General features: G+C 67.4%; 48 protein-coding genes, 2 pseudogenes and 1 riboswitch (1 of these 51 only partly in view). Of the genes and pseudogenes, 19 read left to right on the forward strand and 31 right to left on the reverse strand.

Annotated elements, in window-relative coordinates; genetic code table 11:
- Positions 1 to 192 precede the first annotated feature (192 nt).
- Positions 193 to 2055 (forward strand): ABC transporter ATP-binding protein, encoded by a 1863-nt coding sequence (locus C7H84_RS10530; protein WP_121858755.1) that lies wholly within the window; start codon positions 193 to 195, stop codon positions 2053 to 2055.
- 162 nt (positions 2056 to 2217) lie between these two features.
- On the opposite strand, the gene C7H84_RS10535 is transcribed toward C7H84_RS10530, so the two are convergent.
- Positions 2218 to 3057: a phosphatase PAP2 family protein gene (locus C7H84_RS10535; protein ID WP_162999257.1), complete on the reverse strand. Its 840-nt coding sequence runs from the start codon at positions 3055 to 3057 to the stop codon at positions 2218 to 2220.
- A 100-nt stretch (positions 3058 to 3157) separates the two neighbouring features.
- Here C7H84_RS10535 and C7H84_RS10540 point away from each other — a divergent pair, with 100 nt between their 5' ends.
- Entirely contained in the window at positions 3158 to 3871 is a 714-nt protein-coding gene (locus C7H84_RS10540) for a riboflavin synthase subunit alpha (RefSeq protein ID WP_121858757.1), read from the forward strand.
- Positions 3872 to 3958: 87 nt separating this feature from the next.
- On the opposite strand, the gene C7H84_RS10545 is transcribed toward C7H84_RS10540, so the two are convergent.
- From C7H84_RS10545 to C7H84_RS10605, 11 genes and pseudogenes are all read right to left on the reverse strand, one after another.
- Positions 3959 to 5200 carry a voltage-gated chloride channel family protein gene (locus C7H84_RS10545; protein WP_121858758.1) on the reverse strand — a complete coding sequence of 414 codons (1242 nt, stop codon included), beginning with the start codon at positions 5198 to 5200 and terminating at the stop codon, positions 3959 to 3961.
- A gap of 79 nt (positions 5201 to 5279) precedes the next feature.
- Positions 5280 to 5384, reverse strand: a riboswitch (Fluoride riboswitch).
- 53 nt (positions 5385 to 5437) lie between these two features.
- Positions 5438 to 6387, reverse strand: a pseudogene (locus C7H84_RS10550) (chemotaxis response regulator protein-glutamate methylesterase).
- Positions 6384 to 8702 (reverse strand): hybrid sensor histidine kinase/response regulator, encoded by a 2319-nt coding sequence (locus C7H84_RS10555; protein ID WP_121858759.1) that lies wholly within the window; start codon positions 8700 to 8702, stop codon positions 6384 to 6386. Before C7H84_RS10555 ends, C7H84_RS10550 begins: the two are co-directional and overlap by 4 nt.
- Positions 8699 to 9409, reverse strand: a complete 711-nt coding sequence (locus C7H84_RS10560; protein WP_121858760.1) for a chemotaxis protein CheW — start codon at positions 9407 to 9409, stop codon at positions 8699 to 8701. Before C7H84_RS10560 ends, C7H84_RS10555 begins: the two co-directional genes overlap by 4 nt.
- Before the next feature lie 45 nt (positions 9410 to 9454).
- Positions 9455 to 10897, reverse strand: coding sequence for a CheR family methyltransferase (locus C7H84_RS10565; protein WP_121858761.1), 1443 nt, complete (start codon positions 10895 to 10897; stop codon positions 9455 to 9457).
- The gene (locus tag C7H84_RS10570) at positions 10894 to 11406 is read right to left on the reverse strand and encodes a chemotaxis protein CheW (RefSeq protein WP_121858762.1); all 513 of its coding nucleotides are present in this window, start codon (positions 11404 to 11406) and stop codon (positions 10894 to 10896) included. Before C7H84_RS10570 ends, C7H84_RS10565 begins: the two co-directional genes overlap by 4 nt.
- The gene (locus tag C7H84_RS10575) at positions 11403 to 13082 is read right to left on the reverse strand and encodes a methyl-accepting chemotaxis protein (protein ID WP_121858763.1); all 1680 of its coding nucleotides are present in this window, start codon (positions 13080 to 13082) and stop codon (positions 11403 to 11405) included. Before C7H84_RS10575 ends, C7H84_RS10570 begins: the two co-directional genes overlap by 4 nt.
- 123 nt (positions 13083 to 13205) lie before the next feature.
- Positions 13206 to 14339, reverse strand: coding sequence for a hybrid sensor histidine kinase/response regulator (locus C7H84_RS10585; protein WP_121858764.1), 1134 nt, complete (start codon positions 14337 to 14339; stop codon positions 13206 to 13208).
- Positions 14340 to 14836: 497 nt separating this feature from the next.
- Entirely contained in the window at positions 14837 to 16420 is a 1584-nt protein-coding gene (locus C7H84_RS10590; protein WP_121858765.1) for a Na+/H+ antiporter, read from the reverse strand.
- A gap of 303 nt (positions 16421 to 16723) precedes the next feature.
- Positions 16724 to 18157, reverse strand: a complete 1434-nt coding sequence (locus C7H84_RS10600; RefSeq protein WP_121858767.1) for an aldehyde dehydrogenase family protein — start codon at positions 18155 to 18157, stop codon at positions 16724 to 16726.
- A 28-nt stretch (positions 18158 to 18185) separates the two neighbouring features.
- Positions 18186 to 19826 carry an acetolactate synthase large subunit gene (locus tag C7H84_RS10605; protein ID WP_121858768.1) on the reverse strand — a complete coding sequence of 547 codons (1641 nt, stop codon included), beginning with the start codon at positions 19824 to 19826 and terminating at the stop codon, positions 18186 to 18188.
- A gap of 392 nt (positions 19827 to 20218) precedes the next feature.
- On the opposite strand from C7H84_RS10605, the gene C7H84_RS10610 reads away from it, so the two are divergent.
- Together C7H84_RS10610 and C7H84_RS10615 are read left to right on the forward strand one after the other, a co-directional pair.
- Positions 20219 to 20536, forward strand: coding sequence for a type II toxin-antitoxin system RelE/ParE family toxin (locus tag C7H84_RS10610; RefSeq protein ID WP_121858857.1), 318 nt, complete (start codon positions 20219 to 20221; stop codon positions 20534 to 20536).
- A 2-nt stretch (positions 20537 to 20538) separates the two neighbouring features.
- Positions 20539 to 20838 (forward strand): addiction module antidote protein, encoded by a 300-nt coding sequence (locus C7H84_RS10615; protein WP_057924102.1) that lies wholly within the window; start codon positions 20539 to 20541, stop codon positions 20836 to 20838.
- 93 nt (positions 20839 to 20931) lie between these two features.
- Here C7H84_RS10615 and C7H84_RS10620 read toward each other — a convergent pair whose 3' ends face one another.
- The 5 genes from C7H84_RS10620 to andAc all read right to left on the reverse strand — a co-directional run bounded on the left by C7H84_RS10620 (position 20932) and on the right by andAc (position 25737).
- A complete protein-coding gene (locus C7H84_RS10620; RefSeq protein WP_121858769.1) occupies positions 20932 to 22218 on the reverse strand; it encodes a DUF445 domain-containing protein in 1287 nt (428 codons plus the stop codon).
- A 181-nt stretch (positions 22219 to 22399) separates the two neighbouring features.
- Positions 22400 to 23620, reverse strand: a complete 1221-nt coding sequence (gene andAa / locus C7H84_RS10625) for an anthranilate 1,2-dioxygenase system ferredoxin--NAD(+) reductase (RefSeq protein ID WP_121858770.1) — start codon at positions 23618 to 23620, stop codon at positions 22400 to 22402.
- Positions 23610 to 23936: an anthranilate 1,2-dioxygenase ferredoxin subunit AndAb gene (andAb, locus tag C7H84_RS10630; RefSeq protein ID WP_040139280.1), complete on the reverse strand. Its 327-nt coding sequence runs from the start codon at positions 23934 to 23936 to the stop codon at positions 23610 to 23612. The genes andAa and andAb overlap by 11 nt, the downstream gene beginning before the upstream one ends.
- Positions 23937 to 23962: 26 nt before the next feature.
- Positions 23963 to 24448, reverse strand: coding sequence for an anthranilate 1,2-dioxygenase small subunit AndAd (gene andAd / locus C7H84_RS10635; RefSeq protein WP_121858771.1), 486 nt, complete (start codon positions 24446 to 24448; stop codon positions 23963 to 23965).
- Between the two features lie 17 nt (positions 24449 to 24465).
- Positions 24466 to 25737 (reverse strand): anthranilate 1,2-dioxygenase large subunit AndAc, encoded by a 1272-nt coding sequence (gene andAc / locus C7H84_RS10640; RefSeq protein ID WP_121858772.1) that lies wholly within the window; start codon positions 25735 to 25737, stop codon positions 24466 to 24468.
- A gap of 210 nt (positions 25738 to 25947) precedes the next feature.
- Here andAc and andR point away from each other — a divergent pair, with 210 nt between their 5' ends.
- Positions 25948 to 26907 carry an anthranilate 1,2-dioxygenase regulatory protein AndR gene (gene andR / locus C7H84_RS10645; RefSeq protein ID WP_121858773.1) on the forward strand — a complete coding sequence of 320 codons (960 nt, stop codon included), beginning with the start codon at positions 25948 to 25950 and terminating at the stop codon, positions 26905 to 26907.
- A gap of 98 nt (positions 26908 to 27005) precedes the next feature.
- Here andR and C7H84_RS10650 read toward each other — a convergent pair whose 3' ends face one another.
- Positions 27006 to 27896 (reverse strand): LysR family transcriptional regulator, encoded by an 891-nt coding sequence (locus C7H84_RS10650; protein ID WP_121858774.1) that lies wholly within the window; start codon positions 27894 to 27896, stop codon positions 27006 to 27008.
- 91 nt (positions 27897 to 27987) lie between these two features.
- Here C7H84_RS10650 and C7H84_RS10655 point away from each other — a divergent pair, with 91 nt between their 5' ends.
- The 3 genes from C7H84_RS10655 to catC are packed head-to-tail and all read left to right on the forward strand — an operon-like array spanning position 27988 to position 30394.
- Positions 27988 to 29121 (forward strand): muconate/chloromuconate family cycloisomerase, encoded by a 1134-nt coding sequence (locus C7H84_RS10655; protein WP_121858775.1) that lies wholly within the window; start codon positions 27988 to 27990, stop codon positions 29119 to 29121.
- Between the two features lie 36 nt (positions 29122 to 29157).
- On the forward strand, positions 29158 to 30060 hold the full coding sequence (gene catA / locus C7H84_RS10660; RefSeq protein ID WP_121858776.1) for a catechol 1,2-dioxygenase: 903 nt from the start codon (positions 29158 to 29160) through the stop codon (positions 30058 to 30060).
- Between the two features lie 43 nt (positions 30061 to 30103).
- Entirely contained in the window at positions 30104 to 30394 is a 291-nt protein-coding gene (gene catC / locus C7H84_RS10665) for a muconolactone Delta-isomerase (RefSeq protein WP_121858777.1), read from the forward strand.
- A gap of 138 nt (positions 30395 to 30532) precedes the next feature.
- Here catC and C7H84_RS10670 read toward each other — a convergent pair whose 3' ends face one another.
- Positions 30533 to 31318 (reverse strand): NAD(P)H-dependent oxidoreductase, encoded by a 786-nt coding sequence (locus C7H84_RS10670; protein WP_121858778.1) that lies wholly within the window; start codon positions 31316 to 31318, stop codon positions 30533 to 30535.
- Between the two features lie 85 nt (positions 31319 to 31403).
- Here C7H84_RS10670 and C7H84_RS10675 point away from each other — a divergent pair.
- Positions 31404 to 32298 (forward strand): annotated as a pseudogene (locus C7H84_RS10675) (LysR family transcriptional regulator).
- 175 nt (positions 32299 to 32473) lie between these two features.
- The gene (locus tag C7H84_RS10680) at positions 32474 to 32878 is read left to right on the forward strand and encodes a DUF2471 family protein (protein WP_121858779.1); all 405 of its coding nucleotides are present in this window, start codon (positions 32474 to 32476) and stop codon (positions 32876 to 32878) included.
- 160 nt (positions 32879 to 33038) lie between these two features.
- Here C7H84_RS10680 and C7H84_RS10685 read toward each other — a convergent pair whose 3' ends face one another.
- On the reverse strand, positions 33039 to 35072 hold the full coding sequence (locus tag C7H84_RS10685; RefSeq protein ID WP_121858780.1) for an NADPH-dependent 2,4-dienoyl-CoA reductase: 2034 nt from the start codon (positions 35070 to 35072) through the stop codon (positions 33039 to 33041).
- Between the two features lie 76 nt (positions 35073 to 35148).
- Between C7H84_RS10685 and C7H84_RS10690 the strand changes: the two genes are divergently transcribed.
- Positions 35149 to 36234 carry an AraC family transcriptional regulator gene (locus C7H84_RS10690; protein ID WP_121858781.1) on the forward strand — a complete coding sequence of 362 codons (1086 nt, stop codon included), beginning with the start codon at positions 35149 to 35151 and terminating at the stop codon, positions 36232 to 36234.
- 28 nt (positions 36235 to 36262) lie between these two features.
- Here C7H84_RS10690 and C7H84_RS10695 read toward each other — a convergent pair whose 3' ends face one another.
- The 3 genes from C7H84_RS10695 to C7H84_RS10705 form a co-directional block, all read right to left on the reverse strand.
- Positions 36263 to 36712 (reverse strand): DUF126 domain-containing protein, encoded by a 450-nt coding sequence (locus C7H84_RS10695; protein ID WP_121858782.1) that lies wholly within the window; start codon positions 36710 to 36712, stop codon positions 36263 to 36265.
- Positions 36705 to 37952 carry an aconitase X gene (locus C7H84_RS10700; RefSeq protein ID WP_121858783.1) on the reverse strand — a complete coding sequence of 416 codons (1248 nt, stop codon included), beginning with the start codon at positions 37950 to 37952 and terminating at the stop codon, positions 36705 to 36707. The genes C7H84_RS10695 and C7H84_RS10700 overlap by 8 nt, the downstream gene beginning before the upstream one ends.
- Before the next feature lie 76 nt (positions 37953 to 38028).
- The gene (locus C7H84_RS10705; protein ID WP_121858858.1) at positions 38029 to 38457 is read right to left on the reverse strand and encodes a MarR family winged helix-turn-helix transcriptional regulator; all 429 of its coding nucleotides are present in this window, start codon (positions 38455 to 38457) and stop codon (positions 38029 to 38031) included.
- A 108-nt stretch (positions 38458 to 38565) separates the two neighbouring features.
- Here C7H84_RS10705 and C7H84_RS10710 point away from each other — a divergent pair, with 108 nt between their 5' ends.
- The 5 genes from C7H84_RS10710 to C7H84_RS10730 all read left to right on the forward strand — a co-directional run bounded on the left by C7H84_RS10710 (position 38566) and on the right by C7H84_RS10730 (position 44246).
- Positions 38566 to 39486: a LysR family transcriptional regulator gene (locus tag C7H84_RS10710; protein ID WP_121858784.1), complete on the forward strand. Its 921-nt coding sequence runs from the start codon at positions 38566 to 38568 to the stop codon at positions 39484 to 39486.
- A 107-nt stretch (positions 39487 to 39593) separates the two neighbouring features.
- Entirely contained in the window at positions 39594 to 40028 is a 435-nt protein-coding gene (locus C7H84_RS10715; protein WP_121858785.1) for a MarR family winged helix-turn-helix transcriptional regulator, read from the forward strand.
- A 64-nt stretch (positions 40029 to 40092) separates the two neighbouring features.
- A complete protein-coding gene (locus C7H84_RS10720; RefSeq protein ID WP_121858786.1) occupies positions 40093 to 41184 on the forward strand; it encodes an HlyD family secretion protein in 1092 nt (363 codons plus the stop codon).
- Between the two features lie 13 nt (positions 41185 to 41197).
- Positions 41198 to 42775, forward strand: coding sequence for a DHA2 family efflux MFS transporter permease subunit (locus C7H84_RS10725; protein ID WP_121858787.1), 1578 nt, complete (start codon positions 41198 to 41200; stop codon positions 42773 to 42775).
- A 10-nt stretch (positions 42776 to 42785) separates the two neighbouring features.
- The gene (locus tag C7H84_RS10730) at positions 42786 to 44246 is read left to right on the forward strand and encodes an efflux transporter outer membrane subunit (protein ID WP_121858788.1); all 1461 of its coding nucleotides are present in this window, start codon (positions 42786 to 42788) and stop codon (positions 44244 to 44246) included.
- Between the two features lie 222 nt (positions 44247 to 44468).
- Here C7H84_RS10730 and C7H84_RS10735 read toward each other — a convergent pair whose 3' ends face one another.
- A complete protein-coding gene (locus tag C7H84_RS10735) occupies positions 44469 to 44879 on the reverse strand; it encodes a TIGR02594 family protein (protein ID WP_121858859.1) in 411 nt (136 codons plus the stop codon).
- Between the two features lie 230 nt (positions 44880 to 45109).
- Positions 45110 to 46927 (reverse strand): glutamine--fructose-6-phosphate transaminase (isomerizing), encoded by a 1818-nt coding sequence (gene glmS, locus C7H84_RS10740; RefSeq protein ID WP_121858789.1) that lies wholly within the window; start codon positions 46925 to 46927, stop codon positions 45110 to 45112.
- 1287 nt (positions 46928 to 48214) lie between these two features.
- Between glmS and wecB the strand changes: the two genes are divergently transcribed.
- Positions 48215 to 49432 carry a UDP-N-acetylglucosamine 2-epimerase (non-hydrolyzing) gene (wecB, locus tag C7H84_RS10745; RefSeq protein ID WP_121858790.1) on the forward strand — a complete coding sequence of 406 codons (1218 nt, stop codon included), beginning with the start codon at positions 48215 to 48217 and terminating at the stop codon, positions 49430 to 49432.
- 138 nt (positions 49433 to 49570) lie between these two features.
- Here wecB and C7H84_RS10750 read toward each other — a convergent pair whose 3' ends face one another.
- The 5 genes from C7H84_RS10750 to C7H84_RS10770 form a co-directional block, all read right to left on the reverse strand.
- Complete coding sequence (locus C7H84_RS10750; protein ID WP_121858791.1) at positions 49571 to 50359, reverse strand: hypothetical protein; 789 nt, start codon at positions 50357 to 50359, stop codon at positions 49571 to 49573.
- Between the two features lie 100 nt (positions 50360 to 50459).
- Positions 50460 to 52322, reverse strand: coding sequence for a methyl-accepting chemotaxis protein (locus tag C7H84_RS10755; protein WP_121858792.1), 1863 nt, complete (start codon positions 52320 to 52322; stop codon positions 50460 to 50462).
- Between the two features lie 149 nt (positions 52323 to 52471).
- Entirely contained in the window at positions 52472 to 53152 is a 681-nt protein-coding gene (locus C7H84_RS10760) for an OmpA family protein (protein ID WP_121858793.1), read from the reverse strand.
- Positions 53153 to 53170: 18 nt separating this feature from the next.
- A complete protein-coding gene (locus C7H84_RS10765) occupies positions 53171 to 53935 on the reverse strand; it encodes a flagellar motor protein (protein ID WP_121858794.1) in 765 nt (254 codons plus the stop codon).
- 23 nt (positions 53936 to 53958) lie between these two features.
- On the reverse strand, positions 53959 to 55197 hold the full coding sequence (locus C7H84_RS10770; protein WP_121858795.1) for a cyclic nucleotide-binding domain-containing protein: 1239 nt from the start codon (positions 55195 to 55197) through the stop codon (positions 53959 to 53961).
- Between C7H84_RS10770 and C7H84_RS36315 the strand changes: the two genes are divergently transcribed.
- A complete protein-coding gene (locus C7H84_RS36315) occupies positions 55183 to 55650 on the forward strand; it encodes a hypothetical protein (protein ID WP_162999258.1) in 468 nt (155 codons plus the stop codon). The genes C7H84_RS10770 and C7H84_RS36315 overlap by 15 nt on opposite strands.
- Before the next feature lie 258 nt (positions 55651 to 55908).
- Complete coding sequence (locus C7H84_RS10775; RefSeq protein WP_162999259.1) at positions 55909 to 56811, forward strand: hypothetical protein; 903 nt, start codon at positions 55909 to 55911, stop codon at positions 56809 to 56811.
- Positions 56812 to 56851: 40 nt separating this feature from the next.
- Here C7H84_RS10775 and C7H84_RS10780 read toward each other — a convergent pair whose 3' ends face one another.
- A protein-coding gene (locus C7H84_RS10780) for a bacteriophage N4 adsorption protein A (protein ID WP_121858797.1) crosses the window boundary here: on the reverse strand, positions 56852 to 57285 show its 3' portion. It continues 1261 nt past the right edge of the window; only the last 434 of its 1695 coding nucleotides appear in the window; the start codon falls outside the window, past its right edge; its stop codon occupies positions 56852 to 56854.

Here is a 57285-nt window from a genome sequence, read left to right on the forward strand (position 1 = left end):
CGTGGTCCCACGACGCGGCTGATCCCGCCCGTCGTTCGCGCCGGCTCCCGAGTGCTCCGCTAACCCGCCAGCCCGCGCATTTTCCCGACAGCCCGTTTCGTTTCGCCCGCGTCGTTCGTGCGGCCGGCTGTTGCGTTTTCGACGTTCTCCGAACCGGAAAGTCCCGTCGCGCGACGCGCCGGGCAACGACACATGACCAGAAAAACCACCCATCTGGGCGGCCAGGCATTCCAGGCCGTCTTCGGCTTCACGTTCCGCTACTGGCGCAAGCAGCCCGTGCGCATCGCGACGATCGCAACGCTCGCGCTGCTCGGCGCGCTCGCCGACGTGCTGACGCCGCTGTTCGCCGGGCGCCTCGTCGATGCACTGTCGACCGGCCTCACCGACCGCGCCGCCGCGTGGCATTCCGCCGTCACCGCGTTCGGCACGCTGGCCGCGCTCGGCATCGGCGCGACGCTGCTGCGCCAAGGCGTCTACCTGAACATCATCACGCTCACGCTGAAGATGATGAGCGAGATCGCCGCCGCGTCGTTCCATCGCGTGCAACGCTTCTCGACCGACTGGCACGCGAACAGTTTCGCGGGCTCGACCGTGCGCAAGATCACGCGCGGGATCTGGGCGCTCGACCTGCTGAACGACACCGTGCTGATCGCGCTGCTGCCGTCGGTCACGATGCTGGCCGGCGCGACCGTGCTGCTCGGCACGCACTGGCCGGTGATGGGGCTCGTCGTCGGCGCGGGTTCGCTGCTGTACATCTCGGTGACGGTCGCCGTGTCGCTCGGCATCGTCGCGCCGGCCGCGCGGCTCGGCAACCTTTGGGACACGCGCATGGGCGGCGCGCTCGCCGACGCCGTGAGCTGCAACGCGGTCGTCAAGGCGTTCGGCGCGGAAACGCGCGAGGAAGCGCGGCTCGCGCGCGTGATCGGCAAGTGGCGCCAGCGCACGCGCCGCACCTGGGTGCGCGGCACGTTCAACGGCGGGCTGCAGGGTGCGATGCTCGTCGCGATGCAGGCGGCGATGATCGGCGTCGCGCTGCGGCTGTGGGCGAACGACGAAGCGAGCGTCGGCGACATCGCGTTCTCGCTGACGATGTTCTTCATGCTGCAGGGGTATCTGCGCGACGTCGGCATGCACATCCGCAACCTGCAGCGCTCGGTCAACGACATGGAAGAACTCGTCGCGCTCGAGCGGCAGCCGCTCGGCATCGACGATCGCCCCGGCGCACCCGCGATCCGGATCGGGCAAGGCGAGATCCGCTTCGAGCACGTGACGTTCCGCTACGGCAACCATCCGGTGCCGCTGTACGACGACTTCTCGATGCGCATCGCGCCCGGCGAACGCGTGGGCCTCGTCGGTCATTCAGGGTCGGGCAAGACGACGTTCATCAAGCTGATCCAGCGCCTGTACGACGTGTCGGGCGGCCGCATCACGATCGACGGCCAGGACATCGCGCAAGTGCGGCAGGACTCGCTGCGCAGCCAGATCGCGATCGTCCAGCAGGAGCCCGTGCTGTTCCACCGCACGCTCGCGGAGAACATCGCGTATGCGCGCCCCGACGCGAGCCGTGCCGACATCGAGCGCGCCGCGCGCCTCGCCAGCGCGCACGAGTTCATCGCCGCGCTGCCGGACGGTTACGACACGCTCGTCGGCGAGCGCGGGATCAAGCTGTCGGGCGGCGAACGCCAGCGCGTCGCGATCGCGCGCGCGTTTCTCGCGGATGCGCCGATCCTTATCCTCGACGAAGCCACGTCGAGCCTCGACAGCGAAAGCGAAGTGCTGATCCAGCAGGCAATGGAGCGGCTGATGGTGGGCCGCACGACGCTCGTCGTCGCGCACCGGCTGTCGACCGTGCGCTCGCTCGACCGGCTGCTCGTGCTCGATCGCGGCAAGGTGATCGAGGAAGGCAACCACGACGCGCTGATCCGCATCGACGGCGGGATTTATCGCCGGCTGTTCGAGCGGCAGGCGCTGGAGCTGGCGAAGGGCTTGATCGACTCACCTCCGCGCATGGCGGACGGTGACGCCGGACCGCTGGGGGAGCCGGCGGAGGCTTGATGGACGCCCGTTCGCCACCGGGCGCGCGGCATGCGGCGGCCGCGCGTCCGGTTGCTTCGACGGGAACCGGGGCTGTGCGGCTCGCCCGGCCTTTAGATGCGTGGCAGCGCACCGAGCATGTCGACCGCCAACCTGGTGCGCGATGCGCGGCATCGGCGCGCGTCAGGAATTCACCAGCCCTTCCTGTCCGCCTTCGACTTCATCGCCGGACGCCGCGCGAGCCGCGGCGCGCTGAACGGCAAACCACTTCCGCACCCCGTAAATCAACCCGACGCCGATGACGAGCCCCGCCAACACGTCGCACAAGTAATGGCCGCCCTGCGTCGGCGTCGACACGATCATCATCGCGTTCAGCGCCAACGCGACCGGAAACGCGACACGCACGTGCCGCAACGAGTAGGCGAAGCACAGCGCCAGGATCGTGTGAAGCGACGGAAAGGAAATGAGCCCCTGGGCCGACGCGAATACCAGTTCCCGGGCCGCGCCGCCGCGCAGCGGCAGGTAGTCGGATACGGTGGCAATCGTCGCGGGATCGCGAGTGTCGAAGTGAAGAAACGCGCTTTCGGTCGGCAGCCATCCGGCGATCAGAATCGACACGATGACGGCAACGATGAACTGCACCGCAAACTCGGCGTAGTCGTTCGAGTTCGACGTCAGCGTCAGGATGATCGGGATCGCGAACAGCTGGACACTGCCGGACGCATACGCAAATTCGAACATCGCATGCAGACCGGGATGCGCGGCCACCCACTCATACGCTTGCAGCCAGTGAAACCCGAGCGCGGCGTCGAAGGAGATCAGCGCATCGCTCACGAGCGGCCGGTCGGTGGCCACGGCCAGATACTGGAGCAGCGTACCGGCATGCGTGAACACCGCCATCAGCGCGATCCACTGGAACGATCGCGCGACATTCCCGTAGAACGCTTTTCTGGCCGGCAGTTTGTATGAACGGCGCGACGCGAGCCAAGATACGCCGGTAACGGCAAAGACGACCAACAGCACTTGCGCGCGTTCGACATACCCCGTTTCGCATCCGGCCCCGACGCCGTCCGCCGGGATCACTTATCATACCGGCCAGGCAATTCGCGACGAAAGGCAGATCATGTTTACAGGCATTGTTCAGGGTGTTGGCGTCATCAAGGCCATCAAGGATCACGGCGAACTGAGAACGTTCAGCATCGAATTCCCCGACCGGTTTACCGCCGACATCGAGATCGGCGCGAGCGTGTCGGTCGACGGTGTGTGCCTGACCGTGACGACCATCCACTCGCCGCTGCTGATCGACTTCGACGTGATGCTGCCTAGCCTGCGCATCACCACGCTGGCCGACCTGACGACCGGCGCGCGCGTCAACGTCGAGCGGGCCGCGAAGGACGGCGCGGAAATCGGCGGGCATCCGCTGTCCGGCCACGTCGACTTCATGGGGACGATCCTGCACATCGCGTCGTCCGAACACAACCGGATGATCCGCATCGGCGTGCCGGCCGAATTCAAGCGATACGTGTTCGCGAAGGGCTATATCGCGATCAACGGCTGCAGCCTCACGGTGTCGGACGTCAATCGCGACGAAGGCTGGTTCGAGGTCTGGCTGATTCCCGAAACGCGCCGCGCGACCACCTTCGATGCGAAGGGCGTCGACCACAAGGTCAATATCGAGATCGAGCGCAGCACGCAGGTCGTCGTCGATACGATCCGCGAGTCGGTCAAGGAAACGCTCGGGGAATTGACCGCGGTCGTCACGACGTTGCTCGCGGAAAAGGGCATCGATATCGAGGAACTGCTCGCGCGAAATGTCGCGAAGCTGCCGAAGCCGTAACGCCCGCCTCCGCTCCCGGTGATCCGCAGGATCGCCGGGGCTCGAGTTCCGCGGGCATGCTCCGCTCGGCCAGCTCGCACGCCGACATCACTCCGCGTCGGCCTGCGCCGCCTTCCCCACCGCCACCCGCTGCGCGCGATAAATCCCCGCGTGCCCGGAAAACAGATACGCAACCACACACGCGACGATCGCATACACGCCGACATCCGCGCCGAACAGCTCGATCGCCATGATCGTCGACGCGATCGGCGTGTTGGCCGCGCCCGCGAACACCGCGACGAAGCCGAGCCCCGCGAGCACCGGCACCGGCAGCGCGAGCACCTGCCCCAGCGCGTTGCCCAGCGTCGCGCCGATGTAGAACAGCGGCGTCACTTCGCCGCCCTTGAATCCCGATGCGAGCGTGACGACGGTAAACGCGAACTTGCCCGCGAAATCGTAAGCCGGCAGCGGCCCGTGGAACGCGGCTTCGATCGTCGGAATCCCGAGCCCCAGATACTGCGGCACGTTCAGCACGGTCGCCGCCACGGCCACCATCAGGCCGCCGAGCACCGGCTGCAGCGGCGCGTAGCGGACGACGCGCCGAAACCATGCGGTCAACGCGTGCGTCGCAAATGCGAACAGCCGCCCGACGACGCCGAACGCGACACCCGCGACGACCGTCGCGGCGAGCCCCGTCGCCGACACGGCCGGCACGAACGGAATCGCATACACGGTGTGATGCACGCCCCACGCGCGGCACACGACGTCCGCGACGATCGCCGACGCAACGCAGGTCAACAGCGCGTCGTACCGCACGCGGCCGATCGCGAGCACCTCGAGACCGAACACGGCGCCCGCGAGGGGCGTGCCGAACACAGACGAGAACCCGGCGGCGATTCCGCCCATCAGCAGCACGCGCCGATGCTCGCGATCGAGCCTGAACAGGTGCGTGATGCGATCGGCGAGCGCGCCGCCCATCTGCACGGCCGTGCCTTCGCGGCCGGCCGACCCGCCGAACAGGTGGGTGACGACGGTCGCGACGAGCACGAGCGGCGCCATCCGCTTCGGCACGAGCGCCTTCGGGTCGTGAATCTCGTCGATCAGCAGGTTGTTGCCGCGCGCGACCGACTGGCCGAACCGGTGGTAGACCCAGCCGGTCGCGAAACCGGCGGCCGGCAGCCCCCACAACAGCCACGGATGCGCGACGCGCGTGCCGGTCGCCCAGTCGAGCGCGATCAGGAACAGCGCGGAAGCCGTGCCGGCCAGCGCGCCGAGCAGGGCCGAGAGCGCGAGCCAGCGGCACACGTAGCGCGCGGTCGCGAGAAAATCGGCAGAAGTCGAGAAAAACATGATTTCCAGATTCGACGGGACATCAAAACCTGGGCGGCAGAATACCGCATGGACGGCCTGCGACCTCCTGACAACCCAGGAACACGCAGGCATCATCAGCCGGGAGAACCGGCGGTTGAGGGCCGAACCGCAGGCGCCAGCGCCGGACTCGACCGCAGGGAGGCATGCCATCTCCGCAGGCGGCAATTGTACGCGACGCCGTGTATCGCACGCAATGCGGCCCGCCGCTGCGCCCGGTCAGTCGAGCGGCTTGCGCGTCACGCGTGAGATCAGCTGGGGCGCGATCCGGTCGAGCGGCAGGATCGCCGACGCCGCGCCGATCGCCGCGGCTGCCTTCGGCATCCCGTACACGGCGCTGGTCGCCTCGTCCTGCGCGATCGTGTAGCACCCCTTCGCCCGCATCGCCTTCAACCCGAGCGCGCCGTCGCGCCCCATCCCGGTCAGCAGCACGCCGAGCGCGTCGCCCTGCCAGCCGTCGGCGACACTGTTGAAGAACACGTCGATCGACGGCCGGTACGGCGTGTCGGCCGGATGTCGCGTATAGCCGAGCACACCGCGCGGCGACAGGCACAGGTGGTCGTTGGTCGCCGCGAGCAGCACCTCGCCGGCCTGCGGCACGCCGCCCTGCCGCGCGACACGCACTGGCAGCCGCGTATAGCCGTCGAGCCACTCCGCCATACCGTGCGCGAACGCCTGGTCGACGTGCTGCACGATCACGAGCGCCGCCGGAAACTCGGCCGGCAGCGCGCGCAGCAGCGCGGTGAGCGCGGTCGGGCCGCCGGCCGACGCGCCGATCGCGATCAGCGTCGGCTGACCGCGCGCGGGCGTCGGCCTGGGCGGCGCGAGCGTCGCGGCCCGGCTTTCGAGCAGCCGGCCGATCTGGTCGATCTTCGCGAGCAGCGGCTGCGGCGCCGCATCCGACGGCAGGCCTAGCGCGAGCGTCGGCGTGTCGACCGCGTCGAGCGCGCCGGCGCCCGCGCCATGATCTGCCGGGTCGCGGCCACGCCGTCGAGCTTCGGCATCACGAGATCCATCAGCACGAGATCGGGCGGATGCGCGACGCAGAAATCCACCGCCTCGTCGCCATCGGTCGCCACCCACAGCACGCGGTGATCGCTGCGCCGCGCGATCACGCGGCGCAGCGCCTCGACGGCAAGCGGCAGATCGTTGACGATGCCGATGTTCATCCGCGTGCATCCCCGATCAAATCGTGCACCGCGTCGAGCAGCGCCTCGTCGTGGAAACTGCTCTTCGCGAGATAGTAGTCGGCGCCGGCATCGAGCCCGCGCCGGCGATCCTCGTCGCGATCCTTGTACGACACGATCATCACCGGCACGCGCTTGAGCATCGGGTCGCCCTTGATCAGCGTGACGAGTTCAATCCCGTCCATGCGCGGCATGTCGACGTCGGTCACGACCAGGTCGAACGCGTCGCTGCGCACCGCGTTCCAGCCGTCCATCCCGTCGACCGCGACGGTCACGTCGTACCCGCGCTTTTCGAGCAGCTTGCGTTCGAGCTCGCGCACCGTCAGCGAATCGTCGACGACGAGCACGCGGCGGCGCCGGTCGGCGAGCGCGAGCTGCGGGTCGCGGGTGAGCTTCGCGAGCTGGCCGCCGCGCACGAGCTTGTCGACGGAGCGGATCAGGTCCTCGACGTCGACGATCAGCACCGGGTCGCCGTTCTCGAGCAACGCACCGGCCGCGATGTTCTGGATCTTGTTCAGGCGGGCATCGAGCGGCTGCACGACGAGCATCCGCTCGCCGAGGAAGCGGTCGACGGCGACCCCGTACAGCTCGGGCTCGCCGCCGACCACCACGACGGCCGTGCTCGCGCGCGCGACGTCCGGCTCGCCCGCGTCGAGCAGCTGATGCGCGGCGACGAGGCCCGCGCGCCGGCCGTCGAACGGGAAATGCGGCTGCCCCTCGAGCACGTCGATGTCGTCGTGCGCGAGTTCGAGCGTGCGGCGCACGTGCGCGAGCGGGAACGCGTACGGCTCGCCGCCCACCTCGACCAGCAGACTGCGGATCACCGACAGCGTGAGCGGCAACTGCAGCACGAAGCGCATGCCCGCACCCGGCTCGTTGAAAATGCGCACCGCGCCGCGCACGCCGCGCACCATCTCCTGCACCGCGTCGAGGCCGACGCCGCGGCCCGACACGTCGGTCACCGCTTCGCGCATCGAGAAGCCCGGCAGCAGCAGGAATTCGAGCAGCTCGGGATCGGACAGCCGCGCGGCCGTCTCGTCGTCGGTCAGCCGCTGGCGCACGACGGCCGCGCGCAACGCGTCCATGTCGACGCCCGGCCCGTCGTCGATCACGCTGACGAGCAGCGAGCCGGCGCTGTGGCGCGCCTCCAGCGTCACGCTCGCCTCGGCCGGCTTGCCGCGTGCGCGGCGCGCGTCGGGCGCTTCGACGCCGTGATCGATCGCATTGCGCAGCAGGTGGCCGAGCGGCGCGTCGAGCAGATCGAGGATGTCGCGGTCGACCTGCGTGCCCTCGCCGACGATCGAGAAGCGTACCTGCTTGCCGAGCGAGCGCGCGAGATCGCGGACGATGCGCGGATACGCGCGCGTCGCGTCGCCGAACGGCCGCATCCGGCACTGCAGCGCCTCGTCGTACAGTTGCTCGGCAATATGCGTGCTGCGTCGCTCGAAGCGGTCGAATTCGTCCATCCGCTCGGCGAGCGAGCGCTGCAGGTCGTTCAGCATGTGCCGCACATCGTTCACCGACGCGAGCACGCCCGCGTCGAGATCGTCGGCGAACCGTTCGTACAACAGATCGAGCGAGCGTGCCGCATCGCGCTGCGCACGCTTCACGCGCAGCATCGATTCCGCGAACGGCTTGAGCCAGCGCGATTCGACCAGCGATTCGCCGGACAAGCTCAGCAGCCGGTTCAGCGTATCGGCGCGCACGCGGCGCATCGCGCCCGCGCCGGCCGCGCGGCCGGCCTGGACCGGATCGGGCACGGGCACCGACACCGCGAGCGGCGGCGCCGCGGCGCCGGCCCTGACCGGCTCGTTCGCCGCGCCATCGTGCTCGCGAAACGGCACGACCGACGGCGGTGCCGGCGGCGCCGGCGGCTCGGTAAAGGTCGGCGCGGGCATCGCGTGCACGCCGTCGGCGCCGGTCAGCGCCAGCGCGAATGCTTCGATCTCCGTCGACGACACGGGCGGCGCCTGCGGATCGGCGACCCGCACCAGCAGGTCGACGCCGGCCAGCAGCACGTCGACATGCGTGGCCGTCAACGCGATCGTGCCGGCCTGCGCGGCCACGAAGCACTCTTCCATCCGCCCCGCGATGTCGACGCCGAGCGGCACGCCGACGATACGCGCGGCGCCCTTCAGCGAATGCGCGGCGCGCATGCACGCCTCGAGCGCGACGGAGTCGGGCTCGCCCGATTCGAGCGCGAGCAGGCGCTCGGACAGCGCCTGGGTCTGCGTGCGCGTCTCCTCGCGATACAGCTCGAGCAGCGACAGGTGGCTCAGATCGTCGTCGCCGCTCATCGCATGCTCCGTGTCACGGCATCGAACAGCCGATCGTCGTCGAGCAGGCCCACCGACTTGCCGCGCCACGACAGCACGCCGCGCGACAGACCGGCGCTCGCACGCCCGACCGTCGCCGGCACGGGCACCCATTCCGATGCGCTAAAGCGCAACACGCCCTCGACTTCGTCCACCGGAAACACGACCGGCTCGCCCTGGTGCGCGGCGACCAGCAGCCGCGTGAAACGGCTGTCCGCGCTGCCGCCACCGTTGCTGCCCTTGCCCGCATCGAGGCCGAGCAATGCGCCGATCGAGATCGCGATGCGCAGCGTGCCGCGAATGTTCACCACGCCGCGCACGGCCGAATGGCGGCGATGCGGCAGCGAATGGATCGGGCGCGTGCCGGCGATCTCGCGCAGCACGCCGATCGACAGCGCGAGCCATTCGTCGGCGACGCGAAATGCCAGTGCCGCCTGGCGCGTATCGTCGTCGCCGTGCGCGCCCGTCGCGCCGAACGCGCTGATCCGCTGCGTGGTGTCGGCCATCTCCGCGACGCCGAGCGGACGCTCGAGCAGTTTCGCCGCGTGATACGCGTAGACCGGGCAGTTCAGGCAGCGCAGGCAGTCGGCGAGCCGCTCGCACGAGCGGTCGCCGTGCGTGCCGATCCGGTTCCAGCAATCGTCGACGCCGATCGTCGTGTCGTCAGTGGCAACGGCGTCGCGGTTCATTGTTTGGTCGGTCATCCCGATGTCGGCTCCCAGCCCGTATTCCCATTATCCGGCCGAGCGCCGCGCGCGCTCGAGCAGCCATTGCGCGCCGGCGCCATCGCCGCCGACGTCGAGCAAGGTCGCGAGATGCGTCAGCGCTTCGTGGTGCGTCGGCCGCAGGTACAGCGCCTTCCGGTAGAAGTCGCCCGCTTCCGCGACGCGGCCGCGCGCATCCGCGATCAGCCCGTTCAGGTAGAACGCGTCCGCGTGCGGGCCGGCGTGCGCGGAGAACAGCGCGAGTACGCGCTCGGCCTCGTCGAAGGCCCCCGCGTTGGCCAGCGCCTGCGCTTGCTCGAGCGTCGGCGGGGTGCTGTCGGCTACCGGTGTTGCCGGAGCGGGCGCGGGGCCGGCGTGGGCGGCGTGGACTTGACCGACCGTGCCGGCCGGCGCGTCGATGCGCAACTCGCTCCGCGCCTCGAATGCCGCCGGGCGCTCGACCGGCGCGAGCGCGGCGAGCGGCGCCGCCGCCCCGCTCCAGGCCGGCGGCACGACGGCCGCCAGCGGACGCGCGGTGGGTGCCTGCGCCACCGCGCAGCGCTCCGCGCGCCGGAATGGCGCGAGCGCGGGCAGCGGCGCCGCATGCCGCGACGCGTATGCGTCGGCCGCACCAGCTTGCGCGCGATGGAACGCGAATGCCAGCGGCACGCGCGCGGAGCGCATCCCGTGCCGCATCGCGACGCCCGTTTCGGCGGGACCGACGAACAGCATCCCGTCGTCGGCGAGCCGGCTTTCGAGCGAACCGATCACGCGATCCTGCGCGTCGCGGTCGAAATAGATCAGCACGTTGCGACAGAACACGAAATCGTAGCGCACACCCGTATCGGTGCCCGACTCGATCAGGTTCGCCTGGCGAAACTGCACGCACGCGCGTACGCGCTCGTCGAGCAGCCAGCCGTCCGCGACGGGCGTGAAGTAGCGGCCGCGGAACTCGGTCGCCGTGCCGCGGAATGCGTTGCGTCCGTAGCAGCCGAGCCGCGCCTGTTCGACCGCGCGCGCGCTCAGGTCCATCGCATCGATCGTGAAACTGGCCGGATCGAGCCCGGCGTCGAGCAGTGCCATCGCCGCCGAGTACGGCTCCTCGCCGGTCGAACACGGCGCGCTCAGCACGCGCAGCACGCGTCCAGGCATCGCGGCGACCCGCTCGGCCGCGACCCGCGCGAGCGTCGCGAACGCCTCGCGATCGCGGAAGAACCATGTCTCGGGCACGACGAACAGTTCGATCAGCGCGCACCGCTCGTCGGCCGACGCGTTGAGCTGCTGCCAGTACGCGTCGAGCGCTTCCGGCGTGACGGGCGGCCGCGCCCCCGACGGCAGCCGCTCGTCGTCGCCCTGCAGCGCATGCACACGCTCGGTCAGCGCGCGGGTCAGGAAATCGTTGCCGAGCGAATCGGGGTCGATGCCGGTCTCGCGCAGCAGCCAGCCGCGAAATCGCGAATCGGACGCTCTCATGCGGACTCCTCTCCGTGGCCCGGCAGGCCGTCGAACAGAGACAGGCGCGCAACGTCGTCGATCAGGTCGGACATCGAGACCTGCTGCACGATCCCGTCGGGCGTATTCGCAACGGGCCCCAGCCAGCGCGTGCGCGCGGTCGATACGCCGCTCGCACGGAACGCCGCGCGGTCGATCCGCAGCGTCTGCGTCGCGCGCTCGACGATCAGGCCGATCACGCGTTCGCAGTCGACCTGCGCGACACGGTAGCGCACCATCACGAGCCACGTCGAGCGCAGCGCATGCGCGCGCCGTCCGAGCGCGAGCATCGGCACGTCGATCACCGGCACCGGCTGGCCGCCGCGCATCAGCAGCCCGGCGATCCAGTCGGGCGCGCCGGGCACGGCCTTGGTGGTCGCGAGCGGCAACACCTCGTCGATGTCGGCCGCGTCGAGCGCATAGCGCTCGCCGTCGAGCTCGAACATCAGGAACAGCGCGTGCGCGCCGCCGAGCGACTCGGCGCGCATCACGCGTCGACCTTGAAGCGCGACACGCTGGTGCGCAACTGGTTCGCGACGAGCGTCAGGTCGTCGATCGCCTGCGACGACTGGCGCAACGATTCGGCCGTCTGCTGCGCGGCTTCCGACAGCTGCGACAGCGCCTGCGTGATCTGCTCGGCACCGTTCGCCTGCGTCTGCATCCCTTCGTTGACCATCTGGAAGCGCGGCGCGAGCGTCTGCACTTCGGCGATGATCTGCGACAGCTGGCCGCCGACCTGCTGCACGTCGAGCATCCCGCGGCGCACTTCCTCGGAGAACTTGTCCATCCCCATCACGCCCGCCGACACCGCCGACTGGATCTCCTTCACCGTCTGCTCGATGTCGTAGGTCGCGACGGCCGTCTGGTCGGCAAGACGGCGGATCTCGGTCGCGACGACCGCGAAGCCGCGGCCGTACTCGCCGGCCTTCTCGGCCTCGATCGCCGCGTTCAGCGACAGCAGGTTGGTCTGGTCGGCCACCTTGGTGATGGTCGCGACGACCTGGTTGATGTTCAGCGCCTTCTCGTTGAGGATCGCGAGCTTCGCGTTCACCGACCCGGCGGCGTCCATCACGCTGCGCATCGTCTCGCCCATCCGCGTGAGACCGCTCTGGCTCACGCCCGCGAGCGTCGCCGACTGCTCGGCCACGCCGGCCACCTCGTTCATCGTGCGCAGCAGGTCGCGCGACGTCGCGAAGATCTCGCGCGACGTCGCGCCGATCTCGGTCGTCGTCGCCGCGGTTTCGTTGGCGGTCGCCTGCTGCTCGCGCGACGTCGCCGCGATTTCGGCGACCGACGTCGTCACCTGCAGCGACGACTGCTGCGCGCGCGCGACGAGCTCGGTCAGCTCGTCGGCCATGCGGTTGAAGCCCGTCTCGAGCGTGCCGAATTCGTCGCGGCGGCGCAGGTCGAGACGGCGCGTCAGGTTGCCGGTGCGCATCACGTCGTGCACTTCGACGAGCCGCGCCATCGGCACCGTGACCGCGCGGAACAGCCCGTAGCCGAGCGCCAGTGCGGACAGCAGCACGATGCCGAGCGCGGTCGCCAGCACGATCTCGGTATCCTGCACCGACTCGCGGATCAGCTTCGCGGACTGGTCGGCGAACTTGCGGTTCTCCTGCACCAGCGAATTCGCGTTGCGCACGACCTCGGCCCACACGGGCTGCACCTTCGCGTACGCGGCGACGGCCTCTTCGTGCGACAAACGATGCTTTTGCAGCGCATCGTTCAACAGCGGCACGTAGCGATCGAACGACGCGCGGAACGTCGCGAAGCGCTGGCGGTCGTCGTCGCGGAACATCGTGTTCTGGTAGTCGACCGACAGCGACTCGACGTCCTTCAGCGAATCGGCGATCTTCGCGAGATCGCGCCGCACGGTATCGGGATCGGTCTCGACGAAGGTCGCCTGCTGCAGCAGTTGGAACGATTCGTTGACCGCCCCGCGCAGCGACGCCGCGAGATAGACGCCGGGCAGCGAGTCGCGCTCGATGCTGACGGCTTCGGTATTGATCGCGCGCAGGCGCTCGTAGGACACGCCGGCGGTCACGAGCATCAGCACGAACAGCACGCCGAAGCTGAGCAGGATGCGGTTGCCGAGCGTCAGCCGGGCAGCGCCGCCGATCGTCGGATGCAGGCTTTCATTGGTCGCACGGGGCGTCACGGTGGCCATGTTCGTTATGGGCTTTCTAAAATCAGCGTTGAAAAAACCGCGCTCGCGTGCGCGCCGGACGGCACGCAACGAGCGCATCGGGGTCCCTCGGGCGGCGCGGCACCGGCAAGCCGCGCAGCAACCTCATCGCTCTGCCTGCGCCGGCAACCGAAGCGCGACCATGAAGCCGCGTGCGGTATTGCGCATCAGGATCTGGCCGCGATGGCGTGCCGCCGTCGCACGGACGAACGCGAGCCCGAGGCCGAAGCCGCTGCGCGCGGCGCCGTGCGCGGATTCGAGCCGCACGAACGACTCGGTCGCGGCCGTGCGCTGCTCGGGCGCGATGCCGCTGCCGCCATCCTCGACGCCGATCAGCCACGCGCCGTCGTCGTCGCTCAGCGTGCAGTGCACGTCCGTGCCGGCCGGGCCGTATTTCAGCGCGTTGTCGATCAGGTTCGCGGCGGCGCGCGTGAGCATCATGCGGTCGCCCATCGTCACGCACTCGGCGTCGGGCACGTGGGCCACCACCCGGCTGCCGAAGCCGGCCGCCTTCTCCCACAGCTGGTCGACCGCATCGAGCACGATCTCGTTGAGACTCAGGACTTCATGCGCGCGGCGTTCCGACTGCGCGCGGGTCAGATGAATGAAGCCGTCGGCGAGCGCGAGCGCGCGCCGCGCATGGCCGGCGATGCGCTCCATGATCGCCGGCATGTCGCCGTGCTCGCTCCGGTAGACCTCCAGCAGTGCGAGGATCGACGTCTGCGGCGAGCGCATGTCGTGCGACAGGAAATCCAGCGCCTCGTCGCGCTGCCGCGACATCAGGTACGAATTCGAGTGATAGCGGATGCGCGCGGTGAGCTCCATCGCGTCCGGGAGCTTCACGAGATAGTCGTTCGCGCCGGCGATGAACGCCTCGCGCTTGACGATCGGCTCTTCCTTTGCCGACAGCACGATGATCGGCACACGTGCGGTGTCGGCGTCCGCGCGCCACGCGCGAACGAGATCGAGGCCGTCGATGTCCGGCATCACGAGATCCTGCAGGATGACCGTCGGTTTCACGTCGCGCGCGACCGCCATCGCCCGGTGTGCATCGGTGCACACATGCAGGTCGATATCGTGCTCGCCGCGCAGCGCGCGGCGGATCACCTCGCCGACGAACGGCTGATCGTCGACGAGCAGAACCGATAGCCCCGATTCAAGACAATCCGGCGCATTTTCACCGCTCGATTCTTTCATAAATACCGTTTCAAACGCCAAATCTCCAATTGATTCTTGCATAGGAGTTGATTATCCGACTTGGGCGCCATCTTGATTTGGCGGCTGAGCAATCCGCCTGATGCTGCCGATCTGGCCTGTCGGCATTGCCGCACGGGGATCCGAACGCCGATTTTTCCCCGACGACGGCCGCATTACCTCCGCGCGCTTTCTCTCAATAAAGATAACCGGCTGATTCTAAATGAAATTGGAACACAGCATCTATCTCCTTCCGGTTTAGTTTTGCCAAATATGGTGAAAGAGCGGGATTCAGATAAATCAGATCATTTCCGGGCGCGAAAGACGATAACGTTCACGAAGCCGGCGCAGCGAGGTTTGCATGCGCTGCAAGGCCCGTGCGCCGAACGTATCCGGGCAGGATGCCGAGCCGGTGAATCGGGCGGAAACGGACGGGGAAAATCACGCGTCGCGACCGGATCGGCCGCGACGCGAAGGCCCGACCTCGTCGGCCCCGAACCGGCCGGCGCGGTAACGGCGGCCGTGGCGACCCGCGAGCGCGGTTACCCGCGCGCGTGCTGCGCGGACACTTCCTGCAGGTCGAGATCGCGCTCGAGCATGTGCAGCATCTCGTCGTGAATGCGGCCCGAACGATGCAGGCGCAACAATTCCGCGCGCCCGGCCTTGATCGCTGCCAGCACGACGTCGTAATGCGCGGTGCGCACCTGCGCCGGATAAGCCGGCTCGTTCTTCGACCGCTCGGTCAGTTCCGCGCGATACGTGTACTGCTCCAGCAGGCGCGGGTGAATCACGTTGCCGCTGTCGTCGCGCACCAGCGGCTGGATCGCCGCGAGTTGCGCCGCCTCGATGTGTGCCCACGCCTGCGGTTCGCTCAGGTGGTGCGCGGCGCGCGTTTCGTGCTGCGGCAGGCGCAGCAGCCGGATCAGCGGCCCGATGGTCGTGCCTTGCAGCAGCACGGTGACGAGAATCACCGCGAACGACGCGACCAGGATCACGTCACGGCCCGGCATCGCCTCCGGCAGCGACAGCGCGATCGCCAGCGTCACGACCCCGCGCATCCCGGCCCAGCTCATGATCGTCGCGGCTTTCCAGTCGGGCGCGACGCCGCGCCGCACGATCCCGCGCACCGGCACCTTCAGCGCCTCGACCGCGTAAATCCACACGAAGCGCGATACGATCACCGCCGCCAGCACCGCAAGCACCGGCGGCACCATCGTGGCGAGCACCTGTTCGAAGCCGCCGAGCCGGTGAATCGCACCGCGCAGCGACAGCCCGATCAGCACGAACACCATCGCCTCGAGCAGGAACACGATGACCTGCCAGAACGCGGTGCCGCGCGTGCGCACGGCCGCCGAGAACACCTCGTGCTGATGCCAGCCGACGATCATGCCGGCCGTGACCGTCGCGATCACGCCGGACACCTCGACCATCTCGCCCGCGATGTAGGCGATCCAGCCGGCGATCACCGCGACGGTGATGACCAGATAGTCGTCGTCGAGCAGCTTCAGGAACCACACGACGAGCTTGCCGACCAGAAAGCCGACCACGACGCCGCCCAGCCCCAGCTCCGCGAAGCGCACGACCGCGTGCTCGACGCTGAACGCGCCCGTCAGCGCGGCAGCGACCGCGAAGCGGAACAGCACCAGGCCGGCCGCGTCGTTCAGCAGGCTTTCCCCTTCGAGCAGCACCATCAGCCGGCGCGGCAGCGCGACGCGTTCGAGCACGGCCTTCGCGGCCACCGCATCCGGCGGCGACACGATCGCGCCGAGCGCGAAACATGCGGCCCACGGCAGCGACGGCACGACCCAGTGCACGGCGACGCCGACCGCGAACGTCGTGAACACCACCGCACCGATCGCGAGCATCAGGATTCCGCCGACGTTGCGCTTGAATTCTTCCCACACGGAGAAATACGCGCCGTCCATCAACAGCGGCGGCAGGAACACGAGCAGCACGAGCTCGGGATCGAGATTGATCGGCGGCAGACCGGGAATGAACGCGATGCCGATGCCACCGATCAGCAGCGCGGCCGCGGGCGGCAATCGCAAGCGCTTGGCGATGCATTCGAGCGCGACGATCACGAGGAATGACAGCAGAACCAGCTTGAATGCCGAGACGGGGGACATGAAGCAACCTCGTGAAGAATGAATGCGCACGCCAGCCGGTTTCGTACCCCGGTTGGCCATTTCGCGCGATTACATCACGATGCGATGCTTGCAGTCGAGCGGGTTCGGCGCGGCGACGTGTGGCGCTGCGACGTGTGGCGCTGCGACGTGCGGCGCGGCGGCGCGTGCGCTGCGTCGATGGCGCACGGCGGGTGAGCGCCGCGCCGCCGACCGCACCGCCGCTTCGGCATGCGCCGAAACGAAAACGGCACGCGGGCCGGCGCGACTGCCCGCCCGCGTGCCGTCATGCGGCCTGCCCTCGCGCTAGCGGCGCCGCACGACCATCAGTCGCGGCTCGGTCATGTCCTCGATCGCGTAGCGGATCCCTTCGCGGCCGAGCCCCGAATCCTTCACGCCGCCGTACGGCATGTTGTCGACCCGGAACGACGGTACGTCGTTGATCACGACGCCGCCTACCTCCAGTTCGTCCCACGCGCGCTGCGCATGCGCGAGCGAATCGGTGAACACGCCGGCCTGCAGCCCGAAGTCGCTGTCGTTCACGCGCGCAAGCGCGTCGTCGAAGCGGTCGAACTTCTCGAGGATCGCGACCGGGCCGAATGCCTCCTTGCGGTACAGGTCCTGTTCGCGGCCGACGCTTTCGAGCAGCGTCGCCTCGAACATCGCGCCGTCGACCTTCCCGCCCGCGATGATCTTCGCGCCCGCCGCGACGGCCGCGTCCATCCAGCCGGACAGCCGGCGCGATTCGGATTCGGAGATCATCGGGCCGACGAACGTCGACGGATCCTTCGGATCGCCCATCTTCAGCGAACGCGTTTTCGCCACCAGCTTGTCGCGCAGCGCGTCATACAGGTCGGCATGCACGAGGATCCGCTGCACGCCGATGCAGCTCTGGCCCGACTGGTAATACGCGCCGAACGCGAGACGATCGACCACGTAGTCGAGCTGGGCGCGCTGATCCGCGTCGACGATCGCCGCCGCGTTGCCACCGAGCTCCAGCACGACTTTCTTCTTGCCGGCCTTCTCCTTCAGCGCCCAACCGACCGCCGGCGAGCCCGTGAAGGACAGCAGCCTGAAGCGCTCGTCGGTGGTGAAGAGGTCGGCGCCGTCGCGATGCGCGGGCAGCACCGAGAACGCGCCCTTCGGCAGGTCGGTTTCCGCGAGCACTTCGGCGATGATCAGCGCGCCGATCGGCGTGCGGCTCGCGGGCTTCAGCACGAACGGACAGCCTGCGGCCAGCGCGGGCGCAACCTTGTGCGCGGCGAGGTTCAGCGGGAAGTTGAACGGCGAGATGAACGAGCACGGGCCGATCGGCACGCGCCGCGTATAGCCGGTATAGCCTTGCGCGCGCGCCGAGATCTCGAGGTTGAGCACTTCGCCGTCGATGCGCACCGACTCCTCGGATGCGACGCGGAACGTATCGATCAGCCGCGTCACTTCGCCTTTCGAATCGTTGATCGGCTTGCCGGCCTCGATGCACAGCGCCTCGGCCAGTTCGTCGAAACGTTCGCGAAAGCGCGCGACGCAGTGATCGAGCACCGCCTGCCGCCGGTAGGCCGGCAACTCTCGCATCGGCTTCGCGGCATCGACCGCCGCGCCGATGGCCGCATCGATCGCCTTCGCGTCGGCCAGCGCGACGCGCGTCGCGACCTTGCCGCTGAACTTGTCGGTGACTTCCAGATCGGTGTTCGCGTAGACGGCCTCGTTGGCCAGGTAGTACGGATAGGTATCCTTCAGCATGGAACGCTCCTTCCGGTGAACTGCGGATTCAGAGTTGCGCCGACAAGCGCTTGATTTCGCGGTTGAGCACGCGCTCGTTGTCCGAATAGTCGATCGGCACGTCGATCACGTGCACGCCGGGCGTCGCGAAGCAGTCGCGCAAGAGCGGCTCGAGATCATCGGCCGCTTCGACGCGATGCCCGTGCGCGCCATAGCTCTGCGCATACGACACGAAGTCGGGGTTCTTCAGCGTCATCGCGAAATCGGGGAAATTCATGTTTTCCTGCTTCCAGCGGATCATCCCGAACGCATCGTCGCGCAGGATCATCACGACGATGTCGAGCTTCAGCCGCACGGCCGTTTCGAGTTCCTGCGAATTCATCATGAAACCGCCGTCGCCGCACACGGCGATCACCTTGCGCTGCGGATGGACGATCTTCGTCGCGATCGCCGACGGCAGGCCCGCGCCCATCGACGCGAGCGCGTTGTCGAGCAGCAGCGAGTTCGGCTCGTGCGCACGCCAGTAGCGCGCGAACCAGATCTTGTACATCCCGTTGTCGAGGCAGACGATCCCGTCGACCGGCAGCGCGTTGTACAGGTCGTTCACGATCCGCACCGGATACATCGGAAAGCGCGGATCGTGCTGGCCCTTCTGCAGGTGCGCGTCGAAATGCTCCTTGATCATCTTGAAGCGCTCGAAATCCCAGTGCGATTGCGGCGTGACGGCCTCCTTCATCTGCCACACCGCGTTCGCGATGTCGCCGACCACCTCGATCTGCGGAAAATAGACGGGATCGACCTGCGCGCCGAGGAAGTTCACGTGGATCACGGTCTTGTCGTCCGCGCGCATGAAGAACGGCGGCTTCTCGATCACGTCGTGGCCGACGTTGATGATGCAGTCCGCATGCTCGATCGCGCGGTGCACGAAGTCGCCGTCGGACAGCGTCGCGTTGCCGAGCCACAACGGATGCGTCTCGTCGATCACGCCCTTGCCCATTTGCGTCGTGAAGAACGGGATGCCCGTCTTGTCGACGAATTCGAGCAGCATCTTGCAGGTCGTCTTGCGGTTGCCGCCCGCGCCGATCATCAACAGCGGATGTCGCGCGCCGTGGATCGCGTCGATCGCGTGCGCGACCGCCTTCTCCTCGGCCACCGGCCGCCGGCTGAAGCTGCGCGGGATCGGCTTGCCGTCGCCCTCCTCGTGCGCGATGTCTTCCGGCAGTTCGAGGTGCGCAGCACCCGGACGCTCCTCCTCCGCGCGGCGGAACGCCTCGCGCACGGCCGACGGAATGTTGCCGATCGACACGATCTGCCGCGTGAATTTCGTAAGCGGCTGCATCATGTCGACGACGTCGACGATCTGGAAGTGGCCCTGCTTGCTCGACTTGATCGGCTTCTGCCCGGTAATCATCAGCATCGGCATGCCGCCGAGCTGCGCGTACGCGGCGGCCGTCACGAAATTGGTCGCGCCCGGCCCGAGCGTCGCGAGACACACGCCGGTGCGGCCCGTCAGGCGGCCGTAGGTGGCGGCCATGAATCCGGCCGCCTGCTCGTGCCGGGTCAGCACGAGCTTGATCTTCGATCGCCGCAGCGATTCGAGCAGATCGAGGTTTTCCTCGCCGGGAATGCCGAACACGTACTCGACGCCTTCGGCTTCCAGCGCCTTCACGAACAGATCCGATGCTTTCATGGGGACTCTCGGTTGATGCCGCCACCCCGGCTTACGGGCGCGCGACGTTCGGAACGCGCGCCGGCCTACGGCACGCGGACGCTTTACCTACTGGACAGACCACGGCACTGCCCGCCGTGCGCAGCAACGAGTGCAACGCATGGCGGCGCCTCCCTGTGCGGGAGGGCAAACGGACTCGCCCGCGCGCGGCAAACCGGCACGCGGGCGGCAAGGACGTTTTGATTGTAGACGGATTCCCGGCATTCCGGCTTCGACCGGATGGCCGAGTCCGGCGGCGCCACTGGATCGGCCTGACGGCCAATTCGACCTCAAACGGCGCGCGCCGCCTTACTGTAGGGCCAACCGAATTCCATTCGCCGAACCTGTGAACTATGGTTGACATACTGCAATCCATGCCCTACAGTGCCCCTACATTCAGCATCCGGACCACCGACGTCTTCGACGCGTGGTTTGCCGGCCTTCAGGATCGTGTCGCGCGGCGGCGCATCCAGGCGCGCATCGACCGTCTGTCGATGGGCAACCCGGGCGACTGGAAATCCGCCGGCTCCCCCGTCGTCGAAATGCGTATCGACCACGGCCCCGGCTATCGCGTCTATTACGTGAGGCGCGGAACGATATGGGTGATCCTGCTCTGCGGCGGCGACAAGTCGACGCAACAGGCGGACATCCGCGCCGCGCATGCGATGCTCGAGCGGCTTGACCTGGAGTGATGATGGACAAGATCAAGACCCGGCCGTGGGATTCGGCCGAACACCTGAAAACCGACGACGACATGGCCGACTATTTCGAGGCCTGTCTGCAGGAAGCCGGCGACGACCCGACCTTCATCGCGCATGCGCTCGGCGTGATCGCCCGCGCACGCGGCATGTCGCAGGTCGCGCGCGACGCAGGCCTGTCGCGCGAAGGGCTGTACAAGGCGCTGTCGCACGACGGCAATCCGAGCTTCGGCACGATCCTGAAGGTGATCAAGGCGCTCGGCCTGCAACTGCATGGCGCGAAGGCGCACGCGTGACGCAACGGCGCGCAACGGCGAGCGATGTGCGCAACGAGTGCAGGAAGTGCAATAAACGCAACCGGTGCAACGTGCGCGATGGCCGCGGCCGCGTCAATGCAGCCATCCGCTCGCCCAGCGCGGCACCAGCGACACCAGATACAGCCCGAGCCCGATCAGCCCGCCGACCAGCGTGCCGTTGATGCGGATGTACTGCAGGTCCTTGCCGATGTTCAGCTCGATCTGCCGCGACATTTCACGCGCATCCCAGTTGCGCACCGTATCGCGAATGTGACGCATCAGGAAATCCGCGAAATCCGGCGCCATCTCGTGCACGGCCTTCTCGATGTGCTCGTTCAGCGACGCCCGCAACGCCGGGCTCTGGGCGAGCCGCGCACCGAGCCACCCGCCGAGCGTCGCGGCCTGCCGGTGCAGTGCCGAATCGGGTCGCGCAAGATCGGCCTTCAGCCATGCGCGCAACTGGTCCCACAGATCGCGCACGTACTCGTTGAATGCGTCGCCATCGCGGATGTAGCGCTTGATCTCTTCGCCCTTCTCGATGAACGCCGGGTCATGCTTCAGCCGCTCGGTGAGCCGCACGACGGTGCGATCGAAACGCTGCCGCAGTTCGTGTTCGGGGTCGGCCGCCACGCCCTCGAGCACGCGGCTCACCGCGCTCGCCAGCATGCGCGCGCCGTTCTCGCCGAACCACTGCGTCGGCATGATCTTCTCGACCTTCGGGTATTGCGTCTTCAGCCACTCGACGATGAAGCCCGCGATCACCTCGCGGTTCTCTTCCTTGTCGAGCACGTCGACCACCTGTTCGATCGCATCGTCGAGCAGCGTCTGGTGGCGGCCGTCCTTCGTCAGCGTATCGAGGATCGCACCGGCCGATTGCGACAGGTCGATCCGGCCGATCACCGCACGAAACGCATCGTGAACGAACGACTGGATCCGCGCGTCGTCGGTCATGTCGAGCGCGAAGCTCATCAGCTTCGTCACGTAGCTGCCGAGCGCCTCGGTGTTCGCCGGTTCGCCGAGCCACGCGCCGAGCTTCTGCGCGGGGTCGTGCTGGCGGATCTGCGCGGCGAGCGCGTCGGGGCCGAGGAATTTCTCGCGCACGAACACCGCGAGGTTGTCCGCGATCTTGTCCTTGTTCTTCGGGATGATCTCGGTGTGGCGCGACACGAACGGGATCGGCACGCGGCGGAACAGCGCGACGACCGCGAACCAGTCGGCGAGTGCGCCGACCATCGCGGCCTCGGCCACCGCCTTGAAACCGTCGACCCACGGGCCGCGCGGCAGCAGGATCGTCGTGACGAATACCGCGACCGCGGCCAGCAGCAGCCAGAGCGCGCGGCGCTTGCTGTGTTTCAGTTCGAGGGCTTTGTCTGGCGTCATGGGCGACCGGTGAAACGGCAATGCCGCTAATATGCACCGATCGCCGGCCCGCGACAAACCCGCGCGCATTGCACGCGCCGGGGATGTTGTCCAGGAAGGGGTTCCGGCATTTCCAGCCATGTTCGCCGTGCGTCGGCCGCCGGCACGAACCCGGCCACGCAGGCCGCGCTCGCGCACTGCGTCAGAGGAATGTCTTCAGGTTCACCGCCGGATCGGCGAGCTTCACCGGATCGGGCACCGCGCCCGCCGCGATCACCCGACGCGACGCGCCGATGTCGCGCCCCAGGTTCGCCGCGGCCACCGCCACGATCTTCCCGTCGTCGCCCAGACCGAACACCGTGAACGGCCCGCTCGCCGGATCGCCGCGCACGACCGTCGTGCGCTCGCTGCCGAACAGCCCGAGCATCTGCAGGTTGCAGTCGTACTGATCGGACCACAGCCACGGCAGCTCGGCATAGGCTTCGTCCGCGCCGAGCAGGTTCGCGGCCGCGACGGCCGGCTGGTTTTCCGCGACCTGCCACGACTCGATCCGCACGTGACGCCCGAGCAGCGGATTGAAGTGCATCGTCACCTCGCCCGTCGCGAAGATCGCGCGATCGGACGTGCGGCAGCCCGCATCGACACGGATCCCGTTGTCGACCTCGAGCCCGGCGGCCTGAGCGAGTTCGACATTGGGCACGACGCCGATGCCGACCACGACGATATCGGCCTGCACGTCACCACGATCGGTCTCGACGATCGCACCGCCGCCCGGCGCGCGGCGAATCGCGCGCGGCAGCGTCGCCATCCGAAAGCTCACGCCGCGCGCGTCGTGCAGTTGCCGCGCATACGCACCGACGACTTCCGGCAGCGCACGCTGCAGCAAACGCGGCGCCGGGTCGATCACCGTCACGTCGCAACCGAGCTGGCGCGCGGACGCCGCCACTTCAAGGCCGATGAAGCCGCCGCCGAGCACCGCCACGCGACACCCCGGCGCGAGCCGCGCACGCAACGCGCGCGCATCGGCAACGGTCCGCACGTAATGCGGGACGACGCCTTCGTCGACCGGCCCGCCGAACGTACGCACGCGCGACCCCGTCGCGAGCACCAGCTTCGCGTACGGCAACGTCGCGCCGTCGTCGAGCCGCACGCGCTGCGCATCGCGCTCGATCGCGTCGACGCGCATGCCGAGCCGCAACTCGATGCGTTGCGCGTCGTACCACGCGGCATCGCGAATGAAAGCACGCTGCTCGCCGCCCTCGCTCAACAGCGCATCCTTCGACAGCGCGGGCCGATCGTACGGCAGCTCGCGCTCCTCGCCGATCATCACGATGCGCGCGGCGGCGTCGCGCGCGCGCAGCGCCTCGGCCGTGCGCCGCGCCGCGTGGCCGGCGCCGACGATCACGAACGGGTCAGTCGACATTGACTTCCACCTGCCCGTCGACGATCCGGATCGGATAGACCCGCACCGGCTCGGTGATCGGCGCGCATTTCGGCGCGCCCGTGCGAATGTCGATCAGCCCCTGGTGCAGCGGGCATTCGACGCAGCCGTCCTCCACATAGCCCTCGGACAAGCGCGCGTGACCGTGCGAACAGAGGTCGTGCATCGCGAACAGTTCGTCGCCGATCCGGAACACCGCGATCGGCTTCTGGCCAGCGACCCGCGCCGCCGGTTCGTCTTCGGAGAATTCGTCGAATGCGCCCAGCGGATGCCATTGCGCGAGCGTAGCTTCAGTCATGTCGATTCCTTGCTTCGTCAGATCGGTCAGATCGGGGTCGCGAGCAGCGTCTGCACGCGCGACGTGTCGTAGATCACGCGCTTGGTCTTGTAGCGCAGCCCGTCGGGCGTGCGCACGACCGTGTCGTAATACTTGCCGGCCTGGTACACGTTCGATTCGCCGTTGCTGCGCGTCTGCACGACGACGTAGTTGCTCTCGGTATCGATCTCGCCGTCGCGCTGCGCGACGATCGTGAGGCCCGACGTCATGTGCCGGTACGTATGTTCCTCGAAGATGTTCGCGTGCCGCAGCGACACCACGCGGTCGCGCAGCATCCGCTGGTTCGTGCAGTGCACGATCCCGACCGGCAGCCCGAGATCGGCGTTCTCCTTCGGCACGATCTCGTACGTGCAGTCCTCGGTGAACATCTCCGGCCAGTGTTCGAGCCGGTCGTTGTCGAGATGGCCGATGTAGCGGTTCTGCAGCATGTAAATCTCGAACCACGTCTTCATGTCTTCCGTGAGGTTTTCCATCGTTCCGTGCTCCCGCTTCAATAGCCCATCAGCTTCTGATAACCGACCCAGAACTTGCGGATCAGGCTTTCGGTGATCACCGTGTCCTGCTGGTCCGGATTGCCGCGCGACATCTCGATCACCGACGTCGCATCCGCATCGCGCACCGTGCCGCGCTGCACGAGCTCGGTCGCCTCGGTGTCTTCCATCGAGATATAGCCGGCCGGCCCGACCAGGTTCGCCTGCTTGATGCGCAGCGCGCGCAGCTCGGGCGTGTCGTCCGCGTAGCCGAAGAAGTGAAAGATCAGCTCGAAGTTGTCCGGCCCCTTCGGCAGGATCTGGCGTGCGACCAGCGTGTTGTGGATCTGCTGGATCACGAGCTGCGGGAAGATCGGCTGGATGTGGTTCGTGCAGTCCTCGTCGTATTCCGACACGAGATCGAGGATCGATTCGTCTTCCAGATGGAAGCCCTCGTCGAACGAGCGGATGTTCTGCTGCTTGTACGCGGCCGACGTGTCGTCGCCCGTCTTCGTCACCGTGATGATGCTGTGCAGCCCGTGGTTCGCATCCGGAATCGAGCGCGCCTTCATCCCGACGCGGAAGATGTTGAAGGTCGTATGGAACAGGTGCAGCATGCTCGCGTGATACGGATCCTTCACGTTCTCCATGTACAGCTTCCAGTTCGACTTCGAATACTGGCGCGTGCAGCCGAGATACTCGATCGGCTTGTGGAAGATCCGGTCGATCCACGGGCGCATCTGCTCGCCGAGATAGTCGGGCAGCGGCGCGACTTCATCGCTGAAGGTCGCGAACACGAGCCCGCGATAGCTGTCGACGCGCAGCTTGCGCAGCCCGTGCTGCTTCGGGTCGAAATCGGCCGGCATCCCGGTCATCCCCTTCTGGCCGCGCCGGAACGGCACGCCGAGCAGGTTGCCCTGGTTGTCGAAGCTCCACTGGTGATAGACGCACGTGTGCGAGCTCGCGTTGCCGCGCGACTTGCGGCACACCTGCGCGCCGCGGTGCGCGCAGCGGTTCACCCACGCGGACAGCGCGCCGTCCTCAGTGCGCGTGACGACGACCGGCGTGTCGCCGACGAACGTGCTCTTGAAGTCGCCGGCGTTCGGGATTTCCGCTTCCAGCGCGACGAAGTTCCACGTCGGCCCGCGGAAGATGCGTTCCTGCTCGCGATCGTAGACCGCGCGCGAGCTGAACACCTTGTACGGCACGCGCGAGCCGTCGTCGTGCGGAAAGTGCACGTCGGATGCGTCGTCGCGCGCGGCGAATACGACGGGCGATTCTGTCTGCTCCATGTCGGACTCCTTGTGGTTCCGGTTCGTTGATTGCATGGAGCCGATTTTTGAAAAGCTAATATTCGGCGTCTATCCGGAAAGTGCGATTGCGGCGGTGCAATATCCACTTTCGGCGGATTTCTGCGCTAGCATGGCGACACAAGCGACCCCGCGCACGATCGCGACCCATTCGTCCGATCGAAGCGCGCGTCCACACCAAGGCCGATGCCCATGTCCCCAACGTCGTTCGAGCCGCTCGCGCTGCGCGCGCACCGGCTGTTCGAATCCCGCGATCTCGACGAGACGCGCGAGCGGATCTCGCGCGTGATGCAGCCGCACGCGCTGCTGCCGAGCGGCCGCGTGCACGGCGCATCGCACATGGATTTCGTCCGGCTCGGCGGCCTTGGCATCGGCACCATCGCATTCGGCGACGCGATGCGCGTGCAGGTCGACGCCGTCGACGGCTATTACCTGCTGATGTTCTGCCTGTCCGGGCAGGCCGAAGTGCACGCGATGGGGCGCCGGCTCGGCGTCGACGGGCAGACGGGCGTGCTGTGCGCGCCCGGCGAGCGTTTCGACGCGGTGCTGTCCGCCGACTGCGAGCAGTTCGTGCTGCGCATCGACGCGGCGACCGTCGGCTCGCTGACCGGCGACCCGCGCGCGACGCTCGACCCCGTGCTGCACATGAGCGACGCCGCGCTCGCCGCGTGGCGCCAGCAGTTGATGCTCGTCGCCCGCTCGCCCGAATTGCTCGAACGCGCGAACGCCAATCCGCGCGTCGCGTCGCAGCTCGAGCACCTGCTGATCGACCTGCTGATCGAAGGCCACCCGCCGTCGGTGCTGCAGCGCTCGCGCCACGACCCGGCGCCGGGCTTCGTGCGCCGCGCACAGGAGTTCATCGCCGCCCACTATGCGCAGCCGCTGCAACTCGCCGATATCGTCCGGGCCGCCAACGTGCCGGAGCGGACGCTGCGCGACGCGTTCCTGCAGTTCCGCGGGATGAGCCCGATGCAATACCTGCGCGCGACGCGGCTCGAGCATGCGCGGGAATGGCTGCGCGAGCCCGGATCCGCGCGGCGAATCGCCGACATCGCGCTCGATTGCGGGTTCACGCACCTCGGGCGGTTCGCGCTCGCGTATCGGGAGAAATTCGGGGAGTCGCCGTCGGAGACGCTCGACGGGAAGCGGTAGGCATGTCCCCGGCAAATCGCATCGCGTCGCCCTTTCCGCATTGGGCTGGGCGCGCCGAATCCGACCGTTAGTTGCAGTTCATCCGCAAGCAATCATCCCTACACCACCGGCACGATCATCTCCCGCGCAATCGCGCAGAACGCCGTCGTCGCCGCGCTTTCGCCGTGCAGCCGGCGGCTCATGATGATCGGCGACGTCGCCGTCGGTTCCGGCAGCCGCCGGTAGACGACGCCCTTCACCCGCACGCCCTCCACGCTTTCCGGCACCAGCGACACGCCCACCTGCGCGGCGACGAGCCCGAGCGCCGTCTGCAGTTCGCGCACCTCGTGAACGGCCGCAGGCACGAGCGCGCCGTCGCGCAGCGCGGACAACTGCTGATCGGCAAAACTCGGCCGCGGCGTGCTCGGATAGACGATCAGCGTCTCGTTCGCGATGTCCGCGAGCGTCAGCGGCCGGTCCGGATCGGCAAACGGGTGCCCGGCCGGCAGCGCCGCGATCAGCTTTTCCTCGATCAGCGCCTCGCGCACGAGCTGGTCGTCGTCGAAGCGCAGGCGCCCGAAGCCGACGTCGATCCGCCCGCCCTTCAGCGCCCCCAGCTGCTCGAGCGTGAACATTTCGATCAGCGACAGCTCGACGGCCGGCTGCGCCTCGCGAAACGCGCGAATCACGTCCGGCAGCGCGCCATATAGCGTCGACGGCACGAAGCCGATCACGATCCGCTCCGACAACTGCGCGAGCCGCCGCGTCAGCGGGCCGAGCTCGTCGGCCTGCTCAACCACGCGCTTGGCCTGCGCATAGAACACCCGGCCCGCGTCGGTCAGTTTCAGCGGCCGCGCGCCGCGCTCGAACAGCGGCAATCCGAGCTCGTCCTCGACCGCCTGGAGCTGGCGGCTGAGCGGCGGCTGCGTCATGTGCAGCCGCTCCGCCGCCCGCGTGATGTTCATTTCCTCCGCGACGGCGATGAAGTACCGGAGCTGGCGCAATTCCATTTCATGCCTCAAAGGTATGGAAGTAGTCGGAAAGAGTGTTGGACGACGCCGGGCGGGAATTCCTACCATGTGCACCAACAGGAGGAATCGCATGATAGCAACTGCCGCCACCATCGAACGCATCGAGACATTGCTGGTCGACGTGCCGACGATCAGGCCCCACAAACTGTCGGTCGCCACGATGAATTGCCAGACCCTGGTGCTGGTCCGCGTTCGATGCACGGACGGTATCGAAGGCGTCGGCGAGGCGACCACGATCGGCGGTCTCGCGTACGGCGAGGAGAGCCCCGAGAGCATCAAGGTCAACATCGACACCTACTTCGCGCCGCTGCTGCAAGGGATGGACGCGACGCGCCCGGGCGCCGCGATGGCGCGGGCGCGCAAGCTGTTCCAGGGCAACCGGTTCGCGAAGTGCGCGCTCGAGACCGCGCTGTTCGATGCGCAGGCGCGCCGCGTCGGCGTGCCGCTGTCCGAGCTGTTCGGCGGACGCACGACCGACGCGGTCGACGTCGCATGGACGCTCGCGAGCGGCGACACGCAGCGCGACATCGCGGAAGCCGAGGCGATGCTCGAAGCGCGCCGCCATCGCGCGTTCAAGCTGAAGATCGGCTCGAATGCGGTCGACGACGACGTCGCGCACGTGATCGCGATCAAGCGCGTACTGGGTGATCGTGGCGACGTCCGCGTCGACGTGAACCAGGCCTGGAGCGAAACCGATGCGATCCGCGCCGGTGCCCGGCTCGCCGAAGCCGGCGTGAGCCTCGTCGAGCAGCCGATCGCCGCGACCAACCGTGCGGGGCTGAAACGCCTCACGCAGCTCGCGCAGATTCCGATCATGGCCGACGAAGCGCTGCACGGCCCCGTCGATGCGTTCGCGCTCGCGCAGGATCGCGCGGCCGACGTGTTCGCGGTGAAGATCGCGCAATCGGGCGGCCTGCTCGGCGCGGCGAGCGTCGCATCGATCGCGTCGGCAGCCGGCATCGACCTGTACGGCGGCACGATGCTCGAAGGCGCGGCCGGCACGATGGCGTCCGCGCAACTGTTCAGCACGTTCGGTTCGCTGAAATGGGGCACCGAACTGTTCGGCCCGCTGCTGCTCACCGAGGAAATCCTCGTGGAGCCGCTGCGTTACGAGGATTTCAAGCTGCACCTGCCGGCCACGCCCGGCCTCGGCATCACCTTCGACTGGGCCCGCATCGAACGGATGCGACGCGACGCCCGCTGACCCCACACGACACGACAACCGAAACCGGAGACACAGATGAACAAGCAAGCCATCGATGCCCTGCTGAAGACCTTCGACGATGCCGCGGAAAAGCCCGGCAACCCGCGCGTGCGCGCGATCGTCAACCGCATCGTGAAGGACATCTGCTACACGATCGAGGACTTCGACGTGCAGCCGAGCGAATTCTGGACCGCGCTCAACTACCTGAACGAAGCCGGCCGCGAATTCGGGCTGATCGCGGCAGGCCTCGGCCTCGAACGCTTCCTCGACGTGCGAATGGACGAGGCCGAGGAGAAGGCCGGCTTCCACGGCGGCACGCCGCGCACGATCGAAGGCCCGCTGTATGTCGCGGGCGCGCCGGAATCGGTCGGCCATGCGCGTCTCGACGACGGCACCGATCCGGGCCAGACGCTGATCATGCGCGGCCAGGTGCTCGGCCAGGACGGCGCGCCGATCGCGAACGCGCTCGTCGAGGTGTGGCACGCGAACCATCTGGGCAACTACTCGTACTTCGACGCGTCGCAGCCGGCGTTCAATCTGCGCCGCTCGATCCGCACCGATGCCGAAGGCCGTTACAGCTTCCGCAGCGTGCTGCCGGTCGGCTACAGCGTGCCGCCGGGCAGCAAGACCGAGCAACTGCTCGACCTGCTCGGCCGTCACGGTCATCGTCCGGCGCACATCCACTTCTTCGTTTCCGCGGACGGATATCGTAAGCTGACGACGCAGATCAACATCGAAGGCGATCCGCACATCTGGGACGACTTCGCATTCGCGACGCGCGAAGGGCTGATCCCGAAGGTCAGGCAGGCCGAGGGTGCGGAAGGCAAACCGTATGGCGTCGACGGGCAGTTCGCGCTGATCGACTTCGATTTCTCGCTGCTCAAGAACAAGCAGGACGTGCCGGCGAGCGAAGTCGAGCGGCCACGCGCGCAGGCCTGAGCGGCCGCCCGGTTCGACGCATCGATAACGCAAGGAGCGCAGGATGCTGTTTCATGTGGAAATGACCGTCCGTCTGCCGACGGACATGGATCCGGTCAAGGCGGCCACGCTGAAGGCCGAAGAGAAGGCGATGTGCCAGCGGCTGATGAACGAAGGCGTCTGGCGGCATCTGTGGCGAATCGCCGGGCAGTATGCGAACGTCAGCATCTTCGATGTCGACAGCGTGCAGCAGCTGCATGACATCCTGAGTCAGCTGCCGTTGTTTCCGTATATGGAGATGGAAGTGCGGGCGCTGTGCCGACATCCGTCTTCGGTGCGGGAAGATGATCGGTAAGTGAGTGTGGGACGCGCCGTCATCGAACGGCCGCGAAACACGCGACACGGGCGCCCGGCGATGTTCTCGCCGCGCGCCCGTGTGGTTTTACGAGGCCTGCTTCAGGCATCGCCGCGCATCACGATGATGCCGTGACGATCATTGCTCCGCGGCCAGATGCGCGGCAAATCCCACCGTGCCGGGCGCGATCACCTCCTTGAGCGTCAGCGCCGGGATCTCGTAGTCGCCCGCGTTCTGCCGCCGGAACGGAATCGGCTGCGCGCTCCACAGTTCGTCCAGACGCTTGCCGAGCGCCGCCCGTATTTCGTCGAAGCGCGCGTCGTCCATCCTTCCCGTGCGGTAGATCACGAACGGCGGCAGCACGTCGAACCCCGGGTAATACAGGATCCCGTGCTGGATCGGGAACAGCACGTCGTCGATCGGCCCGTTGATGCCGCGCGCGCTGTAGTGCGACTCCCAGCCGCCGGTCGTGACGATCACCATCGCACGCTTGCCCGCGAGCGAACCTTCGCCGTAGCGGTCGCCCCAATGCCGGTCGGAATGCTCGCCGACACCATACGCGAAACCGTACGCATACACGCGCTCGACCCAGCCCTTCATGATCGCCGGCATCGAGAACCACCACAGCGGAAACTGCAGGATCACCGCGTCGGCCCACTTCAGTTTTTCCTGTTCGCGCGCGATGTCGTCGCGCTGCGTGCCCGTCTCGAACGCGCGCTTCGAATCGAGCACGGGATCGAAGCGCGCGTCGGGCGCACGGTCGGTCACGTCATTCGCGTCGAAGGCGGCCTTCCAGTTCATCGCATACAGATCCGTCACCTGCACGGCATGGCCTGCCGCCTCGAGATGCGCGACCGCGAAATCGCGCAACGCGCCGTTCAGCGAACGCGGTTCGGGATGGGCATAGACGATCAGTACATTCATTTCACTGCTCCGTGGATTGCATGACTGCAGGATGCCGCCGCCGAAGGTATATTGGAAATGAATTCCGGATATTCCAGGTATAGCGATGAACAATCTCAGACGACTGGACCTGAACCTGCTGGTCACGCTCGACGTGCTGCTCGCGGAGCACAACGTCACGCGCGCGGCGGAAAAACTGAACATGTCACAGCCGTCGGTCAGCGTGCAGTTGCAGAAACTGCGCGACCTGTTCGGCGATCCGCTGCTGCTGCCGGGGCCGCGCGGAATGCGGCCGACGGCGCGCGCGGAAGCGCTGCGTGAGCCGCTGCGCGATGCACTGGAGGCGGTGGAGCGCGCGGTGCTGACGGCCACGCCGTTCGAGCCGGCGACCGCGACGAACACATGGCGGGTCGCCGCGACCGACTATGGCGAATCGACGATCGTGCTGCCCGCGCTGAACACGCTGCGGTCGGCCGCGCCCCGCCACGCGGCTCGCCATCGTCGAACTGGTGCCGCCGCGCATCGAGCAGGATGCCGAGCGCAACGGCATCGACCTGGCGTTCCATACCACCGACGGATCGCCGGAAGGGATGCGGCGCCTGCCGTTGTTCGTCGAGCGCTACGTGCTGGTCGGCCGCGCCGGTCATCCGAAGCTGAAGCGGCGGCCCACGCTCGCGCAGTTCGCCGCGCTGGAACACGTGATCGTCTCGCCCGACGGCGGCGGCTTCTTCGGCGTGACCGACGACGCGCTCGCGAAGGCCGGCGCCACGCGACGCGTGGTGCTGTCGGTGCCGCATTTCCTGTTCGTGATGACGGCCGTCGCCACGACCGACCTGGTGGCGATGCTGCCCGAGCGACTGGTGCGCGACACACCCGCATTGCGCGTGGTGGACGCGCCGGTCGAGGTGCCCGGCTACGAGATGTCGATGCTGTGGCACGAACGCGTGCATCGCGATCCCGCGCATCGATGGTTGCGGGAAACGATCGCCGCTTCCGTCTGAATCGCTGGGCCGACGGGTGCGATCGCTCATTGCGACGATCCGAAACCGGTCGCTGCACCCCGCACGTTCATTCAGTACTTGAAACCGCCTCGAACACTGTATATATTTACAGTGCTTTTGTACCATTTGACCCGAATTCCGTCACCCATGACGGACGGACTTTTGTGAGGCGACCATGTTTCAGTCATCCGCATTCGATCCCGAGCGGCCCGGCTTCAACCCCGTCCACTTCGAGCGTGCCGCGCAGCGAGCGGTGGTCGACCTGCAGCGCGTCGCCGGCGGCCCCGCGCAGCGCGCGCTCGGCCTGCGACGCCGCACGCATCCGGCGGCCGTCCGCACGATGAGCTGGCAGGCGCTGCTGAACGTCGAGGAGCTCGCATTCTCGAACGCAGGTTTCCTGAGCCGCAACGATCCGGCGGTCGTCGACGCGTTCATCCGCCTGCGCGACAGCCGGCTGGTTGCCGCGGACGTCGAGGAGCCGGTCGACTGGCGTCGCGACGACGACGACCTGCCGGCCATCTATCTGATCGTCAAGGCGATGCTCGAAGCGGAAGAGGAAGAACGGGCCGAAGCGGCCTGACCCACGCCGGCCGGCGGCAGATCGATATCTGCGAGGATCGCGTCGCCACGTTGCATGGCGACGCGGACCATCCGTTCAGCGCATGGCGGCATGTGCCGGCATCCGGGCAGCAGCATCGGGACCGGGGATCGCCAGCCACCGTCGCGCGGCCGGCTACCCGTTACAACCGCGCCGCAAGACGCGAGCCCTGATCGATCGCCCGCTTCGCGTCGAGTTCGGCCGCCAGTTCCGCGCCGCCGATCAGATGCACCGGGCGTCCGGCCGCCTGCAGCGGCGCGAGCAACGCGCGCTGCGGCTCCTGCCCCGTGCACAGCACGATCGTGTCGGCTTCGATCAGCTCGTGGTCGGTACGCTGCTCGCCGTACGACACGTGCAACCCGCGCGCGTCGATCAGCTCGTAGTTCACGCCGCCGATCATCTTCACCTGCTTCATCTTCAGCGTCGCGCGGTGAATCCAGCCGGTCGTCTTGCCGAGGCCTTTGCCGAGCGGCGCGGCCTTGCGCTGCAGCAGCGTCACTTCGCGCGCGGGCGCGGCGACCTGCGCGCGCGTCACGCCGCCGCGCGTCGCGGCCGGGTCGGTCACGCCCCACTCCGCTTTCCATTCTTCCAGGTCCAGAGCAGGCGACTCGCCGTCCTGCACCAGATACTCGGCGACGTCGAAGCCGATGCCGCCCGCGCCGACCACCGCGACACGGCGGCCGACCGGCCGCCGGCCGGCGAGCACGTCGATATAGCTGAGCACGTTCGGCCCGTCCTGCCCGGGGATCTTCGGGTCGCGCGGCGCGACGCCGGTCGCGAGCACGATCTCGTCGTAGCCGCCCGCGATCAGGTCGCTCGCGTCGACGCGGCGATTCAGGTGCAGCTTCACGCCGGTCAGCTCGACCTGCCGGCCGAAGTAACGCAGCGCTTCGTCGAACTCCTCCTTGCCCGGAATCCGCTTCGCCATGTTGAACTGGCCGCCGATCTCCGGCGCCGCGTCGAACAGTTCGACGTGATGGCCGCGCTGCGCGAGCACGGTCGAACACGCGAGCCCGGCAGGCCCCGCACCGACCACCGCGATGCGCTTCGGCTGCTGCACGCGCGTGTAGGTCAGCTCCGTCTCGTGGCATGCGCGCGGGTTCAGCAGGCACGATGCGATCTTGTTCTTGAACGCATGGTCGAGACACGCCTGGTTGCAGCCGATGCAGGTGTTGATCTCGTCGGCGCGGCCCTGCGCGGCCTTGACGACGAACTCGGCATCCGCGAGCAGCGGACGCGCCATCGACACCATGTCCGCGCAGCCGTCCGCGAGAATCTGCTCGGCCACTTCGGGCCGGTTGATCCGGTTGGTCGTCACGAGCGGAATGCCGACCTCGCCCTTCATCTTCTTCGTCACCCATGCGAACGCGCCGCGCGGCACCGACGTCGCGATCGTCGGCACGCGCGCCTCATGCCAGCCGATCCCCGTGTTGATGATGGTCGCACCGGCGCGCTCGACGGCCTTCGCGAGCTGCACGGTCTCGCGCCAGTCGCTGCCGTCCGGAATCAGGTCCAGCATCGACAGCCGGTAGATCAGGATGAAATCGCGCCCGACCGCTTCGCGCGTGCGCTCGATGATCTCGATCGGCAGGCGGATCCGGTTTTCGTACGAGCCGCCCCACTGGTCGTTGCGCTTGTTGGTATGCATCGAGATGAACTGGTTGATCAGGTAGCCCTCGGAGCCCATGATCTCGACGCCGTCGTAGCCGGCTTCGCGCGCGAGCTGCGCGCAGCGGACGAACGCGCGGATCTGCCGCTCGACGCCGCGCGCGCTGAGTTCGTGCGGCGCGAACGGCGAGATCGGCGACTTGATCTTCGACGGCGCGACCGCGAACGGGTGGTAACCGTAGCGGCCGGTATGCAGGATCTGCAGCGCGATCTTGCCGTCGTCCGCATGCACGGCGTCGGTGATCACGCGATGGCGCCGCGCGCCGGCCGACGTCATCAGCGTGCCGCCGAACGGCTTGGTCCAGCCGGCCACGTTCGGCGCGAAGCCGCCGGTCACGATCAGGCCGACGCCGCCGCGGGCGCGTTCGGCGAAATAGTCGGCGAGGCGCGGCAGCGTCTTGCGGCTGTCCTCGAGGCCCGTGTGCATCGAACCCATCAGCACGCGATTCTTCAGCGTCGTGAAGCCGAGATCGAGCGGCGCGAGGAGATGGGGAAAGGAGGTCGTCATGATGATTCTGCCGGGATGCGATGAGTGTGATCGTAGGCCGTGCGCCACCTTGAACGTGAGGGGGCAAACAGCCATAATGCTTGTCATTTCCGGCCAAATCGACATGACCGCTCCATCACGCAAGGATCACCTCGGGCTACGCCGGCCGACGATTCCGGTCGCCTATACGCGCCTGTTGCTGCAGGCGCTGGCCGCGCGCGGCGTCGATCTGGCCGCCGTGCGCGCGGGCACCGGGCTGCGCGACGCGGTATTGGCCGAACCGGACGCGCGCGTCGCGCCCTCGCAATGGGGCCGGCTGGTGCTCAACGCGATCGAGATCGGCGGCGATCCCGGCATCGGGCTCGCGTTCGGGCTGCTGCTGAAGCCGACCGTGCACGGCTTTCTCGGCTACGCGACGCTGACCGCGCGGGACATCCGCGACGCGCTGGTCGTCACGCAGCGCTACTTCCGGATGCGCAACCGCCAATATCGTCTGACCTACGCGGAAGACGAACGCGGCGCGACGCTCGAACTGCACGGCGTGCAGGCAAGCCCCGTGCTGCAGCATCACGTGATGTTCGAATTCGTGCTGACGGGGCTCGCGCAGAACATCGCGCAGTGGTCCGGGCGCGCGTCGCCGCCGATCGCGCTGCGCTTCACGTGGCCGGAACCCGGCTATTTCGCGCGTTATCGCGATCAGTTGCCGCCGGTCGAGTTCGGCTGCGCGGCGAACGCACTATGGATCGCGCGCGACGTGCTCGACTGGCCGCTGCCGCTCGCCGACGAAGTCGCGCACCGGCAGGCGCTCGTGCAGGTCGAGCGTGAATATGCGCAAGTCCGCCAGGAAGAAGGCGATCTCGTCGAGCGCGTGCGGGCGGAACTGGCGCGGACGGCCGGCGATTATTCGAGCCCGGAGGCGCTCGCGGATGCGCTGCTCGTGTCGACGCGCACGTTGCGGCGCCGGCTCGAGGAGGCCGGGTCGAGCTATCGGCAACTGCTGGACGAAGCGCGATTCCGCGACGCGAAGCAATTGCTGTCGGCGTCGGATCTCGACCTGAAGACGATCGCCGAGCGGCTGCAATTCACCGACCCGGCGAATTTCACGCGAGCGTTCCGCAGGTGGGCCGGGCAGACGCCGAGCGCCTATCGGGACGCGGCGGCGGGAAACCTGGCGCACGAGTAAGCCGGAAGGGTCGCGCAAGCGCGATGCGTCAGCCGCCGACGTAGATCCGTGCGCCGCCGTCGCCCTCGCCTGCCTCGATCCGCACGTCGCCGGTCGCGGCGACGATCGCGTCATACACGGCGTCCGTCACGCACACCACCGGCACCGCGATCGCATAGAGTTCGGCGGCGACGATCGCGCCGATCGAGATGATGAGGTCGCGCTCCTTCAGCACGATCCCGACCGGCCCCGTGCCGTTGCGCACCGCTTCCGCGAGCACGCTGCTGCTCGAGCTCGAGCCCTTCGCGTGCGGCATCACCATGATCCGGCCTGCCAGGCTCGCGCCTGCCTGCGGATGCCCGCGATCGACGATGCGCCCCGCGCCCGAGTCGTAGCCGCCCCAGAAACTGAGCGGCTTGTCGAGCACGAGCGTCGTTGCGCACGCGCTGCCCGGCACGAGCGTGTCGCCCGTCAGTTGCCCGATCGTTGCATCAGTCATCGAATCGCACCTTTCCTTCGAACGCGGAGCGCACGCATTCGCGCATGCTGCCGTACGCGACCGTGACGCCGATGTTCGCGGGCGCATACGACGCCCACTTCCCCGAATTGGTCATCACGAGCCCCGACAGTTGCTTCATCACCGGCGTGATGTACGTGCAGGTGTCGACGACGATCTGGATACCGCGCGCGTCGAATTTCGAAGCGAGCCCGAGTTCGCCCAGCTCCCACAGGATGAAGCGGCTCGTGTTTACGTAGAAATCGCACTTCGGGTTGCCGTCGAACTGATCGAGCAGCGCGTCGAGCGTGCGGAACTCGGCCAGCGAGAAGTGCGGCGTGCCGAGCGCGACGGCGACGAGCGCATCGCCGGCCGCGCCGTGGTTCAGCGTGCGGCGGATTTCATCCAGATCGGCCATCGTAACGTCGACCGTGCGTTCGGCCGCTCGGCCGTGCAACGCGGCGTCGAGCGTCGGCGCCTCGGGCGTCACGCCCACCGCATGAAACAGCGCGACCGCGCCGCTCGATGCGGCGGCCGCACCCAGCGCCTTGAGCTCGTCTTCAGTGGTATCCGCGGGTAGCCCGACGATCGCGGGCACCGTTGCGCCGGCGATCCTGCCGATCAGCAAGCCGAGCGCGGCGAAATAGATGTCGCGCGACGGCCGGTTGCCGAACTCTGGCGCGTTGAACACGATCCGCGCCGCGCGGTTCGATTCGACGTGCAGGCCCGCATACGGCGCGCGGCCGGTGATCGCGGCAGCCAGGTCGAGAAAATCGCCGTAGCGGCTGGTGCGCGCGCCGAGTACCGAATTGGCGAACACGATCGCATTGGATTCGGCCCACGCGATCTGCTCGCCGAGCCGCGGACGATTCTTCAGCTGATACGGCGCGCACGTGAAGCTCGATTCGCAGCCGAGCTGCAGGTGCGCATCCATCAGCCGCTGCGCGTCGCGCTGGATCGCGCGGTCGCCGTGATACAGCTCGGGGTGGATCAGGTCGAGCGACCCGACGTTCAGCGTGGTCGGCACCGCGACTCGCGCGCCGGTGTCGACGAAATACTCGACGAAATCGAGGCTCGTCCGGCCGTGATAAAGACAGCCGTCGATATGCGCGGACGTGATGTCGATCAGGCTCGGCGCCGACATGACTCGGGCCGTGCGCGCGACGATCCGCATCGCGCGCGCGACGCCGTCGCCGAATGCGCCGCGCAACATCGCGTCGTCGCGCTCGCTCAACTGCAGCATGGGGGTGCTCCTCGTGTCTCGTCCGGTGGATCCGGATCGCTTTTGTCATACTACCGCGCTGCCGCGCGCGTGGCGCCTAGCGTTGCGCCGTCAGGCTGAACAGCTCGTCGCGCAGCGCCTTGGCCCGGCCGCGGCCGAACTGCGTCTCGAAGTCGTCCTGCGCAGCCTGCCACGCGACTTTTGCCTGCGCGTAGGTGCGCTCGCCGAGCTTCGTCAGGCTCAGCGCATGCGCGCGCGCATCATGCGCGGATGCGGCCGCGGCAACCAACCCGTCGCGCTGCAGCGGCTTCAGCGCGCGCAGCAGCGTCGTGCGATCCATCACCAGCGTATCGGCGAGTTCGCTCATCACGAGACCGGGCTGGCGCGACAGGTTCGCCATGATCGAGAACTGCGCGGGCGTGACTCCGACCGGGGCCAGATGCCGCTCGTAGAGTTGCGTGACGAAGCGCGCCGCCTGACGCAGCGCGAGGCAATTGCAGGCCTGAGCCATCTGGGTATCGTTCATGATCGGCAATTTATATGTGCATATGCATAAAGTCATTGTACACTCCGCGGTATCGTGGTGGGCGGACCGTGCGTGCGGCGCGCCCCGCCATCGCCCGAGGAGACGGACATGGACTACATCGAGAAGTTGCGGATCTTCCGGTCGGTGGTGGAAATGCGCAGCTTCACGCGCGCCGCCGACATACACGGCCTCGCGCGGCCGGTCGTGTCGCGGGCGGTCGCGGATCTCGAGGCGCGCTTCGGCAGCCGCCTGCTGCACCGGACCACGCGCCAGGTCTCGCTGACCGAAACCGCCGAGCGCATCTACGAACGCTGCGCGGCCGTGCTCGACGAACTCGATTCGCTGGAGGCGCAGGCGCAGTCGCATACGCGCGAGCCGGAGGGGCTGCTGCGCCTCGTCGCGCACACGACGGCCGCGCTCAACCGGCTCGTGCCGCTGATCGCCGGCTTCAAGGCCGCGCATCCGAAGGTCCGGCTCGACGTCACGCTGACCGAGCGCCCGGTCGATCTCGTCGGCGAAGGCTACGACATCGGCATCGTCGTGCCGTACATGCTGACGAGCGAGACGACCGTCGTGCGGCTGGTCGAACGCATTCCGGTGGTGATCGTCGCGACGCCCGCGTATCTGCGCGCGCATCCGCGCCCCGACACGCCGGCCCAGCTCGCCGAGCATGCGTTCGTGCCGATGTCGCCGTCGCTGCGGCGGCCCGCGCTGTCGTTCCGCGTCGACGGCGACACGGTGACCGTGCCGTTGAGCTTCGACATCTCGTCGAACAGCCCCGTCTTCAACCGCGAAATGGTGATGCACGATTTCGGCATCGGCGCCGTGCCGAGAACGCTCGTCGAAGCCGAGCTCGCATCGGGCGCGCTCGTGCAGGTGCTCGAAGGCGCCGATCTCGTCGACGCGTTCGTCGACATCAAGCTCGCTTACGCGAACCGCGCGCTGCTGCCCGCGAAGGTCAAGGCGTTCATCGACTACACGGCCGCCTACTGCGACCGCGAAGGCTCGATTGTTCCCGCCGCGGCCTGATCCGGCGCGCCAACGCGTCGTTCCGCCGTCGATTGGTACAGCCACGACACCAATCTGATCCCGCCCTGCCGCTCGCTTCGCGCCCGCTGCCCGCCTAGTATGTGCACATGCACACGACCATCCTTACCGACGATGATTGCTTCGCGGTCCGGCAAGCCGCCCGGCGGATCTCGCAGTTCTACGAGCGCTACCTGTCGCGGGCGGGCGTCACGCCGTCGCAGTACAGCATTCTCGCGTTGCTGCGGGAGCGCCCGGGCCTGACGATGGCGACGCTGTCGGCGGTGCTGGTGATCGAGCGCACCGCGCTGCTGCGGGCCCTCAAGCCGCTGATCGGCGCGGCACTGGTGACCGGCCGGCTCGAGCCGCGTTGCCGCCGCCAGACGTTCGCGCTGACCGCGCACGGCGAGACGAAGATCGCCGACGCGCACGTGCAATGGCTCGCCGCGCAGGAAGCGTTCGAGCAGCGGTTCGGGTCGGCCCGGGCGGCCCGCCTCAGAGACGAATTGTTCCGGATCACGCACCACCTGCCGGAACGCGATTGACGACTTCCCCGATCGGCGACGTGTCGTCGGTCGTTTCAATAAGTGCATATACATAGGTGAATCGATGGAAACGACCCAAACCGCTGCCTCGCGCGAGGCAGCCACAAGTGAACGGCCAGCGAAGCAGCAACGCCGCGTGCCGTGGATGCGGATCGCGGTGGGTGTGGTCGTGGTCGCGGTCGCGGCCGCGACGCTCGACTGGCTGTTGGTGCTGCGCCTCCAGGAGAGCACCGACGATGCGTATGTCGGCGGCGACGTCACGGTGCTCGCGCCGAAGGTGAACGGCTTCGTCGACAAGATTCTCGTGACCGACAATCAGCGCGTGAAGGCCGGCGACGTGCTCGTGCAGCTCGATGCGCGCGACTACGATGCGAAGCTCGCGCAGGCCACCGCGGAAGTCGACAGCGCGCGCTCCGCGGTTGCGGAACTCGAAGCGAAGCAACAGCTTCAATACGCGGTGATCGGTCAGCATGCGGCGGACAAAAACGCGTCGTCGGCCGAGCTCACGCGTGCATCGTCCGACCGCGTGCGCTACCGCGAGCTCGTGAAATCCGATGCGGTGTCGAACCAGATCGTCGAGCGCGCGGACGCCGACTATTCGAAGGCGGATGCGGCCGTCGCGCGCAGCGATGCCGCGCTGCTCGCGTCGAAGCGCCAGCTCGACGTGCTCGGCGCGCAGCTCGCCGATGCGCGCGCCCGCGTGAACACGGCGCTCGCCGCGCAACGCGTCGCGGCGCTGAACGTCGAATACACGACGATCCGCGCGCCGGTCGACGGCTACGTCGGTAACCGCACGGGCCGCGTCGGGATGCTCGCGAATGTCGGCGTGCCGCTGCTGACCGTGGTGCCCACGTCGGGGCTGTGGATCGATGCGAACTTCAAGGAAGACCAGCTGCGCAAGATGCGCGCGGGCGATCGCGTCGACGTCGCGCTCGATGCATCGAGCACGCGCCTGCACGGCCGCGTCGACAGCCTCGCGCCCGCGACCGGCGCGACCTTCAGCGTGCTGCCGCCCGAGAACGCGACCGGCAACTTCACGAAGATCGTGCAGCGCGTGCCGGTGCGCGTGCATCTCGATCCGCAGCCGGGCATCGAGCAGGTGCTGCGCCCGGGCCTGTCCGCGGTCGTGACCGTGCACACCGATCACGCGAACTGAGCGGGAGCCGACGATGACCACCACCTCGTTTTCCGGCGACCCCGCGTCGCAACCGACGAAGCAGCGCGTGTTCGCGTTCGCGCTGATGTGCGTCGGCTTCTTCATGGCGACGCTCGACATCCAGATCGTCGCGTCGTCGCTGCGCGATATCGGCGGCGGCCTCTCCGCGAGCCAGGACGAGCTGTCGTGGGTGCAAACCGCCTACCTGATCGCCGAGATCATCGTGATCCCGATGTCGGGCTGGCTGTCGAAAGTGATGTCGACGCGCTGGCTGTTCGTCGCGTCGGCCGTCGGCTTCACGATCACGAGCATGCTGTGCGGGCTCGCGTGGGACATCAACTCGATGATTCTGTTCCGCGGGCTGCAGGGCGCGCTCGGCGCCGCGATGATCCCGACCGTGTTCACGACCGCGTTCGTGCTGTTCCCGGGCAAGCAGCGGCTGATCGCGTCGACGACGATCGGTGCGCTCGCGTCGCTCGCGCCGGCGATCGGGCCGGTGATCGGCGGCTGGATCACCGATCAATGGTCGTGGCACTGGCTGTTCTACCTGAACCTCGTGCCGGGCATCGCGGTGGCCGCACTGGTGCCGCGCTACGTGCATATCGACGAGCCGGACCTGAGCCTCATCAAGCGCGGCGACTATCTCGGGATCGCGCTGATGTCCGGCTTCCTCGGCTGCCTCGAATACGTGCTGGAGGAAGGCCCGCGCAAGAACTGGTTCAGCGACGACGTGATCCTGATCTGCGCGTGGGTCTCCGCCATCTGCGGCTTCCTGTTCATCGTGCACGCGTTGACCGCCGACGATCCGATCGTCGACCTGCGCGCGCTCGTCGTGCGCAACTTCGGGATCGGCAGCCTGCTGTCGTTCGTGACGGGCATCGGGATCTTCGTGACGGTGTTCCTCACGCCGCTGTTTCTCGCGCAGGTGCGGGCGTTCAGCTCGCTGCAGATCGGCATCGCGCTGCTGTCCGTTGGCGCGTTTCAGTTGATCGCGCTCTGCGCGTATGCGTTCGCCGCGCGCTACTTCAGCATGCGTGCGCTGCTGGTGTTCGGGCTGATCTGTTTCGGCCTCGGCTGTTACCTGTACACGCCGATCACGCACGACTGGGGCTGGCGCGAACTGCTGCTGCCGCAGGCGCTGCGCGGGATCGGCCAGCAGTTCAGCGTGCCGCCGATCGTGACGATGGCGCTCGGCTCGCTGCCGCAGTCGCGCCTGAAATCGGCAAGCGGCCTGTTCAACCTGATGCGCAACCTCGGCGGCGCGATCGGTATCGCGGTCAGCGCGACGATGCTCAACGACCGCGTGAACTTCCACTATCTGCGCCTGAACGAGCACGTGAGCGCCGGCGAGCCGCAGGTCGCATCGCTGCTCGATCGCCAGGCCGCGTACTGGACTTCCGTGGCCGGCAACACGCTCGATACCGCGCAGGCCAGCCTCGCGAATCTGCACCACCTGATCTACCGCGAAGCGCTGACGCTGACCTACGCCGATGCGTACTACGCGCTGTCGCTGTGCTTCGTCGTCGCGCTGGTCGCCGTCGCGTTTTCGCGCCCCATCACCCTGAACGCGCCGCCGCCGGACGCGCACTGAGATCCTCATCATGAAAAAGCTCCTCGTCGCCCTCGCCGTCAGCGCACTCGCCGCCGGCTGCGCGGTGCAGCCCGCGCAGCATCCCGCGCTGCCCGACTCCGTTCAATCGCTCGCTCCCGGCGCGTGGGACACCGACGTGCCGCGCGCGGACATCGACGCCGCCGCGTGGTGGGCCCAGTTCCACGATCCCGTGCTCGACCGGCTGATCGCAACCGTGCTCGACGGCAACCTCGATCTGCAGGCCGCCGCCGAACGCGTGAAGCAGGCGCAGGCGCTGACCGTGCAGAAGCGCGCGGTGCTGCTGCCCGAGCTCGACGCGACCGCGCATGCGGCCGACGCGCGCCAGAACACGCCGCCGCCGCTCGGCTATGTGCGGCAGGCCGGCGCGGGGCTCGCACTGAGTTGGTCGCCGGACGTGTTCGGCGGCGAACGGCTCGACCTGCTGGCCGCGCAGGCGGAACTGGTCGGGCAGAAGCATGCGGAAGACGCGATGCGGCTCGCACTCGCGGCCGATGCGGCGTCCGCCTATGTCGACCTGCGCTGGGCGCAGCAGGAACTGAAGATTCTTCAGGACAACGCGGCGATCCGCCAACATGCGCTCGAACTCACGCGCAAGCGGCAGGCGTTCGGGCTGTCTACGGAACTCGATGTCACGCGCGCGCAGAACCAGCTCGATGCGCTCGAAGCGAGGATTCCGCCGACCAAGGCGCAGATCGCGCATCAGCTCAACCTGATCGCCGTGTATTCGGGCCGCACGCCGGAGTCGGTCGACCGGCTGGTGCTCGCGCAGGCCGGCGCGATTCCCGCGCCGCCGGCCGGATCGCCCGCCACGCTGCCTTCGCAGGCGCTGCTGCGCCGGCCGGACGTGCTCACCGCTTATGCGCAAGTCGAGCGGCGCGCGGCGCAGGTCGGTGTCGCAAAGGCCGAGCGATATCCGAAGTTCTCGCTGAACCTGACGGACGGGATCCTGGCCGCGTCGTATCTCGGCTTGCCGACGCTGACCGACAACCTGTTCAGCGCGGCGTTGAGCGCGACGAGCCCGATCTTCAACGCCGGGCGCATCACGGCCGACATCACGCAGAGCGAAAGCCGGATGCGCGAGTCGGAACTCGGGTTGCGGCAGACGATGCTGCAGGCGCTGCGGGAAGTCGAGGATGCGCGGGCGAACCTCGTCAGCAACGATGAGGCGGCGCGGCGGCTCGACAGCGCGCTCGCGGCGTCCGACAAGGCGCTCGGGCTGGCGAACCAGCTCTACAAGGGCGGCGCGACGGATTTTCTGGACGTGCTGTCCGCGCAGGAGGTGTATCTGCGGGATTCGGATGCGCTCAATCAGGTCAAGCGCGAGCATGCGCTGGCGGCGGTTGCGCTATATCGGTCGCTTGGCGGCGGGTGGAGCAGGAACGACGCGGCGAGCGGGACGGAAGCGCAAGCCGCGACCGTCGCGGCGGCAGCCCCTGCCGTGAAGGAGTAACGGCGGCCACCCTCCGATATCGAACACCCGGTTGTGCGCTTATGAAGCATACCGTGCGAGCGGTGCCTGTTGGCGGCGATGCAGGCGGCCGCCCAGCCGGCCGGCCGTAATGGGCGTAGTGGCCGCAACGGGCGCATTGTCGCGTCGGACGCGTGCCAGCGCGGACCCCGGGCAGCGCGGGTGGGCGTCCCGGCATTCGCTGCGGAGATCGATACGACACGCTCACCCGACGTCGGGCCACCGATATCCGATCACTTCACCCACCGGATACGCGAGCTCGCGCACCGCTTCGAGCTGATTGCCGCCGAACAGGTGCACGTGCTCGTCGTCGTGACGCAGGTAGAAGCCGACATGGCCCTTCCAGCTCACGGGATCGTCGCGCGTCAGGATCGCGATGCAGCCGTACACCGGCCGCTCCAGCGGCCGCCCCCATTCGAGCCACGAACGCGCGAGCGCGGAACCGGTGCCGCGGATGCCCGCACGCGTCATGCACCAGTTGACGAACGACGAGCACCACGAAATCTTGTCGTCGTAGCCGACGAGATTCGTGTGGTTGTTGTATTCGACGATGCGCGGATTGATGCTGCCGGGCGGGAAACGGCGAATGCCCAGCTCGGCCAGCGCAACGGGCATCCACGGCGGATGGGCGGCGTGCGGGTTGCGCTCGGAGTTCGATCGGGTCACGGCGGTCTCGGGTTCGGGTATCGGAACGTCGTTAATCTTCGCACGAATGCGGCGGCGTGACTGTGCCGTTTCGAGCCCGGCGCGCCCGGTCATGCCGGGCCACCGGCCGCCTTTCCGATTCCCGGCAAAGGCCGCCCCGCATTGCGCGGAAGCGGTCTCCCGACGTCGCGCCCTTCCCGTCACTCGACCGTCACCGATTTCGCCAGGTTCCTCGGCTTGTCGATATCCGCGCCGCGCAGGCACGCCGCGTGATACGCAAGCAACTGCAGCGGCACGACGTGCAGGATCGGCGACAGCAGCCCGTAGTAATCCGGCATCCGCAGCACCGACACGCCCTCGCCGTTGTCGATCTGCGTGTCCGCATCGGCGAACACGTAAAGCTGTCCGCCGCGCGCCCGCACTTCCTGCATGTTCGACTTGAGCTTCTCGAGCAGCGCGTCGTTCGGCGCGATCGTCGCGACCGGCATCGCGTGCGTCACGAGCGCGAGCGGCCCGTGCTTCAGCTCGCCTGCCGGATACGCTTCCGCGTGGATATACGAAATCTCCTTCAGCTTCAGCGCGCCTTCGAGCGCGATCGGGTAATGCAGCCCGCGCCCGAGGAACAGCGCGTTCTCGTGCCGCGAGAATTCCGCTGCCCAGCGCTCGATCTGCGGCTCCAGCGCGAGCACGTCCTCGAGCGCGCGCGGCAGTCGTCGCAGCTGCGTCGTATAGCGGGAGAGCTGCGCGTCGTCGACGTAACCGCGCAACCGGCCGAGCGTCACCGCGAGAATGAACAGCGCGACGAGTTGCGTGGTGAATGCCTTGGTCGACGCGACGCCGATTTCCGGGCCGGCGCGCGTGAGGAACCGCATGCCGGTCTGGCGCATCATCGCGCTGGTCGGCACGTTGCAGATCGCGAGCGTGTCCATATGACCAAGCGCCTGTGCGTACTTGAGCGCGGCGAGCGTGTCGGCGGTCTCGCCCGATTGCGACACGCTGACCACCAGCGTGTTCGGCAGCGCGAGCGCATCGCTGTAGCGGTATTCGCTCGCGATCTCGACCTGCGCGGGCAGCCGCGCGATGGTCTCGAGCCAGCGGCGGGCGGTCAGGCCTGAATAGTGACTCGTGCCGCACGCGAGAATCAGCACGTTGTCGATCTGCTGGAACGCGCGCGGCGCATCCGGGCCGAACGCCGCGGGATCGAACAGCCCCGCATCGGGAATGGTCGCGGCGACAGCCTCCGGCTGCTCGAAGATTTCCTTCTGCATGAAATGGCGGTACGGCCCCAGCTCGACCACGCCCTGCGTCGACGTGACCGTCTGGATCGGGCGATCGACCGGCGTGCCGCCGCGCGCGAGCACCCGCACGCCGCCCGGCGTCAGTTCGACGATGTCGCCTTCCTCGAGAAAGATGAAGCGATCGGTGATGCCGGCCAGCGCAAGCGCGTCGGAGGCGAGAAAGAACTCGTCGTCCGTCAGGCCGACCACCAGCGGCGAGCCGGCACGCGCGCCGATCAGCCGGTGCGGCTCGTGCTTGCTGAATGCCGCGATCGCATACGCACCGTGCAGCTGCGACGTCGCATCGCGCACGGCGGTGAGCAGGTCGCCGCGATACTTGCTGTGGATCAGGTGCGCGACGACCTCGGTATCGGTCTGGCCGTCGAACTCGTAATGCTCGTTCGATAGTTGCCTACGCAACGACTCGTGATTCTCGATGATGCCGTTGTGCACGAGCGCGATCTCGTCGCGTGAAAAGATCGGGTGCGCGTTGCAGGTCGCGGGTGCGCCGTGCGTCGCCCAGCGCGTATGCGCGATGCCGGTGCTGCCGGACAGCCCTGCACTGCGCACGTGCGCGTCGAGATCGGCGACGCGCGACACGCTGCGCTCGCGGCGCGCCTGGCCGTCGACGACGGTCGCCACGCCGCATGAATCGTAGCCGCGATATTCGAGGCGGCGCAAACCTTCAATCAGAATCGGAACGATGTTCCGTTGCGCGACCGCGCCGACGATGCCACACATGACCCATCTCCCCTATTGTCTGCTCATGGAACGTATGCCGCAGTGCCAGCACGATCCGGTCACCGCACTCTCCGCCGTCGTGAAACGGCATTGGGCGGGCGTGGGCGTGTCGCTTCGGCGTATCGGCGTATCGGCGTATCGGCGTATCGGCCCGCACACTCGAACGAGTCGGCAACCGGCCGCGACGTGCGCTCAGGCACGGCACGCACGCTGACGAGCCCGGCGCCTGTCGCCGCATTCCGGATTCGTTGATGCCGGTATCCGCTCCTTCCGTCGTCGTTCAAACGCGCCGAGACGCGCCTGCCTCCCTGAAACAAGCAAGGGGTGAGCCATGAATCGCCTCGCCCCGTTCTGAAAGGACCGGCGCGTGCACGGCCAACCCGATACGGGCACGGAGCGCATGTTTTTGATTCACCGGCGAATCAACGCTCGCCCCCAGAGCGGGGGATCTCCCGCCCACGCAGCGCGGACGTCTTGCACGACATCATTTCGGGAATCCACCCGCTGCGGACGGCCGTTGCACGTCCCCCGTCAGCCATGACGCATGCGCATCGCGACGCGCATGGACCGTTGCCGTGCGAATGTGGCCGGCTCGCTCCGGGATTGCGTTACAGATGCGCAACATTTCACACCTGCCGAACCGCACGATGCGCGATTCGGTAGGGAAATCCTCCGTGCTGGATTCGGGCCGGAAATGCGATGACGTCTCGCTCATTTCCCGCAAACGATTCGCATGGGGAGACGACTGACGATGCCTGAATACGCTCATGCAATGCACCTGGCACCAGGGCATCCGGCGCGCAACACGATTCGCGATTCCTCGAATGACGCGACCGGATCGACCGCGCGAACGGTCGAGGGTATGTCGGCATCACGGCAATCCGCCGACGTAGCACGCGTAGCAATTGTGAAACATTCCGCAGCAATTCGCGTGTTCGGCGCGAACCGGGCTCGGCCACATCGCTGTTGGTTTGAATATTGCTCTATCGAGAGCAGGAACAACTGCGAGGTGCGTCGCGATGCGGCAACGTACGCGTTCAACCGCCAGACGTAGCGACCGACATCGATAGGAACGCTCATGACGTCGTGACGAGGTTCAAGGTGACGACGGTAGTCCGACGATTGCGTGGCGAAGACCACGCGGACAACGACGCGCGCTCGCCCTGCATCGCCACTGCATGTCGCTCGGCAGGCGTGACCGCATGTGGCAACGGGACGAGTGATGCATACAGGCTTGGCGCCAGGTGCCGGATCTTCCGGCGCAAAGAAGTTCAACGAGGAACAACGATGAAAAAGATCTTGCTTGTGTTCGGGACTCGGCCGGAAGCCATCAAGATGGCCCCGCTCGTCCGCGCGCTGAAGGCGCGCAAGGATGTCGATGCCCGCGTATGCGTGACTGCCCAGCATCGGGAAATGCTGGATCAGGTCCTCACGTTGTTCGACATCAAGCCCGAGTACGACCTCAATCTGATGCGCCAGAGCCAGACGCTGACCGACGTGACGACCGGCATTCTCCAGGCGATCGGAATCGTCTTCGACGACTTCCATCCGGACGTCGTCCTGGTGCACGGCGATACGACGACGACACTCGCCGTGAGTCTCGCCGCGTTCTATCGTTATCTGCCCGTCGGGCACGTGGAAGCGGGTTTGCGCAGCGGCGACATCTGGTCGCCGTGGCCGGAGGAATTGAACCGCCGCGTGACCGACGCGGTGTCGTCATGGCATTTCGCGCCGACCGGCCAGGCGCGCGACAACCTGTTCAGCGAAGGCGTGCCGGTCGGCGCGGTCGTGATGACCGGCAACACCGTGATCGATGCGCTGCACGATGTCAAACGTATGCTCGATCACAATACCGCGCTCAACGACAAGGTCGCCGCGCACTTTCCGTTTCTCGAACCGTCGCGCCGCATCGTGCTGATCACCGGTCACCGCCGCGAGAGTTTCGGCGAGCCGTTCCGGCATTTCTGCGAGGCGCTCTGCACGCTCGCGAAACGCTATCCCGATGCGCAGTTCGTCTATCCGTTGCACATGAATCCGAACGTGCGCGAACCGGCGCGCGCGCTGCTCGGCAGCGTACCGAACATTTACCTGATCGAGCCCCAGGAATATCTTTCGTTCGTATTCCTGATGTCACGCGCGCACTTCATCATCACCGACTCGGGCGGCATCCAGGAGGAAGGACCGGCGCTCGGCAAGCCGGTGCTTGTCACGCGCGAGACGACCGAACGCCCCGAAGCGATCGAGGCCGGTACCGCGCGGCTCGTCGGCACGGACCACGAGCGGATCGTCTGGGAAGCGTCGCGGCTGTTCGACAGCGACAGCGCGTATGAGGAAATGGCGCACGCGAGCAATCCGTATGGCGACGGCCACGCGAGCGAGCGGATCGTTCACACACTGATGCATACGCCTGGTGCGAGCGCGAATGCGGCGAGCTTTTCGATGGGCGCCGCGGAGATGCCGTTCAACCCGCTCGCACTGGGGTTGCAGGCGTTGCGCTCGCGCTGAAGTCGATCCGTGGGATCGGTATGCCGACGGGCGGCGACGCGCGATGTCGCTGCCCGTCATTCTTCGGACGCGCTTCGCCATCCATCGCCGTCGGATCGCGCCGGGCGATCGACGGCCGCTACCGCCCTCTGCCATCCGCTATCGGACCACGGCATCGGCCATCGATTGCGCCTGCGCGACCAGCCGCGGGTAGCTCCGCTGGGACACCACCTGTCTGGCGAAACACGCCTGCCGCGCGTCCGCGGGCACGCGCGCCGTGCCGCACGCCGCGATCGGGCGCAGCGTCACGCTCTTCCACAGGATATAAACGCGTTGGCCCTGCCGGACCGACACGGCCAGCGTGTTCGGCCCGTCCGGCACGCCGTCCTGGCTTTCACCGAGCAGCCACGCCTTCACCACGCCGTCGGCCGGCTGCCGCTTGACGGGCAACGCCGCGAAGCGAAACGCCGCGGCGTCGTCGCTGAATACGTTCGTGTAAAGCGTTTCGTTGTCGAACATCGCGGCGACGTCGTCGGTCGGCTTGATGCCCGCATCCGCCGTGCTTGCCCAAGCCTTCAGCAGCGGAACCGTGGTCACGACGAGATTCGTCTTGCCGTCGTCCGACTTGAAGGACAATCCGTCCGGCCCCGGCGGCATCCCGTCGACGGGGCCGACGCTCTGCACCGTGCCCGTCGCCTTCGCGGCAAACCCTCTCGCCCTGACCGTGCCGATCAGCTTCGCGAGCCGCGCATTCAGGTCGGACGTATACCGCTGGTCGAGGCCCGTCCGATCTTCCAGCCGGGCCGCCGCCACGGCGGCCGCGGCCTGCTTCCGATAGGCGAGATACGAATCCGCCGGCGATGCGATCACCTTCGCCCCGACCGCGGCGAGCACCGCCGCGACCACCACCGCCCCCACCCCGATCTTCAGTCTTGATTTGCGCTTCATTTTTATGACGTCACCGATCACGCGCCGACAGCGAAAACGGCTGCCGTGGTCTCACGGCAGCCGTCCCTCAGAAACGCATCATTCTAACGTCGCGCAGACGTTATTCATCGACCTTGAACGCCGATACCAGTCGCGTCAGTTCCGTCGCCTGCTGCTTCAGGCTTTCCGCGGCCGCCGCGCTTTCCTCGACCAGCGCCGCGTTCTGCTGCGTCATCTGGTCGAGCGACTGCACCGCGTCGCCGATCTGGTCAATGCCCGCGCTCTGCTCCAGGCTCGCCTCGGCGATCTCGCTCATCATCGCGCTGACGCCCCGCACCTGCGACACGACATCGCGCATCACCGTCCCCGCCTCGCTGACGAGCCGCGACCCGGTGTCGACCGTCCCCGCACTGTGCTCGATGAGCGCCTTGATCTCCTTCGCCGCCTGCGCGCTGCGCTGCGCGAGATTCCGCACTTCCGACGCAACGACCGCGAACCCGCGTCCCTGCTCGCCGGCGCGTGCCGCCTCGACTGCCGCATTCAGGGCGAGAATGTTGGTCTGGAACGAGATGCTGTCGATCATCACGATGATCTCGGAGATCCGTTGCGACGCGTCGCTGATCTGCTCCATCGTGGTCACGACTTCGCCCACCACCTGGCCGCCGCGCGTCGCGGTATCCGCTGCGCCGGTAATCAGCTTCGCGGCCGTCGTCGCGGTTTCGGTGTTGTTGCGCACGACCGCCGTGATTTCCTCCATCGACGACGCCGTGCGCTCGAGGTTGCTCGATTGCCCTTCGGTCCGCTCGCTCAAGTCCGCATTGCCCGACGCGATCTGCGCGGAGCCGGTCGCGATCGACGCGGATGCCGCGCGAATCCGGTGCACGAGCGTCGACAGCGACGACACGAAGCGGTTGAACGCGTCAGACAATTGGCCGATCTCGTCCTGGCTCTCGACGGTCATTCGGCGCGTCAGGTCGCCCTGGCCGCTCGCGATCTCCGACAGCAGCATCGCCGCGCGGCGGATCGGCGCGGCGATCGCGCGCCCGACCAGCCAGATCACGACCAGCGCGACGCCGAGGCCGACGACCGCGGCGACCAGCGCCGCGCTGCGAATTGCGCGCGTGACCGGGCCGAGCAGCTCGGCCTGCGGCACTTCAACGACCACGTACGCGTTCAGTTCCGGGATGAACGACGTCGCGATGAAACGCGCGCCGCCGTCGCCCGTGTAGCTCAGGTACGCATACGGCTTGCCGGCCAGCAGCGTCGACGATGCGTCGCCCGGCAGGCCCGGCGCGTCCTTCAGGAAATGCTTGCCGTCGATCAGCGACGTATCGCGATGCATCATGATCGCGCCGTCCGGCCGCACGAGGTACGCGAAGCCGGTGTCGCCGATCCGGTACGCGGCAATCCCCTTCGCGAGCGCATCGACGGACAGGCTCATGCCCGCCGCGCCGACCGGCGCGCCGTCGAGTTCCACGCGGCTGTTGATGAACATCATGTAGCCGCCGAGCGTGACCTCGCGATCCATGTTCACGTCGTAGGTGTTGCCCGACGCGAGGAAGCTCGTCAGCCACTGGTCCTTGTCGGTGACCTTGCGCTGCAGGCCGCCTTCGTTGTAGTAGTTGCCGCTCTTCACCGACACCCACTGCACGGACGCGGCCTTCTGCTCGTCCTTCACGTTCTTCGCGAGCTGGATCCAGTTGCGCGTGCCGGCGTCGGGCTCGCCGGCGGCTTCCCATTGCAGCAGGAACGCATCGCGCGCGAGGATGCGCGACGCGGCGATCGGCCCGGCCATCTGCCGCTGCACGTCGGCGCGGATGCCGCTCACGGCCGTCGGAAGTTCTTCGCGAACGACGCGATCGCGCACGGCGTCGCCGATCAGACGAATGCTCAACCCGCTCGAAATCGCGACGAACACGAGCAGGCAGCTCGTCATGCTGAGAATCAGCTTGTTCTGAATGGACAGCTTGCGCCAGAAATGCATGGGGAACCCTCGATAACCGCTCGGTCTGAGCCAGCTTGAGTTATCGGCAGGCACGCGCGGAATCGCATCGCCGGGTTCACATGGTCGTCATGCGAGATCCGATATGTCGGTGACGGGCGGCCGTCGCGCGCCCGTCGCGGTTCGCACGCTCAATACGCGACGAAGATCGTCACGCGCCGGTTGCGCGCCCGCGCGGACGCATCGTCGCCCGCGACGAGCGGTTGCGTATCGGCGCGGCCGATCGCGGCGAGCCGGTGCGGCGCGACGCCGCGCTCGGTCAGGTAGCGCACGACGCTGCCCGCGCGCGCGGACGACAGCTCCCAGTTCGATTCGTATTTCGCGTTCGCGATCGGCACGCTGTCGGTATGCCCTTCGACGAGGATGTCGCCGGTCGCATGCTCGCTCAGCGCCTGCGCGATCTGGCTCAGCACGGGCGCCGCATCGGGCAGCAGCCGCGCATCGCCGACGTTGAACAGGATCTTCGCGTCGATGCCGATCTCGATCCCGTGCGGCGCGCGCACGAGCGAAATGCGGCCGTTCGCCTTGAGCGCATCGAGCGATGCGAGCCACGCCGGCGCGCGCTCGGGGGTCGCGGGTGCCGTTGCGCTGGCCGCGCCGCCGTCGTGCCGCGCAAGCGTCTGGTACCGCGCATCGAGTGCGTTGTATTTCGCTAGCTGCAGCACGTACAGCGCGAGAAACAGCACCATCAGCGTCGTGATGAGATCCGCGTACGAGATCAGCCAGCGGCCCGATTGCGTGCCCTCGGCTTCATCGTCGTCGCGGTCGCCGGCAGCCGAGCCCGCGCGTGCCGCATCAGTTCGAGCCGTCATGTCGAAGCCCCCGGTGCGTCATGCGAGCGACTCGGCCGCGCGGCCGCGCACGTCGCCCGTCAGCCGCGTTTCGATCGTATGCGGCGATTCCTTGCGCGAGATCGCGAGCAGGCCGTCGAGATACAGCTTGCGAAAGCGCAGTTCGCTGTCGACCTGCGCACGCAGCTTGCCGTAGAGCGGCAGAAACACGAGGTTCGCGAACGCGAGGCCGTACAGCGTCGCGATGAACGCGACCGCGATGCCCGGCCCGAGCTGCGCCGGTTCGAGGATATGGCTCGTCACCTGCACGAGCCCGAGCACCGAGCCGAGAATGCCGAACGTCGGCGCGTAGCCGCCGGCCTGCTGCCACACGCGCGCGGCCGCGAGCCGGCTGCGCTCGTAGGCGTCGAGCTCGCGATGCAGCGCGTCCTCGAGCACGGCGGTCGACACGCCGTTCGCGAGCAATTCGAGCCCGCGCCGCGCGAACGGATGAATGCCGGTCACGTCCATCGATTCGAAGGCGAGCAACCCGTCGAGCTTCGCGCGATCGCCCCACTCCAGCAGGTCGGTCAGGTGCTTGCGATCGACTTCCTGCGCGCGCACGAACGCGAGCCGCAACTGCTTCACCGCGTCGAAGAAGCGCGCCCACGTGTTCTGGATCATCACCGCGCCGAGCGTGCCGCCGAGCACGATCACGAGCGCCTCGAACTGGAACAGCATCGAGAAATGTCCGCCTTCCAGCGCGAAGCCGAACACGATGGCCGCGCCGCCGAGCAGCACGCCGGCCAGGGTCAACAGGTCCATATGCGTCTCCTTCGGGTCGTACGTTACGCGTCAGAGGAAGCCAGCGGCGCGGCCGCGGCCGGTGCCTTGGCCGCGCGCACGGCATCCAGCACACGTCGCTCGATCTCTTCGACCTCGATCGGATCGAGCTTCAACTCACGGCGCATCACCCACGACACTTCGTTGCGCCGCGCTTCCGTCATCACGGAGAACAGCTTGTCGGCCACCGCGCGATCGTCGAGGCTCGCGATCAGCTTCGCGAGATCGTACGTATCGAATGCGCTGATCACGTCGAACAGCGTGCGCTGGTCGACCCCCACGATATCCTCGAGCGCGTGCACGTCGCCGCCGGCGCGCGGGGCGCGCCGCGAGAAATACGCGACGCCCTTCTGCTCGACGTAACCGAGCACTTTCGACTTGCGGAACGCGAACACCTCGTCCGCGATCTCGCCGTGCGACAGCTTGTTGAGCAGCAGCTTCCGGTCGACGCCGATCAGCGCTTCGAGATCGGCCAGCTCGATCAGCTCGAGCTCGCTGTTGATCGACAGATCGAGGTCGTGATCGGCGACCTGCTGCGCGCGATCGATCACGCGCGCGGCGTCGAACGTGACGACCTGGCGCGCATCCGACGATGCCGCGTAATCGGCCGCGCCGCCGGCATGGTCGGCCTGCGCGGCTTCGATCGTGACGAGATTGAGTTTTTCCATGCGGCGCAGCATCGCCAGCACGTGCGGCCGCGAATGGCCGGCGATCGCGCGGCAGCGGCGGATCACGTCCGCGAGCGGCACCGATGCCTCCGCCGCGTGCGCCTGCATCGGCCGCCGCGACCATGCATCGTCCGAGCCGCGCGTATCGGCGCCCGCCATCAGCGACAGCACATGCGCATACGACAGCACGCCCGGCATGAAGTCCGCATGCGTATAGGTCGCGAGCTGGTCGTCCTTGCGCTTCACGCGGCGAACCATCGTGCGCACGATGTGGCGAAGCAGCGCGGACACATGTTCGATTTCCTCGTCGAGCATCGCCGCCGGCACGACCGTGAGCTGGCAGAAAGACAGCGCCTTCGCGGTATGCGCGCGCGGCTCGGCCGCGAGCAGCGCCGATTCGCCGAAGAACTCGCCGCGCCCGAGCGTCGCAACGACGACGCGCTTGTCCTCGCAGCGCGTCGACAGCTCGACCTTGCCTTCGGCGATCAGGAAGATGACGGGCTCGCCGGCGAAGCCCTCCGAGTAGACGATCTCTCCGGGCGCGGCCGTACGCGTCCACGATTGCTGACGATTCAAGTTGGTTCCCCTGCTGCGCTGGTTGTTGCGGACTGCGCGTCGCATGTCGCATGCATGCGATCGGCAGCCATCCCCGTGCCCGTTTTAACGTCACCGGCAACGGCATCCTTTAGCGAAATCCTGCTCGTAACTGAGGAAAATCAACGTGAAACGTTTGCGGGTTGCCGCATCGTCAGCAGATTGTTCAACGCGTGTGCATCCGTGCGTGCGCCCCCGCCCGCAAGCGGCGCACGACACGGCCATCGCGAACGATGCGGCCTTGATCGTGAGCACGGCAGTGTCGGCGAAGCCGAAGCCGAAGCCGAAGGCAAAGTCGAAGTCGTCGAAGCCAAAGCCGAAGTCGAAGTCGGAGTCGAAGTCGGAGTCGAAGTCGAAGTCGAAGTCGAAGCCAAAGTCAAAGCCGAATCGCAGCGCGTATACCCGGATGCACCGCCCACGCCGGTCGCTAGGTGATTCGCCGTCGCGCCGACGGAACCAATGCCCGCGCCGAAACGTTTCGGGATGCTGCCTTTTTGATCACGAACCGGCCGCGCAGCAATTTCCATTCCGCGTCATCCGCCCCCTTATTGCGCGTATCGTACGATAATTATCTTTTATTTTCGTCTAAAATCGCGCTTCTTCTTACCTTAGGATGGAAACGAAGTTTTGATTAAGCTGACGAAAACACTCTCGCGCACGGCCATTGCCGCATGCGTTGCCTTTGCCGGGCTGATGCCCTTGTCCCAATCCGCCAATGCCCAGGTCGAACCGCTGAAGAATCCCGTCTACGGGGTCACGCTCGACGATCTGACGAAACTGGATGCGATCGTCGCGTCGCTGCAGAACCTGCCGTACCGGCCGACCGTGCGTGTCGTGTTCGATCCGGGCACGCCGGCCACCGACTACTACGCACCGCTGCTGCGCCTGCACGCAGTCGCGTACGTGATGGGCGAAGTCTACGATTCCTACTATTTCCCGACGGATCTCACGACCTACAAGGCGCGCACGCAGGAACTGGTGTCGCAGCTGAAGAACACCGTCGACGTGTGGGAGATCGCCAACGAAATCAACGGCGAATGGCTGCGCACCGATCCGAGCGGCACGAACACCGTGGTCAATGCGGAAGAGCAGCAGATCGGCCAGATGGTCGCCGCGGCCAACACGATCGTTAAGGCGAACGGCGGCAAGACGGCGATCACGCTGTACTACAACGACGACAGCAAGGGCACCAACTGCTGGGAGAAGCCTCAGGATTACTGGAAGACCTGGCCGACGAGCTTCCTCTCGTCGACGGTTCGCCAGCAGGCCGACTATGCGCTGTTCAGCTACTACCCGTATCAGGATTGCCCGGGGCTGAATCCGTCGTGGAACAACGACTTCGCGGCGCTCGAAAGCATCTTCCCGAACGCGAAGGTCGGCTTCGGCGAAATCGGTACGTCGGACATCGCCGCGCCGGCGTCGGTGCAGCAGAACCTGATCAAGACCTACTACCCGATGGTCAACAGCATGACCGATCCGCGTTTCATCGGCGGATTCTTCTGGTGGAACTACGCCGAGCAGATGGTCCCGTATTCGACGAGCACCTACTTCCAGTTGTTGCGTCAGACGATCATCCCGCTCAAGTCGCCCAACTGATCGCTTCATCAGCCGGTCGCTCCAGCGTCAGCGCAGCCGCTCAGAACCACAATGTCGCGCGCACCACGAGACCACGTGCGCGGGCCGCTGACGTCAACCCGAACCGGTATTGCACCGTCACGTCGAGATAGCTTGCCGGCGCGGTATACCTGCCTTCACGAAACCAGTACCTGAACTGGACCCCCGGCCCCGCGCCGATTGCCGTCTTGTCCGGCTGACGGTTGTCATGATCGCCGGCCACCGCGGCGTGCGGATACACGGTCAGCCGATCGCTGATCATCGGCAAACGCCACGTGTGCCCGTAACGCAACTCCGAATAGATGATGTATCGGCCTGCCCGGATGAAATACGCCCCTTCGACATACGCCTGCCAGCTCCGCCAGCTCGGTTCGGTGACCCGCAGGTCGGTGCCCGCTTCCGACGAATAGCCCAGGCGCATCAGCCAGTCCGTCGTCGACAGGCTACCGATGTGGA

The sequence above is a fragment of the Burkholderia sp. Nafp2/4-1b genome (assembly GCF_003635165.1).
GTDB lineage: Bacteria > Pseudomonadota > Gammaproteobacteria > Burkholderiales > Burkholderiaceae > Burkholderia.

Bases quoted from the DNA above. Each gene is read 5' to 3' on its own strand.
- C7H84_RS10530 (WP_121858755.1), top strand. From the start codon at position 193: ATGACCAGAAAAACCACCCATCTGGGCGGCCAGGCATTCCAGGCCGTC.
- C7H84_RS10540 (WP_121858757.1), top strand. From the start codon at position 3,158: ATGTTTACAGGCATTGTTCAGGGTGTTGGCGTCATCAAGGCCATCAAG.
- C7H84_RS10545 (WP_121858758.1), bottom strand. From the start codon at position 5,200: ATGTTTTTCTCGACTTCTGCCGATTTTCTCGCGACCGCGCGCTACGTG.
- C7H84_RS10555 (WP_121858759.1), bottom strand. From the start codon at position 8,702: ATGAGCGGCGACGACGATCTGAGCCACCTGTCGCTGCTCGAGCTGTAT.
- C7H84_RS10560 (WP_121858760.1), bottom strand. From the start codon at position 9,409: ATGAACCGCGACGCCGTTGCCACTGACGACACGACGATCGGCGTCGAC.
- C7H84_RS10565 (WP_121858761.1), bottom strand. From the start codon at position 10,897: ATGAGAGCGTCCGATTCGCGATTTCGCGGCTGGCTGCTGCGCGAGACC.
- C7H84_RS10575 (WP_121858763.1), bottom strand. From the start codon at position 13,082: ATGGCCACCGTGACGCCCCGTGCGACCAATGAAAGCCTGCATCCGACG.
- C7H84_RS10585 (WP_121858764.1), bottom strand. From the start codon at position 14,339: ATGCAAGAATCAATTGGAGATTTGGCGTTTGAAACGGTATTTATGAAA.
- C7H84_RS10590 (WP_121858765.1), bottom strand. From the start codon at position 16,420: ATGTCCCCCGTCTCGGCATTCAAGCTGGTTCTGCTGTCATTCCTCGTG.
- C7H84_RS10600 (WP_121858767.1), bottom strand. From the start codon at position 18,157: ATGCTGAAGGATACCTATCCGTACTACCTGGCCAACGAGGCCGTCTAC.
- C7H84_RS10605 (WP_121858768.1), bottom strand. From the start codon at position 19,826: ATGAAAGCATCGGATCTGTTCGTGAAGGCGCTGGAAGCCGAAGGCGTC.
- C7H84_RS10610 (WP_121858857.1), top strand. From the start codon at position 20,219: ATGCCCTACAGTGCCCCTACATTCAGCATCCGGACCACCGACGTCTTC.
- C7H84_RS10615 (WP_057924102.1), top strand. From the start codon at position 20,539: ATGGACAAGATCAAGACCCGGCCGTGGGATTCGGCCGAACACCTGAAA.
- C7H84_RS10620 (WP_121858769.1), bottom strand. From the start codon at position 22,218: ATGACGCCAGACAAAGCCCTCGAACTGAAACACAGCAAGCGCCGCGCG.
- andAa (WP_121858770.1), bottom strand. From the start codon at position 23,620: ATGTCGACTGACCCGTTCGTGATCGTCGGCGCCGGCCACGCGGCGCGG.
- andAb (WP_040139280.1), bottom strand. From the start codon at position 23,936: ATGACTGAAGCTACGCTCGCGCAATGGCATCCGCTGGGCGCATTCGAC.
- andAd (WP_121858771.1), bottom strand. From the start codon at position 24,448: ATGGAAAACCTCACGGAAGACATGAAGACGTGGTTCGAGATTTACATG.
- andAc (WP_121858772.1), bottom strand. From the start codon at position 25,737: ATGGAGCAGACAGAATCGCCCGTCGTATTCGCCGCGCGCGACGACGCA.
- andR (WP_121858773.1), top strand. From the start codon at position 25,948: ATGTCCCCAACGTCGTTCGAGCCGCTCGCGCTGCGCGCGCACCGGCTG.
- C7H84_RS10650 (WP_121858774.1), bottom strand. From the start codon at position 27,896: ATGGAATTGCGCCAGCTCCGGTACTTCATCGCCGTCGCGGAGGAAATG.
- C7H84_RS10655 (WP_121858775.1), top strand. From the start codon at position 27,988: ATGATAGCAACTGCCGCCACCATCGAACGCATCGAGACATTGCTGGTC.
- catA (WP_121858776.1), top strand. From the start codon at position 29,158: ATGAACAAGCAAGCCATCGATGCCCTGCTGAAGACCTTCGACGATGCC.
- catC (WP_121858777.1), top strand. From the start codon at position 30,104: ATGCTGTTTCATGTGGAAATGACCGTCCGTCTGCCGACGGACATGGAT.
- C7H84_RS10670 (WP_121858778.1), bottom strand. From the start codon at position 31,318: ATGAATGTACTGATCGTCTATGCCCATCCCGAACCGCGTTCGCTGAAC.
- C7H84_RS10680 (WP_121858779.1), top strand. From the start codon at position 32,474: ATGTTTCAGTCATCCGCATTCGATCCCGAGCGGCCCGGCTTCAACCCC.
- C7H84_RS10685 (WP_121858780.1), bottom strand. From the start codon at position 35,072: ATGACGACCTCCTTTCCCCATCTCCTCGCGCCGCTCGATCTCGGCTTC.
- C7H84_RS10690 (WP_121858781.1), top strand. From the start codon at position 35,149: ATGCTTGTCATTTCCGGCCAAATCGACATGACCGCTCCATCACGCAAG.
- C7H84_RS10695 (WP_121858782.1), bottom strand. From the start codon at position 36,712: ATGACTGATGCAACGATCGGGCAACTGACGGGCGACACGCTCGTGCCG.
- C7H84_RS10700 (WP_121858783.1), bottom strand. From the start codon at position 37,952: ATGCTGCAGTTGAGCGAGCGCGACGACGCGATGTTGCGCGGCGCATTC.
- C7H84_RS10705 (WP_121858858.1), bottom strand. From the start codon at position 38,457: ATGAACGATACCCAGATGGCTCAGGCCTGCAATTGCCTCGCGCTGCGT.
- C7H84_RS10710 (WP_121858784.1), top strand. From the start codon at position 38,566: ATGGACTACATCGAGAAGTTGCGGATCTTCCGGTCGGTGGTGGAAATG.
- C7H84_RS10715 (WP_121858785.1), top strand. From the start codon at position 39,594: ATGCACACGACCATCCTTACCGACGATGATTGCTTCGCGGTCCGGCAA.
- C7H84_RS10720 (WP_121858786.1), top strand. From the start codon at position 40,093: ATGGAAACGACCCAAACCGCTGCCTCGCGCGAGGCAGCCACAAGTGAA.
- C7H84_RS10725 (WP_121858787.1), top strand. From the start codon at position 41,198: ATGACCACCACCTCGTTTTCCGGCGACCCCGCGTCGCAACCGACGAAG.
- C7H84_RS10730 (WP_121858788.1), top strand. From the start codon at position 42,786: ATGAAAAAGCTCCTCGTCGCCCTCGCCGTCAGCGCACTCGCCGCCGGC.
- C7H84_RS10735 (WP_121858859.1), bottom strand. From the start codon at position 44,879: ATGCCCGTTGCGCTGGCCGAGCTGGGCATTCGCCGTTTCCCGCCCGGC.
- glmS (WP_121858789.1), bottom strand. From the start codon at position 46,927: ATGTGTGGCATCGTCGGCGCGGTCGCGCAACGGAACATCGTTCCGATT.
- wecB (WP_121858790.1), top strand. From the start codon at position 48,215: ATGAAAAAGATCTTGCTTGTGTTCGGGACTCGGCCGGAAGCCATCAAG.
- C7H84_RS10750 (WP_121858791.1), bottom strand. From the start codon at position 50,359: ATGAAGCGCAAATCAAGACTGAAGATCGGGGTGGGGGCGGTGGTGGTC.
- C7H84_RS10755 (WP_121858792.1), bottom strand. From the start codon at position 52,322: ATGCATTTCTGGCGCAAGCTGTCCATTCAGAACAAGCTGATTCTCAGC.
- C7H84_RS10760 (WP_121858793.1), bottom strand. From the start codon at position 53,152: ATGACGGCTCGAACTGATGCGGCACGCGCGGGCTCGGCTGCCGGCGAC.
- C7H84_RS10765 (WP_121858794.1), bottom strand. From the start codon at position 53,935: ATGGACCTGTTGACCCTGGCCGGCGTGCTGCTCGGCGGCGCGGCCATC.
- C7H84_RS10775 (WP_162999259.1), top strand. From the start codon at position 55,909: ATGCCCTTGTCCCAATCCGCCAATGCCCAGGTCGAACCGCTGAAGAAT.